Source organism: Brucella sp. TWI432 (assembly GCF_039674445.1).
Lineage (GTDB): Bacteria > Pseudomonadota > Alphaproteobacteria > Rhizobiales > Rhizobiaceae > Brucella > Brucella chromiisoli.
Genome location: NZ_JBDJNL010000003.1, coordinates 1 through 57344 on the forward strand (window position 1 = coordinate 1; position 57344 = coordinate 57344).

Genomic DNA, 57344 nt, shown 5'->3' on the forward strand with positions numbered 1-57344 from the left:
CGAAGTCATCGACTGGAGGGAAGCAATGATGTGGAGGTGGAAACAACGCTTTTTGCGGGCAAAGAGGGGGACCGCATGGTCGAGGGGGTGGTGACGCAGTTGAGCTTGCGGTTAAATATTGTATCAACGAGCTGGGCAAAGCTTGAAGAAGAAAACCATCTGCCTGCACAATGATCTGCACATTGCCTGACTTTTATAATTGGAAAGAATTGTATTCTTTCTTGTCTTCAAAGGATTACGCCTTAAAGGATTATGAAGAGACGTTTTTGGATTCTGGGTTATACCAATGGATGATCAGCAGCTGTTGAAAATGAACCGCAAAATCGCTGAACAGCGAAAATGGGTGGGTTTTATGGCGTTGGGTATCCTTCTGATATCGGGGGGCGCTCTGTGTTTATGGCTGCCGGTGTTCTCTGAGTTTGCCGCCAGCACAATTTTTGGCGTTGTGCTCATGGGGATTGGGGGCGTCAAGATCATTCAGTCGCTTTGGATAAAAAGCTGGTCTGGCTTTGTCTGGCAGGAGCTTTCAGGGGCGGTCGAGCTGGTTGGCGGCGTCATGATTTATCTCAATCCACTCAAAGGTGCGCTCGCCATTACGCTTCTGATAGCCATCGTCTTGCTCGTCCATGGTTTCCTGCAAGTTGCAATGTCCCTGAAGATCAGATCGGAGAGTGGTTGGTGGTGGTTCACGCTTTCTGGATTTATTGCACTCACCGCGAGTGTTATTCTTGTTCTTAAATTGCCGCTGACAAAGAGTCTTCCGTCTGGTTCAATTGCCGGGATCGCTCTTTTGATTGCAGGGATTGCTTATCTTGGAAGCGCATTCAGTACGCGAAAAGCATGAATTGACGACCAGACGGCATTGGCTCCTAGGTTCGGCCCCGTTTGCGATCCGTTGACTACGTGGCACCGTGGATACTTTTCGCGTCAATCTTGGTGGGTCGACATGAGCTATAGCAGAGTTAGAGGCACGATGAAGCGGATTAAGGAAGTGGTTGTGGGGATTTCAAATAACTCTGTTCGCCGACATTCAGTATTTGAAGGCAGAGCGGCATTATCGGCTCGTATCGCGCTGGTTTCAGCTGCTGTCTTGCTTGCTGGCTGCTCGCAAGAGCCTGAACAGACGCCCTCCCAAGTAAGACCTGTTCGAGTGACGACGGTTGAGCGCGGCGCAGCTGGGCAAACATCAACATTCACCGGTCAAATACAGGCGCAGGATGAGGCGTCTATGGCGTTTCGCGTATCGGGACGAATGATAGAACGCGCTGTTAATATTGGCGACAGGGTCACGGCGGGGCAAGTCATCGCACGTTTGGACTCACAAAATGCGATGAATACACTTCGCTCTGCTCGGGCGGCGCTGGCTGCGGCGGAAAGCCAGCTCGTAATGTCAAGAAATGCTTTTAACCGTCAAGATCAGTTGCTTCGCAATGGTTTCACGACGCGTTCCAGTCACGATGCCGCGCGCTCTGCAATGGATACTGCCTTGTCGAGCGTTGACAGCGCACAGGCGCAGGTGAAAATCGCCGAGGATAATCTTGGTTATACAAACCTGATTGCTGACGCTCCTGGCACTGTGACGGCGCGCGGTGCTGAACCCGGTGAAATTGTTCAGGCAGGACAAATGATCGTGCAACTCGCGCGCCAGGACGGGCGAGATGGCGTATTTGATGTACCTGCATCGGTACTTAGGGAAGCTGCGCCGGATTCCGTTATTACTGTCTCGCTTGCCGATGATCCATCGATCAAAGCTACAGGGCGCGTGCGTGAAGTTGCGCCGCAAGCAGATCCGATTACCCGTACATTCCGTGTTCGGGTTGGTCTTGATAATGCGCCGGATGCGATGCGCCTTGGCTCGACTATCAATGGGCAAGTGACCATTGAGAATTATGCCATGATTGAAATTCCAGCCACTGCACTGACTGCGGTGAACAATGCACCAGCAGTATGGGTGTTGAATCCCGAAACGAATACGGTTGCCTTACAGAATATTGAGATTGGCCGCTTTGGTAATGTTTCCGTTGGGGTAGCCTCTGGTTTGAGTGCTGGCGATATTGTCGTTACCGCAGGCGTGCAGGCTTTGTATCCTGGACAGAAGGTCCGTTTGCTCAATTCGGCGGGTGAATAATGCGTTTCAATCTTTCCGCATGGGCTGTTCGCGAGCGGCAACTTGTCATCTTTCTGATGATGGTCGTTCTGGGTGCAGGCTTGTTTGCTTATAGCCGTCTCGGACGCGCAGAAGACCCGTCCTTTGTTATCAAAACAATGGTTGTGCAGGCGGCTTGGCCGGGCGCCAACATGACTGATACATTGCAGCAAGTAACCGAGCGACTTGAGCGAACGCTGCAAGAGACGCCGCACCTTGATAATGTTCGCAGTTTTACGCGTCCGGGTGTCGCCACCATATTCGTCAATCTTGATGGCAGCGCGAGTGCCAAGGAGGTCGAAAATACGTGGTATGTGGTGCGTAAGCGTGTCGCTGATATGCGTCACACGTTACCTCAAGGCGTCGTGGGGCCGGGTTTTAATGATGAGTTCGGCGATACTTTCGGCTTGATATACGGGTTTACAGCCGATGGATTTACGCACCGTCAGCTGCGCGACTATGTCGAAAGCGCCCGTTCTCAATTGCTTAAAGTGCCAGATGTCGCAAAAATAGAGCTGCTTGGAGAGCAGGACGAACAAATATTCGTTGAGTTTTCGATGCGGGAGCTGGCAAATCTTGGCATAGATCGCTCGGCATTGATTGCAGCCTTGCGAGCGCAGAACGTCGTGCAGCCTTCTGGCACCATTATCACTGGCGATGAGAATCTAGCGATCGATGTTTCCGGTGGATTTGGAACGGAACAGGACATTGCAAATATCAACTTTGCCGTGAATGGCCGCATGATAAGGCTGGCAGATATCGCAACTGTTACACGCGGCTATTCTGATCCTCCGAAACCAATGTTTCGCGTAAATGGCGAGCCGGGAATTGGCATGGCAATTGCCATGCGTGAAGGTGGTGACATTCTCCGGCTTGGGCAGAATATCAATGCCGAAATGCAAAAAATCACCGCGAGTTTGCCGCATGGAATTGAGCCGCATCTGGTGGCGGATCAGTCGGTTACGGTACGTAGTGCCATAGGCGAGTTTATGACGTCCCTTGGACAGGCGGTCGTCATTATACTCATTGTCAGCTTTATCGCTCTCGGGATCCGTGCGGGGCTGATGGTCGCCATCACAATCCCGCTGACGCTCGCTGCTGTTTTTGCCATCATGTGGCTGTTCAACATTGACATGCAACGCATATCGCTCGGAGCCTTGATCATTGCATTGGCCCTGATGGTCGATGATGCCATGACGACAACCGATGCAACATTGGGCAGACTGGCCATAGGAGAGACAAAGGAAATCGCGGCGGTTTATGCCTTCAAGACTTATGCTTTTGCGATGCTTGCCGGCACACTTGTAACAATAGCAGGCTTTGTACCGATCGGCTTTGCAGCGAGTTCAGCGGGTGAATACACGTTCAGCCTGTTCGCTGTGGTGAGTATCGCGCTTGTGGTGTCCTGGTTTGTTGCCGTCGTCTTTGCGCCACTCATAGGGCTCTATGTGCTCAAGGCGCCAATAAAGACCGGGCGTGAACCCAGCCGTGTCATGCGATCTTATCGGCATTTTCTTTCAATTGCCCTCAAGGGGAAGTGGATCACAATCGCGCTCACGCTGGGCTTGTTTATTATTTCGCTTCTGCTTTTGCCGCTCATCCCGCGTCAGTTTTTCCCTTCATCAGACAGGCCCGAGCTTCTTGTTGATCTCGAGTTGCCACAAAACGCATCGATATACGCGACCGAGCGTGCAATGCAGCGCTTGGACGCCATATTAAAAAATGATCCAGACGTCGAACGATGGAGTGGCTATGTTGGAAGCGGAGCGGTGCGTTTTTACCTGCCATTGGATGCGAAACTTCCCAACGACTTTTTTGGGCAGGCAGTTGTTGTTGCCAAAGATGTGGAGGCCCGTATTCGGTTAGAGGAAAAGCTGACAAAACTGCTTGAAGAGGACTTTCCAAATATTGTCAGCCGAGTTTCACCACTGGAACTTGGACCGCCGGTTGGGTGGCCAATTCAGTACCGCGTGCTTGGGCCAGATTTAAGCCAAATACGAGATATTTCTTATCAATTGGCCGAGGTTATTGCTAAAAATCCTTTGACCAAAACCGTCAATTACCAGTGGGCGGTGCCCTCACGCGAAATTCGTATTCAGATTGATCAGGACAAGGCCCGATTGCTGGGATTGTCTACCGAAACGATTGGTCGTGTGCTGAATACGGTGGTGACGGGCGCACCGGTTACGCAGGTGCGAGATGGCATCTATCTGGTCAATGTCGTTTTGCGCGCAACAGATGAACAGCGTGTCTCGCTTGATACGTTGCGAACTATTCAGGTGCCGGTGCGGGACGGTCGAACTGTGCCACTTAGTCAATTTGCGAGTTTCGAGTACGAACAGACCTATCCGCTTGTGTGGCGGCGTAACAGAACCCCAAGTTTGACCGTTCAGGCCGATATCGCCGCAGGTGCGCTACCCGAAACGGTTGTTCAGCAGTTAGCGCCAGCGATTGCGGATTTGGAACAAAATCTGCCGCCGGATTATCACATCGAAATTGGCGGAACTGTCGAGGAAAGTGCTGCGTCACTTGCTTCAGTGAAGGCCGTTGTCCCTGCCATGATCTTGATAATGTTTGTCGTTCTCATGTTCCAGCTGCGGCGCTTTTCACTGACACTGCTGGTCGTCAGTGTGGCCCCGCTCGGTCTGATCGGGGTGGTTCTTGCGTTGCTCGTATCCGGTCGCCCGTTGGGTTTTGTTGCCATTCTGGGCGTGCTCGCGCTTATCGGAATGATCATCAAGAATGCAGTGATCTTGATTGGGCAGATTGAGGCGGAAAGGAAAGCCGGCAAGCCCATTGAGGAGGCTGTCCTCGACGCATCTTCAGCTCGTTTCACACCGATCATGTTAACGGCAGTCTCCACTGTGCTGGGCATGATTCCTATTGCGCCCACGGTTTTCTGGGGACCCATGGCATTCGCGATTATGGGAGGGCTACTTGTTGCAACGCTTTTGACACTGGTTTTCCTGCCTGCACTGTATGTTTCTTTAATTAAACACAAACAGATAGAAAATGAGCCATAGTGCTCTTTCGTCGAGTACGAGAGGGTATGACCAACTATTTGAAGCATGGCGAACGGTGATAGCGAGCCAGCTGTTGCGGGTTCTATCGCATAATTTCATCAGGCTAAAAAAGCCTCAAAGCCATTGTCGTCGATCGCAACAAGGGCGTTCATGACTGTTTTGCGATTCGGATGTAAATCCCTCTGGATCGTCATTCAAATCCCAGGACCTATACGCCTTTTCTATTCTGCTGATAGGTTTTTGCGCGCCAAACTCAAAGATTCCACTTTGCTCATACGTCGACTTTACTTTCTACAAAATTACCCTTTCATAGCGCGCATGTTCCAGTAGACGCTCAGGAGGAAGCTTTGAAAGCACTTGTTCTCGAAGAAAAGGGAAAGCTCTCGCTTAGAGAATTCGATATGCCGATGACGCTTGGACGCAAGGATGTGCGCATCAAGATTCACACAGTCGGCATATGCGGATCAGATGTGCACTATTACACTCATGGGCGTATCGGTCATTTCATAGTCAACGAACCGATGGTTCTTGGTCATGAAGCATCGGGAACCGTAATTGAAGTGGGTGAAGATGTAACAAATCTCGCTGTGGGTGACCGTGTCTGCATGGAGCCGGGCATTCCTGATCCGACCTCGCGCGCATCGAAACTCGGTATCTATAATGTGGACCCGGCCGTTCGTTTCTGGGCGACGCCACCCGTTCATGGCTGCCTTGTGCCGGAAGTGATCCATCCCGCTGCCTTCACCTATAAGCTGCCGGATCATGTTTCATTTGGTGAGGGTGCAATGGTCGAGCCTTTTGCCATTGGGATGCAGGCGGCCTTGCGTGCACGCATTCAGCCCGGCGATGTGGCTGTTGTTACCGGGGCAGGTCCCATTGGCATGATGGTAGCGCTGGCGGCACTTGCCGGAGGTTGCGCAAAAGTGATCGTCGCCGATCTGGCCCAGCCCAAACTGGATATCATCGCTGCCTATGACGGTATTGTAGCAGTAAATATTCGAGAACGCAGTCTTGCGGAAGCCATCGCAGACCATACCGATAGCTGGGGTTGCGATCTGGTTTTCGAATGTTCTGGTGCCGCATCTGCCATTCTCAATATGGCAAGCTTGGCGCGACCAGGAGGCGCGATTGTGCTTGTCGGCATGCCGGTTGATCCTGTGCCGGTGGATATTGTCGGGCTTCAGGCCCGCGAGTTGCGCCTTGAGACAGTTTTCCGTTATGCAAATGTCTATGACCGCGCCATCGCGTTAATTGCTTCGGGAAAAGTTGATCTCAAGCCGCTGATAACGGCTACATTGCCTTTTGAAGACAGCATTCGTGGCTTTGATCGAGCAGTCGAAGCACGGGAAAATGATGTGAAGCTTCAGGTCACCTTTCCACAATAAAGGAAAACCATATACGTTGGAACATCGGCGTTTGCTCTGAGCGAGCAGCGTCGATTAGTTCTCGGTGCATCCATTGATGGCTGTGCCATAGAACATCGATCAGAAGACATTTTCTCGCCGCCAAAACTGTGTGCGGAAATAGTATCTGATCCCAAACTGGTATCAGCGCATGCTAAAAAATATGAAGACAACCATGTCGCTTATCGGCGCCTGAAAGCTTTGTTGATATTGCAGTCTCACGTTCAAAAAGCTCGATAATATGGGGTTTTTATGCCGCGAAGACCGGAAAAATAAGGTGCCGATGCACAGAAACAGGGTTGTTTGGTGCTCCGACTTTCTCAAATCACTGAAATTGTATGTAAAAAAAGTATCATAATATTCTATGTTGTGATGTAGCCCTTGGCGTTCACACCACCCAGAATGCATTGATCATGAGACATGGCCTGGAGCAGAGGAGCCCAGGCCTTGCAACTGTATCATGATCTGCGTCAGGGAGGATGTCATGCAACCAGATTTGGAGCTTGTGCATATCCGCAAAGGAGAGTCCTTTGCGGCGTGGATGCATGGTTATCCATTTCGCACTGTGCGCTGGCATTACCATCCCGAATATGAAATCCATCTCGTGGTGGCAACTTCTGGCACCTTCTATATGGGCGATCATGTCGGGCGTTTTGCTCCGGGGCAATTGATCATGACTGGCCCTAATCTACCACATAACTGGATTAGTGAGATCGAGCGAGGTGAAAGAGTACCCACACGTTCCATGGTGATTCAATTCCCGGAAGCTTTTATTGAAAATGCGCTCGCAATCATGCCGGAAATGGGTGATCTGGGGCCCTTACTGGAGCGCAGCCGTCGCGGATTGTTGTTCGATGACGAAACAAGCATCAAAATCCGCCCTCTCATGGAGCGTCTCATCGTGGCGCAGGGACTGACGCGAATTGCGCTTTTCTGGGAAATTCTGGATCTGCTCTCAAATGCGTCTGAGCCGGAAGTGCTCGCGAGCCTGAGTTATGAGCTTGATGTAACACGTTTCAGCCCTTGCGGGATCAATCGCGCCCTTGCTTATCTGCGAGAACATCTGACCGAGCAGATTGAGGAAACGGAACTCGCTGACATGCTTGGGCAGAGTCAGAGTGCGTTTTCCCGCGCTTTCAAGCGCCATACAGGGACGACGCTGGTGCGCTATCGCAACCAGTTGCGTGTCGATCTCGCCTGCCAGATGCTGCTGACCATGCCGGAAGTGCGGATCACCGATATTTGCTACGAGATCGGCTTCTCCAACCTGTCCAATTTCAACCGGCATTTTCTCAAGTTCAAGGGCATGTCTCCTTCGCAGTTTCGTACCACTTTTGCCGCAAACAAAATTCTGGTCATGCAAGATCAAACAGAGCCGGAGGATGCGGTTATTCGCAATTTGGGCGGGCGGGTTTCTGCCCAAACTATGCAGGCGTTGCCTGTCAATCTGTAACGGGAGGTAAATCTCAATGAAAAAAGCCATTTTAACTGTGAGCACTGTTCTTGCTCTTCTGGCTTCCCCTGCTATTGCGCAGGAAAAGCTCAAGATCGGGATGACATTTCAGGAACTGAACAATCCCTATTTCGTTTCGATGCAGGAAGCGCTCCGCGGTGCAGCCGAAAGCATTGGCGCTGACGTTGTTGTCAGCGACGCTGGCCATAATGTCGCCAAGCAGATTTCCGACGTGGAAGATATGCTCCAGCAGAACATCGACATCCTGCTGCTCAATCCTACCGACAGCGCTGGTGTTGAAGCAGCCGTCGTTGCCGCCAAGGAAAAAGGCGTGATCGTCGTTGCGGTCGATGCCAACGCCAATGGTCCGGTTGATACTTTCGTTGGCTCCAAAAACCGCGATGCGGGTTACCAGTCGTGCAAGTATCTTGGCGAAAGCCTTGACGGCAAGGGCGAGGTTGCCATTCTGGATGGCATTCCGGTTGTTCCTATCCTTCAGCGCGTTGAAGGCTGCAAGGCAGCGCTTGAAGAGTTCGAGGGCATCAAACTGGTCGACACACAGAATGGTCGTCAGGATCGATCAGTGGCGCTTGGTGTTGTTGAAAACATGATCCAGTCCCACCCTAATCTCACGGGCATTTTTTCGGTCAATGATGGTGGCGCTATGGGCGCTCTGGCTGCAATTCAGGGCTCAGGCCGTGATATTAAGCTGACTTCTGTCGATGGCGCGCCAGAAGCTGTTCAAGCCATCAAGGACGGCACGCCTTTCATCGAAACAACGGCACAGTTCCCGCGTGATCAGGTGCGCGTTGGTCTTGCGATGGCGCTGGCGCAGAAATGGGGTGCTCGCGTTGTTCCTAAGGAAGTTCCGATCGACGTCATGGTGATCGATGCCAAGAACGCTGAAGGTTTCAGCTGGTAATCATCCTCCCTGCTCCCGTTCCGGTTCAATGCATTGGCAGCACAAGTGTGAAACGCTTTTGCTGAGAAGAATGCGAAAAGCCGCTGCGCCCGAAAGGGCGCACGTGGGACGGGAGCCACTTATTGGTTAGGAACAAATCGTGCTTGAGCTGAAAGGCATCAAAAAAAGCTTTGGCCGGATCGAGGTTCTCCACGGTGTGGATCTAAATGTGCGTGCTGGTGAAGTTCACGCCCTTCTCGGGGAGAACGGTGCGGGCAAATCTACACTGATGAAGATACTCTCCGGTATCCTGCGCCCTTCCGAGGGTGAAATCCGGGTTGACGGTAAAGAGCGCCATTTCGCCGACAACGACGATGCCATTCGAGCTGGCATCGGTATTGTGTTTCAGGAATTCAGCCTGATTCCGTATCTCGATGCAGTCGAAAACATGTTTCTGGCGCGTGAAATGCGCAATCGCCTCGGGCTTCTCGACCGGGCGGCCATGCGCAGCCGTGCGCGCGAAATTATGGCAAAGCTTGGCGTGGATGTGCAGCTCGACGTGCCGATCAACCGGCTTTCTGTGGCAGAACAGCAATTTGTCGAAATCGCCAAAACACTGGCACTTGATGCGCGCATTCTTATTCTCGATGAACCGACGGCCACATTGACGCCATCCGAAGTTGAGCACCTTTTCAAAGTGATGCGCGAGTTGCGCCGTCAGGGCGTGGCAATTATTTTTATCTCCCATCATCTTGAAGAGATTTTTGAGATCTGCGACCGGATTACGGTTCTGCGCGACGGAAATTATATCAATTCCTGTGATGTCTGTGATGTCGATAATGACCGCCTGGTCGAGATGATGGTCGGGCGTCGTCTGGAAGCCGGTTTTCCACCCAAAGCCGACATTGATGTGAGAGCGCCGGTAATCATTGATGTGGAAGAATTACAATTGCGTAAAGGCGGACCCGTTTCGCGCTTTAGCCTGCGCAAGGGCGAGGTTTTGGGTTTTGCCGGGCTGGTCGGCTCAGGCCGGACGGAAAGCGTTCTGGCCATGCTCGGCGCACATGCGTCTGTTCAATGCAAGATGAAATTGGATGGCGTGGCGACGCGGCTTTCCGGCCCTGATCAGGCGCTTGAAAACGGTATCGGGCTTTTGCCGGAAAGCCGTAAAGAGCAAGGGCTGATCACCAGCTTCTCGATCCTGCAAAATATTTCCCTCAACAATTACGGCAAATATCGCCGCCTGCACTGGTTTGTCGACCTTAAAAAAGAGCTCAAAGCCACACAAGTTGCCATGCAGCAGGTGCGGGTGAAGGCGCAGGGACCTTATGCGCGCATTGATACGCTGTCGGGGGGCAATCAGCAGAAAGTGGTCATCGCGCGCTGGCTCAATCATGACATGCGCGTGCTGATTTTTGACGAACCCACACGCGGTATTGATGTCGGTGCGAAGGCAGAAATCTATGCCCTCATGCGCGCTTTCACCAATGCCGGATATTCGATCATCATGATTTCTTCCGAACTGCCGGAGATCATCGGCATGTCAGACAGGGTCTGCGTGTTCCGTTCCGGCGGTATCGTCGCAACGCTCGAAGGTGAAAAAATCACGTCTGAGGAAATCATGACCCAAGCCACAACGGGGAAGCCGCACTATGTCCAATGATGCAAATATTGCCACAGCTGAAAAGAAGAGCGGCTTTTCACTGCGCCATTGGCTGCATTCGCCGCTCATATTGCCCTTGGCGGGCCTGATCGTCGTCTCCGTCCTGATGGGACTTGCCAGCGACAATTTCTTCAGCGTGCCGAACATCCTCAATGTGTTACGGCAGGTCTCTATCGTCGCTGTATTGGCGGTCGGTATGACTTTTGTCATCCTCACTGGCGGTATCGATTTGTCCGTTGGCGCGGTCATGGCGCTGGTTGGAACGCTTGCATCGGGCCTCATGGTGCATGCCGGGATTCCGGCAAGTGCTGCCCTTGGTCTTGGCCTGCTCATCGGGCTTGCGATTGGCACCATCAATGGTGTCCTTGTTGCATGGGGGCGAATGCCGGCAATTATCGTGACGCTTGCCACTATGGGCATGGCGCGTGGTCTTGGTCTTATTTATTCCGGCGGTTATCCGATCAGCGGCCTGCCGAGCTGGGTGTCATGGTTTGGTGTGGGGCGCATCGGCATGATTCCTGTGCCGGTTATCATTATGTTTATCATCTACGCGATTGCATGGGTGCTGCTCGAACGCACTGCTTTTGGTCGCCATGTCTATGCGCTGGGCGGCAATGAGACCGCAGCGCGGCTTTCGGGCGTGAAAACATTGCGCGTGAAACTTGCCGTCTACGCGATCTCTGGTCTCACATCGGCTCTCGCCGCAGTTATTCTGACCGGGCGTCTGATGAGTGGTCAACCGAATGCGGGCATGGGTTTCGAGCTCGATGCCATTGCGGCAGTTGTTTTAGGTGGCACTGCGATTGCCGGCGGTCGTGGTCTGGTGCTTGGCACACTGATTGGCGCGATCCTGTTGGGTATCTTGAACAATGGCCTCAACCTGATGGGCATCAATCCGTATCTTCAGGATGTGATCAAAGGCGGCATCATCCTGCTTGCGATCTATATCGGGCGCGAGTGGCGCTAATCATTATGAAATTTGCCGGAAACAGTCCGGTGCATACACAGGAGAATAAAATGGCGGAATCGCTTCAAGGCAAGATTGCAGTCATTACGGGGGCTGCTTCGGGTATTGGTTTGGCTACGACCAAAACGTTGCTTGCCGCAGGAGCCACGGTCGTTCTGGTGGACCGCAATGAAGCAGCGCTGAATGCGTTGGTGGGTGAGTTGGGCGAGAAGGCTATCGTACAAGTGACGGATCTGTTGAATGCCGAAAGCTGCGCTGCGATGGTGCCTGAAATCCTGAAAAAGGTCGACCATATCGATATTCTGTATTGCAATGCAGGCACCTATATTGGTGGTGATCTGACAGAGACAACCGCAGAAGCCATTGATCAGATGCTCAATCTCAATGTCAATGCGGTCATGAAAAATGTTCATGCTGTCGCGCCGCATATGATTGAACGCAAGACAGGTGACATCATTGTGACCTGCTCGATTGCAGGCCATTACCCGACCTATTGGGAGCCGGTTTATGCATCGTCCAAGTGGGCGGTGACCTGCTTTGTGCAGACAATGCGCCGACAGATGATCCCGCATGGCGTCCGTGTGGCTCAGGTGTCGCCGGGTCCAGTGGTTTCGGCCCTGCTGGCCGACTGGCCTGAGGAAAACCTGCGCAAGGCCAAGGAATCGGGCAGCCTGATCGATCCGAGTGAGGTGGCGGATGCGGTTGAATATATGCTGACACGCAAGCGCACAGTCACGATTCGCGATATGCTGGTGCTGCCGACCAACTTTGATCGGGTATAATCGCGTTTCACGGAGGGTGTTTCCAATGGTCCCAAAATATCTGATTGGCGTGGATGTCGGCACGGGGTCCGCCCGTGCGGGTGTTTTTGATCGCTCAGGCAAGCTTCTGGCGACAGCCAAACGACCGCTCGATCTTTATCGGGATGATCGCGGCTTCGTCGAGCAATCAAGTCAGCAGATATGGCGTGCCGTTTGTGAAAGCGTGCGTGAAAGTGTTGCAAGCGCCGCTATCGATCCGGGTGAGGTGGCAGGCATTGGTTTTGATGCCACCTGTTCGCTTGTCGTTCTTGGCGAAGGTGAGAAAACGCTGCCAGTGAGCAGCGAGAGCGAACGCGATGTTATCGTATGGATGGATCATCGCGCGCTCGGACAGGCTGAGCGGATTAATGCAGGCGGCCATGATGTGCTCAAATATGTCGGCGGACGTATCTCGCCTGAAATGCAGACACCTAAATTGCTGTGGCTGCGGGAAAACAATCCCGACACCTATGCGAAGGCACGGCATTTTTTCGATCTCACGGATTTTCTGACATTCAAGGCAAGCGGTGCACTTGAGCGTTCATCCTGCACCGTCACATGTAAATGGACTTATCTCGCGCATGAAGGGCGCTGGGATGCGGAATATTTCCGTGCTATCGGACTGGGTGATCTGGCAGACGATGGTTTTAGCCGTATAGGACAGACGATCGTTGCGCCCGGCACGCCGCTTGGTCACGGATTGAGCCCAGAGGCCGCCTCCGCGATGGGACTTGTCGCTGGCATTGCTGTTGGGGCAGGGTTGATCGATGCCCATGCCGGTGGCGTGGGAACAGTGGGAGCACGGGATGGCGTTGCTTATCCTGTGAAATGTCTCGCTTATGTGTTCGGCACGTCTTCGTGCACCATGACAACGACAGTTGAACCGGCATTCGTTCCCGGCGTATGGGGGCCTTATTATTCGGCGATGCTGCCAGGCAAATGGCTGAATGAAGGTGGACAATCGGCTGCGGGGGCAGCGATTGATCATCTTGTGCAATGTCATCCGGCAGCACTTGAAGCAGGCATGCTCGCAAAAGCCGAAGGCAAATCCTTGCCGCAATGGCTTGGCGACAGAGCATTGATGCTGGCAAATTCGCCCAGCGAGGCCGTCAGGCTCGCTGATACATTGCATGTGGTGCCGGAATTTCTGGGCAATCGTGCGCCCTTTGCCGACCCGCATGCGCGCGCTGTTATTGTCGGGCAGGGCATGGAGACAGGGGTGGATTCCCTTGTTGCACTTTATATTGCGGGTCTTTGCGGCCTTGGCTATGGCCTGCGTCAGATCATTGATACGCAAAGCAAAAATGGTGCAATGGTCGAAGCCATCAGTGTCAGCGGTGGCGCAGGTACCCATCCGCTCATTCGTCAGCTTCTGGCTGATGCGTCAGGTCTGCCTGTCGAGGTGATCGATTGTGAAGAGCCGGTCCTGCTTGGTTCGGCAATTTTGGGCGCAATGGCCGCAGGGCTGTTTGCAGATATGGAAACGGCTATGTCGACCATGTCGCGCGTTGGCACGCAGTGCCTCCCGCAAGTGCGCATCAGTGCCGTGCACGATGCACGTTATAGGGCTTTTCTGGCATTGCAGAGCAGCGCGCGCGACATACGCCAGAGCATGGCACAAGCGCTGTCTGCATAATCCATTATTCAACATCAGGCGGTAAAATCACGCCGAAGAGGTTATTTCTATGCAGTTTTCTGGAAAATCCGTCATTGTGACAGGAGCAGGCAAAGGTATTGGTCGTGCATGTGCGCAGTTGATGGCCAGCCGTGGCGCGGAAGTGGTCGCACTGAGCCGTACCCAGTCTGATCTGGATAGTTTGGTTGGTGAAATCGGAGGGCGTTCGATACGGGTTGATCTGTCTGATGTGCGGGCTGCGCGTGACGCGATCCGCGAGGCGGGAGCATGTGATTATCTCATTAACAGCGCAGGCATCAATGTGCTTGAAAGCGTGTTTGATATGACGGATGCCGGTTATGAGGCTGTTATGGGCATCAATTTGCGCGCAGCGCTGATTGCGTGTCAGGAGTTTGCCCGTATGCGCGTGGCAGCAGGCGGCGGTGGCGCCATCGTCAATATTACATCTATTGCCGGCCATCGCGGTTTTCAGGATCACTTGTGCTATGCCGCATCCAAGGCAGGCCTTGAAGGTGCAACGCGAGTTCTCGCTAAGGAGTTGGGACCGCATGGTATCCGTGTCAATGCGGTGGCCCCCACAATCACATTGACCGAACTAGCGGTTGAAGCCTGGAGCGACCCTGTAAAAAGCGCACCCATGATGGTGCGCCATCCGGTCAATCGTTTTGCGCAATCCGAAGATGTTGCGCAGGCCATTGCGCTTCTTTTAAGCAACGACAGCGCAATGGTCACAGGGGCTACTTTACCAGTCGATGGTGGTTTTCTGGCCGTGTGATAAGTCGCTGGTGATGGCATCAATGTCTTGAATATTTGCGAAAATTTTCTTTCAAGATGCGGTTGCTGTGAAAAGAGCGGCTCATTTGAAACCTCCAGTGAAGGTCGGTATCGGATGTTGCGTGTCCTGCAACCCACGATACCAACACCCCTATCGCATAAGCGGCGGGTTCTCACGTTATCGAAGTAAATACAATGGACTTGCTCCGATTAAAGCATTTCCTGTTTTGATTGGATCATTGGGAACGCGCCTAACTCTCAAATTTTACGATAGATGCGGCCACCCGCTTCTTTCCTGCCGGTGTCCTCGACGCCTTCGAATTGCCCGTTGCGCACGCGATCAAGAAACTCCCGGCCGAGTTTCACCTTTGTACCGACATATAGATCATTCCACCCTTCACCGTAGATCTCAAAGAAATGGAACTCGCCGCGATCAAGCACTGTAATCGCTTTTCTGAGTGCATCCAATCGTTGTTCAAGCATGACAGGCTCTTTCGACCGCGTTTTCAGGGAATGAGCACAGCGGCGCCTTCGAAACGGCCGGCGCGCAGATCATTGAGCGCCTTATTCGCTTCGCGCAACGGATAGGTGGTGACGTTGGTGACGATGCCTGCTTTCGGGACAATCCCGAGGAAATCGATGCCGTCCTGCCGCGTGAGGTTGGCGACCGAGACAACCTGCCGTTCTTCCCACAACAGAGAATAGGGAAAGCTTGGTATATCGCTCATGTGAATGCCAGCGCAGACGACACGGCCTCCCTTTCGCACATTCTTCAGCGCCGCCGGAACGAGGCTGCCAACGGGAGCGAATATGATCGCGGCATCCAGAGGCTCCGGTGGGCTGTCTTCGGATGAGCCAGCCCATACGGCCCCGAGCTTTCTGGCGAAATCCTGCGTGGCGGTGTCGCCCGCTTTGGTGAAGGCATAAACACGGCGTCCCTGCCAGCGTGCGACCTGTGCGATGATATGAGCGGCGGCGCCGAAGCCGTATAAGCCCAGCGTTTTCGCATTGCCGGCCAAGACGAGCGAGCGCCAGCCAATCAGACCTGCGCAAAGCAGTGGCGCGAGGGAAGCATCCTCACCCTCCTCGCCCAGCGAAAAGGCGAAGCGCGCATCGGCCACGACTGCGGTCGCATAACCGCCGTCACGTGTGTAGCCGGTGAACTGCGGTGCATCGCAGAGGTTTTCCCGTTCAGTACGGCAATATGGGCACACGCCACAGGTGTGCCCAAGCCAAGGTATGCCGACTCGCTCGCCGATCGTGAGCCCTGTTACACCTTCACCGAGCGCATCAACCCGCCCGACGATCTCATGGCCCGGAATGATGGGGATATGTGGATCGGGCAGTTCTCCATCCACGACATGCAGGTCCGTGCGGCAGACGCCGCAGGCTGAAACCTTCACGCGGATCTCACCCGGGCCGGGCTTCCTATCTGGAAGCTCGGTCCAGACGAGTGGCGTGCCGATAGCATTCAGGACCATTGCATGCATGGCAACCTCCGCGCGTTATATCAACGATAAACGATACCACCATCGGTCAGGATCGCCTGGCCGGTGATGTAGTCGGAATCGTTGCTGGCCAGGAAGCTGACGAGAGCCGCGACGTCTTCGGGCGTCTGCGCCCGACCGAGCGCAATGCCTTCTACATATTTCTTGTAGGTCTCGCCCTTTGGCGCGCCGGTGAGTTCGGAAAAACGCTCATCAATCTCAACCCACATGTCGGTGCCGACAATGCCGGGGCAATAGGCGTTTACGGTGATGCCAGCGCTGGCATATTCCTTGGCTGCCGCCTGTGTCAGGGCGCGCACCGCGAATTTGGTCGCCGAATAAACGCCGAGCATGGCAAAGCCGTCATGGCCAGCGATGGAAGAGGCGTTGATGATCTTGCCCTTCTGCTTGCGCGCCTTGAACTTGGCCGCTGCCGCCTGAATCCCCCAGAGCACGCCCTCAATGTTGATCTTGAAGATGCGCTCTACCTCTTCCGGCAGAACATCTGCGATAGGGTTGACCTGGGCGATGCCGGCATTGTTGACCATGACGTCGAAGCCGCCGAGTTGCTTTTCGGCATCGTCGATCGCAGCGTAGACGTCATCTCGCTTGCTGACATCGGCAGAAAAGGTGCTTGCCCTGCGACCGAGCGCTTCCACTTCCTTCTTTACTGCTTCCAGCTTGTCGGCCTTCAGATCGACAAGCGCGATGTCAGCGCCGTCCTTGGCCAGTCTAAGCGCGATGCCGCGGCCTATACCCTGTGCTGCGCCGGTGACGAGAATTTTTTTGCTGTCCAGTGACATGGTGCTTCTCCTTGAATTGACGTTTGACACGGCAGTCTGAATGGATGGACTGCCGTGTCGGCAGATCGGGCTTAGAAGTGTGCGTCGATATCGACGACATCAATCAGCTTGTGGTTCACGAACTCCTTCAGGCCGAGACCCAGCAATTCGCGGCCATAGCCCGAACGGCGGATGCCGCCGAATGGCAGATCAGCTTCCACTTTGGTCGGGTGATTGACGAACACCATGCCGGTTGAAATCCGTTTTGCCACTTCCGCGCCCCGCTTGGGGTCGGAGGTGAAGACAGAACCGCCCAGTCCGAAGGGTGAATCATTGGCGATGCGGACGGCATCTTCCTCGTCCTTCGCGCGAAACAGCATGGAAACCGGGCCGAAGAACTCCCAGTAGCGCGCCGGATTGCCTTCATGGACATCGGTGAGAATGGTTGGCTGTACAAAGGCACCATGATTGGGCACTGCCGGGCCGACTTCTTCGGCCTTCGCACCCAGCTCGACCGCCTTGCGAATTTGTTCTTTTAAATCGTCTGCCGCCTTTTGCGAGGACAGCGGTGCGAGTGTGGTTTTTGGGTCGAACGGGTCGCCGGTGACAAGCTTCGCAACACCCTTGCGATAGCCATCCAGAAAAGTGTCATAGACCTCGTCAACGATGATCATGCGCTTGGAAGAAACGCAGACCTGCCCTCCGTTCCAGTGGCGGCCGAACACCGCCCAGTCGATGGTTTTGGGCATGTCGGCATCGGCCAAAACGACAAAGGCGTCGGCACCGCCCAATTCCATTGTCGATTTCTTGAGCGCCTTGCCGGCCTCGGCGGCGACCACGGAGCCAGCGCCTTCTGACCCCGTCAACGCCACGCCGTGAACGCGCGGATCGTTGATGATCTTGTTGATCTGATCGCGTGTTGCATAGAGGTTCTTGAAAGCGCCTTCCGGCAGGCCTGCGTCCATCATCAGCTTTTCGAAGGCTGCCGCACTTTGCGGGACGTTTGACGCATGTTTGAGGATGAGCGTGTTGCCAGCCGAGAGCTGCGGCGCAAGAATGCGCGCAATCTGGTAATAGGGGAAGTTCCACGGCTCAATGGCCAGCAGGACGCCCAGCGGCTCATGCACCAGTATTGCATCGCCTTCTGCGGGATCAAGCACCGGCAGCTTTTCGGGCTTCAACAATTCTTCGGCGTGACGAACGTAATATTCGAAGATTTTGGCCGACAGTTCAACTTCCGCCTTCGCTTCGGAGATGAGCTTGCCCATTTCCAGCGTCAGTAATTTCGCAAAGGCATCGCTGTCGCGCCGCAAAATGTCGGCAGCTTTCTGGAGAATGCGCCCACGCTCCGCAAATGGCGTGTCACGCCACTTCAGGAAGGCTGCATCCGCCTTGTCGAGGGCCGTATTGACCTCCGCATCGGTCGCGTCGGGAAACGTTGCAACGGTTTCTCCAGTGTAGGGATTTATGGTTGCATATGCCATTGCCATTCTCCATTGTGAGTGAGGGTGTTGCGTTCTTTTAAGAGATCAGGCGCCAAGATCCTTCACCGCCTGAACCATTTGCGTCAGCACGGCCTGCGCATCGCCGTAGACCATGCTGCAATTCTCGTTGAAAAAGAGGACATTCTCCACGCCCGAGTAGCCCTTTCCCTGGCCACGCTTGACGACGTAGACCTGATGAGCCTTGTCGGCATCAAGGATGGGCATACCGTAAATCGGCGAGGACTTATCAGTACGGGCTGCGGGGTTGACCACATCGTTGGCACCAATAACCAGCGCGACATCGGTGTTGGCAAACTCGGCGTTGATGTCCTCCATGTCGAAGATGATATCGTAGGGCACACCGGCTTCAGCGAGCAGCACATTCATATGCCCGGGCATACGGCCTGCGACTGGATGGATCGCAAACTTCACGTCGACACCTGCCGCCTGAAGCAGCTTGACGAACTCGTAGAGTTTTTGCTGCGCCTGAGCGACGGCAAGTCCGTAGCCGGGGATGATGATGACGCTGGAGGCATAGCGCATGGCGATGGCGGCATCGCTGGCATCAGTGCTTTTCATTTCGCCGTGGGTTTCGGCATTGCCCTGAACTGCGGCATCGCCGAAATTCGAGAACAGCACATTGGTCAGCGAGCGGTTCATCGCCTTGGCCATCAACACGGTCAACAATGTGCCGGCTGAGCCGACCACCATGCCCGCGATCATCAGCGATGGATTTTGCAGCGCGTAGCCCTCAAGCCCCACGGCAAGACCCGTGAAAGCATTGTAAAGCGAGATTACCACCGGCATGTCGGCCCCGCCGATCGGCAGCGTCATCATGATGCCGAATGCCAGTGCGCCCAGGAAGAACAGCACCGCCAGCAGGGGTAAATACGACGTGTTGAAGAACACCACGAGGGCAATACCGAGCAGAAGAGTGGCCAGAAACAGCGCGCCGTTGACAAGGCGCTGCCCACCAAAACGCCAGGGCTTGTTGATCTTGCCGTCGAGTTTTGCCCAGGCGATCACTGATCCCGTCAGCGATATCGAGCCGATCAGCGCGCCAGCAGCGGTCACAGACAGGATCACCGGTGCCGGCGCTCCGTGCCGCGACAGTTCGACCGCAGCGACTGCGGCCGCTGCGCCGCCGCCCATGCCATTGTAGAGCGCGACCATCTGCGGCATGGCTGTCATCTCGACCTTACGTCCACGCAGGTAAGCCCAGCCGCCACCCAGACACAGAGCTATAACGGCGAGGATCAGATTGACCCCGCGGTGCGGTGCGACCTCGGGCGAGATTTCAAAGATTGTCAGGAAACTGGCTGCGACTGCCACCACCATGCCGATGCCAGCTACAACGATGCCAGAGAGCGCTGTCACCGGTGAGGACATCCGCTTGAGGCCGAAAATGAACAAGCCAGCGGCGGCCAATCCGCTCAGCCCTAGGATGTGCTGAATAAGCATGTCAGTTTTTCCCGCTTCCACTGGACTTGAACATGGCGAGCATACGGTCGGTCACAATATAGCCGCCAGCAGCATTGGCCGCACCGAGCGCGACGCCGAGAAAGCCGACGACTTGTGCGAAAGGCGTGGTCGCATTGAGCAGCGCATGGAGTGCACCGACGACAACGATGCCGTGGATGAAGTTCGAACCTGACATCAGCGGGGTATGCAGGATTGAGGGGACACGGCTGATGACTTCGTAGCCGGTGAACGCCGCCAGCATAAAAATATAGAGTGCAATCAGCCAGGTCATTGATGTGTCGATGGTCATTTCGCAGTCTCCGCGCTGGGTGAAGCCACACCGTTTGTCCCCTGTTGCAGCGTGGCATCGCGGATATTTCCGTCATGGATCACAACGGCACCGGCGATGACCTCGTCTTCAAAATCAAGCGAGATAGCCCCGTCTTTCACAAGCAACGTAACGAGATTGAGGATATTCTTGGCGTAAAGTTCGCTGGCATGCTGGGCGAGCGCCGAAGGCACATTAAGCGGCCCCAGAATTGTCACCGGCCCCACGCTGATCGTCTGGCCGGGCTGCGTGCCTTCACAGTTACCGCCGCTTTCAGCGCCGAGATCGACGATCACAGCACCCGGCTTCATCGCCGCAATCTGGTCTGCCGCGATCAGGATTGGCGCGCGCCGACCGGGTACCGCTGCCGTCGTGATGATCATGTCAGCCTCGGCGATGTGACGTGACACGACCTGGCGCACCTGCATTTTTTCGTCCGCCGTCAATTCGCGCGCATAGCCGCCTTCACCACGTGCATCAATGCCGGTATCAACGAATTTCGCACCCAGCGACTGCGCCTGTTCGGCGGTCTCGGGACGGACATCATAACCTTCGGTGATGGCACCGAGCCGGTGTGCGGTCGCCAGCGCCGAAAGCCCAGCCACGCCCAGCCCCATGACCAGAACTTTTGCTGCGCGCAGCGAGCCTACGGCGGTCGTCATCATCGGCAGGATGCGCGGCATGTGCACCGCGCCCAGTAGCGGTGCATAATAACCCGCGAGCGCAGCCTGACTAGACAGTGCGTCCATTGATTGCGCCCGGCTGATGCGCGGGATGCGTTCCATCGCGAAGGCTGTGATCTTGCCTTCGCGCAAGGCTGTGACAAGGTCCGGATTTTCGGCTGCGTAGAGGAAAGAGACGAGCAGCGCGCCCGGCTTCATGGCTTTTGCCACTTCGACCGTGGGCGGCTGGACAGCCAGCACAATATCGGCATTTGCCACGAGAGCTTGAGCGCTATCCGCGAAGGTCACATCCTGATAGGCTGTGTCCGCGAAGGTCGCGTTATGGCCTGCGCCGCATTCCAATGTTACCGCTGCGCCCAGTCGTGCGAGCCGCGTGGCGACTATCGGCACCGTGGCAACGCGTTTTTCTCCGGGCTTTGTTTCTCTGAGCACTGCTATCTGGATCGCCATTGCCTGCCCCGCTATCGTTTCGCTCAGCCTTCCAGTATGAACTGCAAGCGAAAGATAGACCGTTTTAATGGCCAAGTACATTGATTAAAATCAATGGCAATTCAGATAGCGTTTGATATTAGTATTTACTGAATATTCTTTTTGTTACAGCGAGGTCGCACACCATAACACCGACACCCAGAAAAAAGAGACTGAGCCGACAGGAGGCCCAGATGCAGACGCGGGAGCGGCTCATCGAATCCGCAACACAGCTTTTTATCAAATCTGGTTTTGCGGGGACTTCACTGCGGGATATTGCTGAGGAGGCGGGCTATTCACAAGGTGCCTTCTATTCGAATTTTCCCTGCAAAGAGGCGGTGCTCCTTGAGATTCTGAAAAGGCATACCGCATTTGAAGACGAGGAGCTTGAAGCCATCGTCGGAAACGAAGATCACAGTATCGAGCAAGTTCTTGATGCGCTGGAACTCTGGTGCGAGAAATTTGACAAAGACCGCAACTGGTCGATCCTGGCAATCGAACTTCAACTTCATGCATTGAGAAGTCCGACATTTGCGGCAAGCTATGCTCACTTCTGGCTGGAGCATGAGAAGCGTATCGCCGAACTGATCAGGCGCACGTTCAACCGCGCCGGTAAAGTTGCGCCAGCGCATTGCGCGCAATTGGCTGCCGGTTTTATGGCTTTGGCGAACGGGCTGGCCGTGCAGGAAAGCATGGAACGTCCGCCGCTCATTGCAGCGACAATCACATTATTTTTGCGTAGCTTTATTGATGCCGCCGAACGGGAGACACATGTGGTGTCTCCCCGATAACCGTGCTTTGCCTTTCACCGCAAGGATACAGGCCTGACGTCACCCAACAGACACAAGTGAGAAGGAATACTCTACCATGCATTACAGCAGCGGAAACTATGAAGCCTTCGTTCGTCCCCGCAAGCCCGAAGGCGCGGATAAGAAGACGGCCTGGTTTGTCGGTTCCGGTCTTGCCGGGCTTGCGGGGGCGGCCTTCCTGATCCGGGATGGTGGCATCGCCGGTGAGCGTATTACGATTCTTGAGGAACTTGATTTGCCCGGTGGCGCACTTGATGGGCTTGATGTACCCGAAAAGGGGTTCGTCATCCGCGGCGGTCGCGAGATGGAGGAACATTTCGAATGCCTTTGGGATCTCTTTCGTTCCATCCCGTCGCTGGAAATTGAAGATGCCAGCGTGCTTGATGAATTCTATAGGCTCAACAAGGACGATCCGAATTTTTCGCTGCAACGCGTTACCCAGAAACAGGGGCAGGATGTCCCCGACAAAGCACTGCTGACGCTCAACGACAGGGCACAGAGAGAGCTGATCTCGATCATTCTGGCGACGCGCGAAGAAGTAGAGAACAAGCGTATCAATGAAGTCTTGGGTGAAGATTTTCTCAAGAGTAATTTCTGGCTCTACTGGCGCACCATGTTCGCCTTTGAGGAATGGCATTCAGCGCTGGAAATGAAGCTTTATCTGCACCGTTTCATCCATCACATTGGAAGTCTGTCAGACTTTTCCTCCCTTAAATTCAATCGCTACAACCAATATGAATCCATGGTTCTGCCACTGGTGAAGTGGCTGACGGATCAGGGCGTCAGATTTCGCTATGGCGTTGAGGTCACGGATGTCGATTTCGATATTCAGCCGGCCCGCAAACAGGCAACGCGGATCCACTGGATCGAAAAGGGTGTTGAAGGCGGTGTTGATCTTGGGGCTGACGATCTCGTTTTCATCACCATCGGCTCGCTGACGGAGAATTCCGATGATGGGGATCACAAGACCCCGGCGAAGTTGAACGAGGGGCCAGCTCCGGCCTGGGATCTCTGGCGGCGCATAGCGGCCAAGGATTCCGCCTTCGGACGCCCGGATGTGTTTGGGGGCCATATCCCCGAAACCAAATGGGCCTCGGCGACAGTCACCACGCTGGATAAACGCATTCCTGAATATATTGCGAAGATCGCCAAGCGCGATCCGTTCAGCGGCAAGGTCGTGACGGCTGGCATCGTGACCGTCAAGGATTCCAGTTGGTTGATGAGTTGGACCGTGAGCCGCCAGCCGCATTTCAAAAAACAACCCAGGGATCAGATTGTTGCTTGGGTCTATGCGTTGTTTGTTGATCGGCCCGGCGATTATGTGAAAAAGCCGATGCAGGAATGTACGGGTGAAGAAATTACCCAGGAATGGCTCTATCACCTCGGTGTGCCGGTCGAGGATATCCCGGAACTGGCTGCAACAGGCGCACGGACTGTGCCGGTGATGATGCCTTATATCACCGCGTTCTTTATGCCACGTCAGGCCGGAGACCGGCCGGATGTGGTGCCGGAGGGGGCGGTCAACTTCGCATTCATCGGTCAGTTTTCTGAATCAAAGCAGCGGGACTGCGTTTTCACGACGGAATATTCTGTGCGCACCCCCATGGAGGCAGTCTATACATTGCTCAATGTCGAACGTGGTGTGCCTGAGGTCTTTAACTCGACTTATGATATTCGCACGCTGCTGGCCGCGATTGGTCCGCTCAGAGACGGCAAACCGGTCGGTATTCCCGGTCCCGAATTTCTCCGAAAGCTATTGATAAAAAAGCTCGACTCTACCGAGATTGGGGCATTGCTGAGAGAGTTTCACCTGATTTCAACCGAATAATCTCAACCCACCGCGCCGATCATGCGGTGGGTGAGAATGCCATTCTTCGAGCAGGGGTGCACTTCCATAAAACCTGGCATGTGAACGTGTTCACATGCCCCTTTTACTTGAAGCATTGCTTCATCGATTCTCGTTTCACGCCGACAGGACTTATGTCCTATCTGCCTGCTTTTACGCATTATCCTCCGTAAAAGCGCGAAACGGTTTTGCTGGAAGTGTCCTAATCTTCGTCAACAACGCGAAGATGCAGCTGACTGCCAGAGTTCTCTGCTGAGCGTGCCGGGTTGCGCGGTGTTTCTTCAGCCGGTGCCGGACCAAATTCAAGCGCTTCAATCTTTGCACCGCGCTTGGTGACTTTATTGGAAGACACCAGAATGTCATCAATATCCTTGTTGGCCTGCAAGAAATGGGTTTGCAACTTGCGCACACGCTCATCAAGGCGACCCACATCTTCCATCAGGCGGATCACTTCACCCTGAATGACATGCGCCTGTTCGCGCATACGGGCATCCTTTAAGATCGCCTGAATAACCTGAATGGAAAGCATCAGGAGTGATGGTGAGACAATGACGATCCGCGCCCGGTGCGCGCGCTGGATCAGCGCTTCAAAATGCTCGTGAATATCGGCAAAAATGGATTCCGATGGGACAAACAGGAAAGCCGTGTCCTGTGTTTCGCCGGTAATCAGATATTTATCGGAAACATCCTTGATATGCACTTCCATATCGCGGCGGAACTGTGCAACGGCTGTCTTGCGTGCTTCCGGCGCTTCCGTTTCGCGCATGGAATTCCATGCCTCAAGCGGGAATTTCGCGTCGATGACCAGTGATGGCGCGTTGTTTGGCATCCTGACAAGGCAATCGGGGCGCGTGCCATTGGACAGTGTCGCCTGAAACTCATAAGCGCCCTGCGGCAGACCATCGGCAATGATCGCTTCCATGCGCGACTGGCCAAAGGCACCGCGCGTCTGCTTGTTGGCAAGGATTGCCTGCAACTGCACGACCTGACCGGCAAGCGACTGGATATTGTTCTGCGCCGTGTCGATAACCGCCAGACGCTCCTGCAACTTTGCGAGGTTTTCATGGGTCGAACGGGTTTGCTCGGTCATGGTCTGGCCGATGCGATGCGTCATGCCGTCGAGCCGTTCGCGGATCGACTGGTTGAGCTCTGCCTGCCGTGAGCCAAAAACTTCGGCCATGGTTTGCATCCGGCCCTGCATTTCGGATTGTGCCTTCAAAATCTCCGCCATGCGATATTCCGCATCGCGCGCACGGTCTTCAGCCTGCGCTTCCGCAACAGCTCTGAGACGCGCAGAACGCGCTGCCGCAATGAGAAAAATAGCGAGGCAAATGACCAGCACAACAATGCCCGCAAGGAGAATATTTCCCAGCGTGAAAGAGGTTGCACCAAGCTGCAAAAGCGGTTCGTTCAAGAGATTCTGGTTTTCCATTGCACAAGCTTAACTGATTCGTGTCGTCTTGATGAGATCAAAACAAGAACATTTTGCAAGTTACAATTGACGATTCTTGCGCAAGCGATTACGTGAAACGCATGTCTATTAAACCGCTCATCATCCTTCCCGATCCCGTCCTGCGCCAGCTTTCCAAGCCTGTCGAGCGCTTTGACGATCAGTTGCGCAAATTTGCCGGCGACATGCTCGACACGATGTATGATGCGCCGGGCATTGGCCTTGCCGCCATTCAGGTGGGCGAACCTCTGCAGATGCTTGTCATTGATCTTGCCAAGGAAGACGAGCCCAAGGCGCCGCATGTCTTCATCAATCCGGAGATTGTCGCCTCATCAGACGAACGCAGCGTCTATGAAGAAGGCTGTCTTTCGATCCCGGATTATTATGCGGAGGTCGAGCGGCCTGCGAGTATCACGGTCAATTATTTCGATGCGGACGGCAAGGAAAAGTCGATAGAAGCCGATGGGCTGATGGCGACCTGTTTGCAGCATGAAATCGACCATCTCAACGGCATACTGTTTATCGATCATATCTCCAAGCTCAAGCGCGATATGGTCATCAAGAAGTTCAAGAAGCTCGCCAGCCAGCGCGCGTCAAACAGGGCTTTGTGATGCGGATTATCTTTATGGGGACGCCGGATTTCTCCGTGCCAATCCTCACAGCCATCATCGGACAGGGCTATGATGTCGTTGCGGTTTATTCGCAGCCACCGCGTCCGGCTGGCCGTCGCGGACTGGAACTGACAAAGTCGCCGGTGCATGAAAAGGCCGAGGAATTCGGCATTCCGGTCTTCACGCCGAAAAGCCTGAAAGGCGCGGAAGAGCAAGACGTCTTTGCGAGCCTTGAAGCGGATGTGGCAATCGTCGTGGCCTATGGCCTGCTGCTGCCGCAGGCCATTCTCGATGCGCCGCGCCTTGGATGTTACAACGGTCATGCCTCGCTTCTGCCGCGCTGGCGGGGAGCGGCTCCCATTCAGCGCGCCATCATGTCGGGCGACACTGAAACCGGCATGATGATCATGAAAATGGATGCGGGGCTTGATACCGGTCCTGTCGCCATGGCCGAAAAAGTTGCGATCACGCCGGACATGACAGCTGGTGAGCTGCATGATCGTCTCAGCATGATCGGTGCCGATCTGATGGTGCGTGCGCTTGGTGCGCTTGAGCGCGAAAGTCTCACTCTTCAGCCGCAGGCTGAGGAAGGTGTGACCTATGCCGCCAAGATCGATAAGGCCGAGGCGCGTATCGACTGGTCGAAGCCTGCGAAGGACGTTCACAACACGATCCGCGGCATCTCACCATTTCCGGGCGCCTGGTGCGAGATGGAAATCAACGGCGCGGTTGAACGTGTCAAACTCCAGCGCTCTACATTGGGCGAGGGAAGCGGCGCTCCGGGCACTGTACTTGACGATCGCCTGACGATCGCGTGCGGCGAGGGTGCTGTGCGGCTCGTCACGCTACAACGTTCAGGCGGTAAGCCTTTGCCTGCGCAGGAGTTTTTGCGTGGTGCAACAGTGACGAAGGTTCTCTGAGCGGTGCCTCGTTACAAGATCACTGTCGAATATGACGGCACGCCTTATGTCGGCTGGCAGCGGCAGGAAAATGGCCATGCTGTTCAGAACGCAATTGAGCAGGCGTTTAAAAAGTTCTGCGGCGAAGATCTCACGTTGAGCGCGGCAGGCCGCACTGATGCAGGCGTTCATGCGAGCGCGCAGGTCATTCATGTCGATCTGACAAAAGATTGGGGTGCTGCGAAAGTGCGCGATGCGCTCAATGCGCATCTGGTGATGGCTGATGAACGCATCAGCATTCTCAATGTCGAGAAGACGACGGATGCCTTTGACGCGCGTTTTTCGGCGCGTGCCCGGCACTATCTTTATCGCATTCACAATCGTCGTGCGCCGCTGGCGATTGATTATCAGCGCGTTTGGTGGGTGCAGAAACGCCTTGACCACGAAGCGATGCATGAGGCTGCCAAGCGGCTTCTGGGCGAACATGATTTTACGACATTTCGCGCAACGCAATGTCAGGCAAAAAGCCCGATCAAAACGCTTGACCGGCTCGATGTCACGCGCAATGGCGATTATGTCGAAATGCGCGTTTCAGCGCGTTCGTTCCTGCATAATCAGGTGCGCTCCTTTGCGGGAAGCCTGATGGAAGTGGGGGTTGGCCGCTGGACGGCTGATGATTTGCAGGCCGCACTCGAGGCCAAAGATCGCAAAGCCTGTGGTCAGGTCGCGCCGCCCTATGGCCTCTATCTGATCGGCGTTGATTACCCGTTTCCGTTTTAAAAACTGTTCGCACCAATCCCGATGCCAAAAAGCTGTTGCAGGAACACTGTGATAAACAGTGAGCCGAAGAACATGCAGGCAAAGAACGGGGCCACATAAGCGTGTGGGCGTTGCAGCACGATAAAGGTCAGCCGGTAGCTCAGGATGATCGAGATGGTGAAGAGCACCAGCGCAAACAGTGTCGCGATATCAAGAAAACCCGGAAAGAACAGCTGCAGCAGTGTGATTGGCGCGAAAAGCCATGCGAGAAAGGCGCTGCCCCAATTGATGGCGATTACATAGGCTGCATAGCGCTTTGCAATGCCAATCCGTTTGGCAAGCATCCCGACGATTGCGAGTGGGATGACCCATGCGGCAACATCCACAAATGCGGCGCGCATGACGATGGCAAGGCGTATGCCTGCCTCATCGCTCCCTGCGGTCAGATCCGCCGCATAGGCAACCCATGTTGCTAAAAGCGGCGGAAGAGCGACGACAATCGCATAGAAAGATGTCCAGAAATCTTCTGCGGAGATGTCGAGATATGCGAGGCCGTCCTTGCGGCCAAGCATCATCTTCCAGACGCCCGTGAAATATCTGAAAACATCATCCAGACTGGGCATGGCGTTCCTCTAGCCAAAAAAATCAGCGATGAATCGTTCGTAAATCTGTGTGAGACCTTCAAGATCAGACAAGGCGACACGTTCGTCAACCATGTGCATGGTCTGTCCGACAAGCCCGAATTCAACCACCGGACAATAATCCTTGATGAAACGCGCGTCCGATGTGCCGCCTGACGTGGAAAGCGCCGGGCGCTTGCCGGTGACCGCTTCCACAGAAGCGGTCAGTGTGCCGATCAGCTTTTCGTCGCGGGTGAGAAACACGTGGCTCGGGTTCTCGCGCCATGTCAGCTCATACTTGATTGGGGCTTCCCGGCCCGGACGCAGACGGTCGTTGCGCGAAGCCTTTTCAAGGCGCGAGATGATCTCGGCCTTCAGGCTGTCTGCGGTCCATGAATCGTTGAAGCGGATATTGAAGGAAGCGGTTGCCTTGTTGGCGATGACGTTGGTTGCCGTGTTGCCCACATCAACCGTTGTCACTTCCATGTTGCTGGCCTGAAAATCAGCCGTGCCTTCATCGAAAGCCGGATAAAGCAGGCCGTCGATCAGCGTGGTGACGCCACGAACCGGATTTTCTGCCAGATGCGGATAAGCAGCGTGACCCTGCACGCCATGCACTGTGATTGTGCCGGAGATCGAGCCGCGACGCCCGATCTTGATCATGTCGCCGAGGGCGTTCGGGTTGGTTGGTTCGCCAACAAGGGAAGCGTCCCAGGTTTCACCCCTGTCCTTAGCCCATTGCAGCAGCTTTTCGGTGCCGTTAACGGCCGGTCCTTCTTCATCACCTGTGATGAGGAAGGAGATGCTGCCCTTGAGGCTGTCATGCTTTTCAATATGGCGCGCAACAGCAGCCACAAAGCAGGCGATGCCGCCCTTCATATCGACTGCGCCACGGCCATACATGATGCCGTCTTCGATCGCGGCAGAGAAAGGCGGGTGTTTCCAGTCGCTCTCATTGCCCGGAGGCACGACATCGGTGTGGCCTGCAAACATTAGATGAGCGCCATTTCCGGATTTGCGCGCATAAAGGTTTTCAATGTCCGGCGTGTCTTCGTCCGTGAAGACCGGGCGCTGAATAGAAAAGCCCATTGGCTCAAGCATCGCTTCTAAGGCCGTCAGCGCGCCACCTTCAGCGGGCGTTACGGACGGGCAGCGGATGAGAGCGGCGAGGTTATCGGCGGGATTGGTAGGAAGGCTCATGATGTCGATGCTTTGTTCCGGGAATCGTATGGGCCTGAGATTAGATCGGGAAGCTTTCAGATGAAATAGCAATCGCCTCTTTCGATAAACAAGTTCGAGGGTGTGTAAAAATCGCAGCTTTTCTCAGGCCGTTGCAATTTGCGAATGAAATTTCCTTGACCAGAGGGGCTTTGTCATCGTTAGTTAAAAAAAGGTTGATAGCGAGATCCAGAAAATGGGCCGGTCAACCGGGGAATTGTCACTTGAAATTGTTTCTGGTGACATTTTAAAAATGGGAATCTGCCATGCGTTTACTGGTTTGTGCATCTGCAGCTATAATTTTCGGAGCGTCACTTTTACCGGCCAAAGCTGCGCAATGGAGTGAAGCCGGTGGACTGACCAGCATTCCCTATGGGCATCTTGATTATTGCAAGCGTAACCCGCGTGATTGCGGTTCACATCGTGTGCAGGCTCCTATGAAGCTGACACCTGATCGCATGAAGATGCTGCAAGCCGTCAACGCATCCGTTAATGCTGCCATCAAGCCGGTTTCCGATCAGGATAATTACGGTAAGCGCGATTACTGGACTATTCCGAAGAATGGCAAGGGTGATTGTGAAGACTATGTGCTTTTAAAGCGTGCCAAGCTTTTGGCAAAGGGTATCAGCGCGTCGCAGCTTCTGATTACCATGGTTCAGGGCAGCGAGGCGCATATTGTGCTGAGCGTGCGCACGGATCATGGCGACTTTATTCTCGACAATATGCGCTCGGAAGTGCTGCCGCTGGAGAAGACATCATATCGCTATATCAAGATGCAGTCGCCGGGCAATTCCGGTCAATGGGTGTCGATTGCAGGCCGAGGTATGACGGTTGCTAATAATTGATATGGGGTAGCTGACTTTGCAAAAGGCAGTTATCTTTTGAAGAAAATGGACAGGGTCGCATTGTGCGGCCCTATTATTTTTCCGGTTGGGTGCGCGCGGATAAAGCATTCAAACGCTGTCAAAACTGATTTGCGGATCATGTCGAGGATGAAATGTTCAGCCACCAAATTGTCGCCAATGAGCTTTATTGTTCGATATTAATATACAGTGATTGCAAACAGACTGTTCAGGAAAAATGAACAAAAATACCCTTATAACAGTTGCGTGAATGCTGATATATGATTTAAATAATTGTTTATAAAGAGTATTTTTCAACAAACCGGTTGATGGTGAAAAAATTGTTTGCACGAATGTGTGATTAAGAAAACATTTTTGTGACTGGAACTTTCTCCCACTGTCACCCATTTGAGGTGCATCAGGACGACGCGCAGAACGTCGTCATGTGACTAAGGAGATAGAAAATGAATAAGTTTGTTCTTGCTGCTGCTGCGCTTGCTCTGAGCGCCGGTGCTGCTTTTGCTGAAAACCCACATGTTGGTGAACCAGCTGATCTTTATGCAAATGACCGTACGCCAGTTGCAACACAGGGTGTTGATTACTCGGCACCAGCGTCGATCAATTCGACCTATAAGGATGGTTCTGCAAACCGCTTCGGTGATGCATCGCCATCAAGCTACCAGAACTAAGCATTTGATCAAAAATCTGGTTATGGGGCTTCGATTTTATCGTGTCATAGCCAGTCGATCACATCGTGAGTACGCCCTCCCAAGGTGCTCATAGATTGATCAAGAAGACAGAGAATTTAACACATCTCCCCGGAGGATGGCTGCTTGCCATCCTGACGTCCCCGAAAGGAAAGGCGAATTGCCATCCGATGGGGGGATAGAAGGACTATGAAAATGAAGAAGTTCGTTCTTGCTGCAGCCGCTCTTGCTCTGAGCGCCGGTGCCGCTTTCGCTGAAAACCCAAATGTTGGTATACCAGCTGATCTTTATGCAAATGATCGTACGCCAGTGGCAACACAGGGCGTCGATTACACCGCTCCTGCTTCCATTCACACGCAGACCTATAGCGATGGTTCCGCACATCGTTTTGGTGATGCATCGCCATCAAGCTACCAGAACTAAATTTGAGAGCTTGTTTGCGGGCCGCCTTGTCAATTTTATCAAGGCGGCCCGCATCAAATACTGTCCGTAAATATTGCTGTTACTGAATATATGTTTTTTTAAAAGTATAGTAATTTAATTGATTAAATATATCTGAATTTTTTACTTAAAAGGTTTGAAAAATGAAAAAAATTTCGATTGCCATCCTCACCCTAACGTTGAGCGCGGGAGCTGCTTACGCTGAAAATCCTTTCGTTGGTGAACCGCCCGCTATGGCCGCCCAGGATAAATTAAACATTCTCCCTGGCAATCCATCCATTTCTGCCATGAAGAGGGATGTGGATTATACTGCACCTGCATCCATTAATAGTGGAAACCATAACACCAGCCGCGCGAACCGCCTCCATCGTCACGATGGATCAGCGCATCGGTTTGGCGATGCTTCACCTGCAAGCTATCCGCAAGGGGACTGGCATTGAGGCATTCCTGATTGAGCGTTTGACTTTGCCTGCATTGGCAGTCGTCGAAGTGCTTTCGGCTTCTTTTTAAAAAAAAGGCGAAGCTTTCGGGCTTCGCCTTTTTGGTTTGGTCATGCGGACAAATTAGTCGCGCAGCAATTCATTGATCGAGGTCTTGGAGCGGGTCTTTTCATCGACGCGTTTGACGATCACGGCGCAATAAAGGCTTGGCCCCCAGTTTTCGCCCGGGACGTTTTTGCCGGGCATGGTGCCAGCAACAACGACCGAATATGGTGGGACTTCGCCGTAGAAGACTTCGCCTGTCGCACGGTCGACGATCTTGGTCGACTTACCAATAAACACACCCATGCCGAGCACGGCACCTTCGCGAACGATACAGCCTTCGACGACTTCCGAACGCGCACCAATGAAGCAGTTGTCTTCGATGATGGTCGGGCCTGCCTGCATTGGTTCCAGAACGCCGCCAATGCCGACGCCGCCGGAAAGATGCACGTTCTTGCCGATCTGTGCACAGGAGCCCACAGTCGCCCAGGTGTCGACCATCGTTCCTTCATCGACATAAGCGCCGAGGTTGACGAAAGACGGCATCAGAATCGCGTTGGGCGCGATGTAAGCAGAATGACGGACAACGCAGTTTGGAACAGCGCGGAAACCGGCCTTTTCGAATTCATTGGCTGTCCAGCCGTCGAACTTGGAAGGAACCTTGTCCCACCAGGAAGACTGGCCGGGGCCACCCTTGATGACTTCCATCGGGTTGAGACGGAAAGAAAGCAGGACGGCTTTCTTGAGCCACTGATTAACCTGCCAGTTGCCGTCCGCCTGTTTTTCTGCCACACGCGCTTCACCGCGATCAAGCATAAGCAGCGACTGCTCAACAGCATCGCGCACTTCGCCGCGTGTTGTCGTGTTAATGCCATCGCGCTCGTCAAAAGCCTTTTCGATGACCTTTTCAAGGGAGGCGAAATCTGGCTTGGTCATATGGCGGTCTCCATAAAATGGCAGGATAAGCGGCTGCCGTCTTTTGGTCGGCAGTTGTCACAGAAGTGATTAAGCGAAGGGAACATATGGGTCAATCGCGATATTGTGGGAAATAACTGAACGCGGTTGGGCCAGATTAAGAATTTAGCGCCCAAATTGATGCTAAGGCATCAATACGCATTGAAATTGAAGGAGCAGGCAAGCATGAACCCAATGGAGAAGTCCGGCTGGACGCCTTTCCCCAATTCTGAGGAAGCCGTTAAACAGGCGCGCACTGTGCCTCAGACACCTCAGACCGAAGCTCCGGCATATCGTCTCGCCTTTATGGACGATGACTTCATGACCCGACGCGACATGCGTCCGGTCCGGCTTCAGCTTGAGCTTCTTAAACCAGAACTGATCCTTGCGGATCGCGGCATCAAGTCTACGGTTGTCATGTTCGGCGGCGCACGTATTCCGGAGCCGGGCGGTGAAGCCTGGGCTGCGAAGAACGAAGTGCAGAAAAAAAACCTTGAGGCCAATGCGCGCTACTATGAAGAAGCGCGCAAATTTGCCCGCATCTGCTCGGAATATTCGGCAACCACCTATTATCGTGAATTCATCATTGTCACAGGCGGCGGTCCGGGCGTGATGGAGGCTGGCAACCGCGGTGCCGCCGATGTTGGTGCGCCGACCATTGGCCTTAATATCGTGTTGCCGCATGAGCAGGCACCAAACGCGTATGTAACACCAGAACTCTGCTTCAACTTCCATTATTTTGCGCTGCGTAAAATGCATTTTCTGATGCGTGCAAAGGCCGTCTGCGTCTTCCCCGGCGGCTTCGGTACGATGGATGAACTCTTTGAAGCGATGACGCTGATTCAGACAGACCGTATGGAGCGTATGCCGCTCATCCTGTTTGGTAAAGATTTCTGGAGCAAGGCGATCAATATCGAGTTTCTGGCAGAGCAAGGCACAATTTCGCCTGCGGATATTGAGCTGCTGACTTTTGTTGAGACTGCGGACGAAGCATGGGATGAGATCAAAAAATTCTACAATCTCTGAATAAGAATGTAGAAGCCCGGCTGTTATCAGCCGGGCATTTTTTATCGCTCTGTAATAATGGTTTGTAGAAACTGGGTCAGATTGTCGGTGACATAATCGACCTGATCGGTGAATTCGGGATCGCTTTCCCATATTTCGGAGAATGTGGGTTCAAAATTGTTTGGAACCACCAGCACGGTTTTCATGCCCAATGTTTTTGGCACAACAAGATTGCGCGCCAGATCTTCGAACATCACAGCCTTTTGTGCATCAACGCCGAATGCCCCAAGAAAACGATCATAAGTGACGCGCTCTGGCTTGGGCGTCAGGCCTGCTGCAACGATGTCGAAAATATCGTCGAAATCATCGAGAATACCGAGCTGTTGTGCTGCACGTTCTGCATGGCCGCGATCACCATTGGTGAAGATGAAACGGCGGCCGGGCAGGGCGCGAATGGCTTCCCCCAGTGCCGGGTCCGGTTTCAACCATGTGTAATCAATGTCGTGGACCTTTTTGAGAAAGTCGTCGGGATCAATCTGATGGCATTCCATCAGGCCTTTCAGCGTGGTGCCATATTCCAGATAAAACTGCTTCTGAATCTTGCGCGCTTCCTCACGCGGCAATTTCAGGAGGGTCTCGACATAGCTCGTCATCCGCACGTCGATCTGCGAAAACAGATCGGTTGCATGCGGATAGAGCGTATTGTCGAGATCGAATATCCAGTCAGTGACATGGGCAAAGGCTGGAGCGTCGGGTTGGTTGGTCATGGTTTTATTACGGCACGATCAGCGTGCCGGCGCCATGCTCGGTGAAAAGTTCGAGCAGGACCGCATGCGGTGTCTTGCCATTGAGAATGACCACGCCCTCAACGCCGCGACGGATCGCATCGATACAGGTTTCAACCTTCGGAATCATGCCACCGGAAATCGTGCCGTCTTTGATCAGCGCCTGTGCATCGGCGACGGATAATTCCTTGATCAGGTTCTTATCCTTGTCGAGAACGCCCGGAACATCCGTCAGGAACAGAAGGCGCGTGGCAGCCAGCGCGCCAGCAATAGCGCCTGCAAATGTATCGGCATTGATGTTGTAGGTGTGACCATCGCGACCCGGAGCCACAGGCGCAATAACCGGGATCATTTCGGAGCGCGCCAAAAGATCGAGAAGTGTGCGGTCAACTTCGGCGGGTTCGCCGACGAAGCCCAGATCAAGCACTTTTTCAATGTTGGAATCCGGGTCAAGCACTGTCTTGTGCGCTTTTTGCGCAAAAACCAAATTACCGTCTTTGCCACAAAGACCAATAGCCCATTCACCTTCAGCGTTAATGAGGGCGACAATTTCCTTGTTGATGGAACCGGCCAGAACCATTTCCACCACTTCAACCGTCTTTTCATCGGTGACGCGAAGGCCGCCTTCAAAGCGCGATTCGATGCCGAGCTTGGTCAGCATGGCCTGAATCTGCGGACCCCCGCCATGAACAACGATCGGATTGATGCCTGATTGTTTTAAAAGCGCTATGTCGCGGGCGAAGGCTTTGCCCAGCTCCGGGTTGCCCATAGCGTGGCCGCCATATTTGACGACGACATTCTTGTTTTCATAGCGCTGCATATAGGGCAGGGCTGCGGACAGGAGTTGCGCTTGCATTTCAGGATTTTCAAGAGTCGTCATCGCGGTTTCCATGGCTGGCGACAGAGGCAAGAGAGGCAGGCTTTTCTAAGCAATATGCGGTGCGGTGTAAAACGGTTTTCCGTTTTTTGTTCGCGATAATTTGAATGCGTTGCGAAAGATCGCCGCATTAAAATCTTTTGTGAGCGTTAGAAGATTGCTCATTTGCATATTCTTGAATGGAATGATTTTATGCGACGCGTATTTTTTACGTCTTTGATTTTGCTGGCGGGTATCAGTGCTTCGCAGGCGGCATCGACCACAGAAACGATCATCATGCTGCGCCATGGCGAAAAGCCGGAGCAGGGCCTTGGACAACTCAATTGTCAGGGGCTTAACCGGTCGCTGAAACTGCCTGCGGTGATCGCGCAAAAATTTGGCAAGCCGGATGTGATTTTTGCGCCCGACCCTGCACAGATGAAGGAGGATAAGGGCGTAAGCTACGCTTATAATCGTCCGCTCGCCACGATTGAGCCGACAGCGATCGCCTTTGGAATGCCTGTAGACACGCGTTTTGGCTATCAGGATATCAGAGCGTTGCAGAAAGTGCTTGAGCAGCCAGAATATGCTGGCAAGACAGTGCTGATCAGCTGGGAGCACAAGCAGATCGCCAAGCTTGCCGAAGGGCTTTTAACGGATAACGGGGGCGACAAAACCATCGTTCCGAAGTGGCGTGGCGATGATTTTGACAGCATTTATGTTATTCACATCATGCGCGATGGTGCGAACACCACCATGCGATTTGAGCGGCTTAATCAGGGGCTAAACCATCAGCCCACTGTGTGCCCCAGTTAGAGCGCATACGCAAAAGTAGAAACCGGTTATTGGAGCAAGATGCGTGCCGTTGCGAAGCTCTTACGTGCTTCGCGGGCATTTGCCGTCACTTATTGCTTTGCGACGAGCGCAATGGCTGCGCGCAACTCATCAAGGCCCAAGCCTTTTTCAGATGAGGTTGTGATGATGCCGGGGAAGCATGCCGCACGCTTTTTCGTGAGTGCGTTGGTTTCTTCGATCAGGCGTGGAATGCCTGCGGCCTTGATCTTGTCGATCTTGGTCAGGACGATCTGATAAGAAACGGCAGCCTTGTCGAGCAGATCGAGCACTTCGGCGTCGTTTTTCTTGATGCCGTGGCGCGAGTCAATGAGCACATAAACGCGCTTCAAGGTGGTGCGTCCACGCAGATAGTCGAATACGAGACGTGTCCAAGCATCGACATGGGATTTTGGCGCTTCCGCAAAACCATAGCCCGGCATGTCGACCAGAGCGAGCGGTGGCAGATCACCATTCTCGCCGGAATAACCATCGGGAACGAAATAGTTGAGTTCCTGTGTGCGGCCCGGCGTGTTGGATGTACGGGCAAGGCCCTTTTTGCCAACAAGCGCATTGATCAGCGATGATTTGCCAACATTGGAACGACCTGCAAAGGCAATTTCAACCGGACCTTCCGGTGGCAGGAATTTCATCGAAGGCACACCACGAATGAAGATCCACGATTTTTTGAAGAGCAGGCGCCCTTCTTCGACCAAAGCTGCGTGTGCTGCGCGGGTTGCATCTGCTGCTAACTGGGCGGCTGCCTGCTTTTTATCCTGATCGCTCAATGTGGTCTTCCTGATACGTGTCTTTTATTAAGTACACGCATCAATGCTATGCGCTGCATTGTCAACCGCTGAGCATGATGGAGCACAAAAAAAGCCCGATCTTACGACCGGGCTTTTGTCTTTTTACTTTTTCGCCTCTTTTGGCTTTCGCTTGAAGAGGGCTTTGATATTGTCGAAGAGTTCGATCTTTACCCCCTGACGCTTCATGATGAAGCCCTGCTGGAGGATCGACAATGTGTTGTTCCATGCCCAGTAGATCACAAGTCCGGCCGGGAACGATGCCAGCATGAACGTGAAGATGATTGGCATCCAGGTGAAGATCATCGCCTGTGTTGGATCTGGAGGCGTCGGGTTCATGCGCATCTGAAGGAACATGGTGATGCCCATAATGATTGGCCAGACGCCGATCATCAGGAAGGCTGGCACTGCATAAGGCAACAGACCAAACAGATTGAAGATTGATGTTGGATCCGGTGCCGCAAGGTCGTGAATCCAGCCAAAGAACGGCGCATGGCGCATTTCAATGGTGACGTAGAGAACCTTATAGAGCGCAAAAAACACCGGAATCTGAACCAGCACCGGCCAGCAACCTGCAAGCGGATTGATCTTCTCCTGCTTGTAAAGCTGCATCATTTCCTGCTGCTGCTTCATCTTGTCATCCGCATATTTTTCGCGGATTTCCGTCATTTTAGGCTGCACCAGCTTCATGCGTGCCATCGACTTGTACGACTTGTTGGCAAGCGGGAAGAACAGACCCTTGAGCAGAACAGTGACAACCAGAATGGCGACGCCGAAATTGCCGGAGAACTTGTAAATCCAGTCGATGAGGTAGAACATCGGCTTGGTGATGAAGTAGAACCAGCCCCAGTCGATCAGCAGCTCGAACTGCTTGATACCAAGCTTTGTTTCGTAGTTCTGGATTTCCTGAACCACTTTCGCACCAGCGAAAACATGGTTCTTGATCGTCTGCGACTGACCGGCATCAATCGTGATTGGTGCGCCAAGAAGATCGGACTGATAACGCGGACGTCCATCGGTAAAGTGCGAGAAACGCGCGGTGAATTTTTCATTCTGAGGTGGAACGAGCGTCGCCGCCCAGTATTTGTCGGTGATACCGACCCAGCCGCCAGTGACATCCTTGAACGAAATGTCCTTGTCGTCTTCAACCTTGGAATATTTGATTTCCTGCAAGCCGTCCTGGCCCATGACGCCGATCAGGCCTTCATGGAGAACATAGGTTGCGCTTGCGTGCTCAGGCTGGTTGAAGCGGGTGACGCGGCCATAGGAGGCCAGCGAAACCGGCGCGCCTGCGTTGTTTGTGATCGTGTCATCAACCTCGAACATATAGGCATCATCGACTGAGATGACGCGCTTGAAGGTGATGTTCTTGTCGTTGGTGTAAGTCAGTGTAACCGGCGACGATGGCGTCAGCTTGTTGTTGCCTTCAACCGTCCAGACAGTATTGGGGCCGGGAACAGTTCCGGTTGTCTCATTGCCTGTGAAGCCGAGCTCGACGAAATAGCCCTGCTTCAGTGCAGATGGCGCAAGCAGTTCGATTTCAGGTGAATCTGGATTGACCGTTTCACGATATTTCTTGAGATAGAGATCATCAAGACGTGCACCGGTCAGGTTGATCGAGCCGCGCAGGGAGGGCGTATCGATGTCAACGCGTTGCGACTGCGCAACAGCAGCTTCACGGGTGAGTGTTCCAGCTGCGGCTGCACCATCGCTATGACCCGGAACTGTGCCGGAAGCTGCATTGGGCAACTGCGGGGTATCGCCAGCTGCACCACTTTGGGTTGCCTGCTGGGTCTGGCGCTGTTGCTCTTCAATACGTGTTTGCTCCCGCTGGGCTTCCGATTTCGGGCCCAGATAAAACACTTGCCACAGAGTCAATACAAGGATGGACAGGGCAATGGTGATGAAGAAATTACGATTATTTTCCATTGACGGGTCCTGATTCCGGTCTTTCCGTTCGGCGTTTCTTTTCACTCCGCCGTCCATCCGTCGCTTTTATGCGTTTGGAGAGTTCTGCGGTGAGCTGCGAAAAGGGCGCAGTGAGTGCTTGCTCGCGTGCTACGATCACATAGTCTGTAGAAGGCGCCATGTCACTCCCTACGTGACAACGAACCGCTTCTCTTAACCTGCGACGGATACGATTTCGTACCACTGCATTGCCGTTTTTCTTGGTGACGGTGAAGCCTGCGCGGGGTTTTTCGCCGATTTTCGCGGCTTTAGATTCTTCTTCAGACCGTTCCCGGACCTCCAAAAGAAACAGTGGACCACGCCGTTTTTCACCATTCCTGACAGACAAAAACTCCGCTCTCTTGCGAAGGCGGAGTATTTGTTTCTGCTTTTTCATATCTTTATTCACCGCGCTGGTCGCGCGGGGAAAGATTAAGCGGAAAGCCGCTTGCGGCCGCGCGAACGGCGAGCGGCAAGAACCTTACGTCCTGCAGCAGTTGCCATGCGTGCACGGAAACCGTGACGACGCTTGCGGACGATGTTTGATGGCTGGAAAGTGCGCTTCATTTATTTAATACCGCGGTGTGCGGCCCTTCTTGGTTCTGTCTATTGAACAGGAGCTGGTTCTTAACCCAAAAGGAAGACAGCGAAAGCCATCCATTAACCCCCATGGGCGAACGTGCTGCGGCTTATAGGGAAAGGTGCCTGAAGAGTCAATCGTCCGGCAAGAAATCTCAAGCGTATCAGCAGTTCAGCATTGCCAAAGCGGGCGGAGGCTTTCATAAGGATGCGCAACATTTTTACATGCGGGTCAATTCCGCAGCAGTCATGAGAGGAGTTCACCATGAGCATCCGTCGTATCGAAGTCGGACCACGCATGAGCCAGGCCGTAGTTCACGGCAATACCGTTTATCTCGCTGGGCAGGTTGGAAATCCGGGCGAAAGCGTGACCGATCAGACCAAGGCTGTTCTGGCTGAAGTTGACCGTCTTCTCGCGGCCGCAGGTTCGGACAAGTCGAAGATTCTTCAGGCCATCATCTGGCTTGCAGACATGAAGGATTTTGGCGAAATGAACGCGGTCTGGGATAGCTGGGTCGACAAGGCCAACACGCCAGCCCGCGCGACCGGTGAAGCAGCACTTGCAACGCCTGATTACAAGGTCGAAATCATCATTACGGCTGCAATCTGATAGATTGCAATTTGCTGATTGATTTAAAACCCTGCGCGAGCGGGGTTTTTTATTTGCGTATGCGCTCTGAATAGTTTTCGCGGCCGCCTGCCTGTGCCTTTGCATCAATCGATGCACGCTCCCTTATCTGTTCTATCGTACCCTGGTCCTTGAGCCAGCCATGCTCGTGAAGATAATCCGGTAGATATCCAGACAGAAGAATGCGGTAATCGAATGGAATGCCCGGATCGAGCACGCGCACCATCTGGAAAATGATGGTCGTGCAGTTCGTAACCACAGTGTTGTAGAATCTGGGTTGTTGGGCCAGATCGTTGGCGCGTTCTACATAGGAGAGAAACAGTTCTTTTGCCGCTGCCGGTGACAGATCGATCTGATAGCGATAGACGTCTTCGTCGCGCACATTGGTGCGCAGGAAAATAATGTCGCTTTCTTCGGCAGCGATCATTGCAAGTTCAAACTCTCGGAAGAAACCACCGATCGCCGAATAGACTTCGTGGTGCTCTTTGCGGATTTCGCCGGAGAAGACAACGTGGCGTCCATCTTCAAAGCCGAACGACAAAAGCGTGTGCGCAATTGCCGGGCCTGTCCAGTAGGACAGATATGCATCCACGGAGCTTATTTTGTCGAGGTCGTAGGTTTCGTCTTTCCAGTTTGGTGTGAAATCGTCCGTTGTCCGCCAGTCGAAATCACGCACATTGAAAAGCGTGACCTGATTGCCAGCAATTTTACCGGTGACAGTGCGGGCGACATCAGGCGCCCAGATGCGGTCAAGCGAGGGGCGGATGGTGGCCCACCAACCCAGAAACACAAGTGCGAGCAGACAGAAAAGCAGCCGTTTGCGGCGGCAAAAGAATTGCCGCTCGCCTGCAATCACCCAAAGCGCAATGGCAATCCAGGCTGTAATGATTGAGCCGCGCACAGCGTTGCCAAAGGGCAGCTGAAACCACATCCCGAAGCTTGACCAGATTGTAAAGATTATAACGAATAGGATGAAGACGAATTTGCCTGCGAAGCGTAAGGACTTGGATTTTACTTTAGAAGACATGGACATCTCATATTCGCCGGCAGCTTCGTTTATCAAAACTGTGGCGATACTGGCATGATTTGCATTGTTATGTCATTGCCAATCCTTTGTTGCGGGCAATTTATCCGTCAGATTAAAACTTACAGAAAAAAACAGCAGCGCGCTTATTTCTTGAGTATTGCCGCTGTCTGTTGTGAGCGCTTTATTTGTTTGGTCGGTTTGGTAAAGGGACGTGCCACACGCCATAGCAGAAGTACTGCGACAATTGCTGCATAGATGATTGGCTCTGCGGGCCAGCTTTTGACGGACATGAGGAAATGGAGCGCGCCACCGGCAATGGCTATATAGACCAGTTTGTGCAATGTGACCCAGCGCCGACCGAGCTTGCGGATTGACCACATGTTGGAGGTGAGCGCCAGCGGTATCAAAAGCACAAAGCTGATCATGCCAATGGTGATGAAGGGGCGGCGGATAATATCGGCAATAACCACCTGAATATTGAGAGCCTGATCCAGAACCATATAGACGGCCATATGCATCAGCACATAATAAAAGGCGAGCAATCCGAGTGCCCGGCGATAGCGTAAAAAGCTGATGCCTGTCAGGTCACGGATGGGTGTGACAAGCAGCGTCAGAATCAGAAAGCGGAGCGCCCAAAGCCCAAGCATATGCTCGAAGCTTTTGACAGGATCAGCGCCAAGTTGATTGCTTGCACCTAAATAAAACGCCCAGACAGCCGGAACGAACCCGAGACCATAAAGGCCCCATATTTTCAATTCTGTGATGCGCGCCGATCTGGCTTTTGTGGGTGCCATGTCAGTAGTTTTTCCGCAGATCCATGCCATCGTAAAGCGAAGCAACCTCTTCGGCATAGCCATTGAAGGGCAGGGTGGGGCGTCGGCTGGAGCCAAAGAAACTGCCTTCGCCGATACGCCGCTCTGTTGCCTGTGACCAGCGGGGATGATCCACATCAGGGTTCACATTGGCATAGAAGCCATATTCATTGGCGGCCTGCTGCTGCCATGATGTCGGCGGTTGTTTTTCAACAAAGCTGATTTTGGTGATCGATTTGATGCCCTTGAAACCGTATTTCCATGGCACGACGAGACGAACGGGCGCGCCATTGGCGTTGGGGAGCGTTTCGCCATAAAGGCCGACAGAGAGGATTGTGAGCGGGTGCATGGCTTCATCAAGGCGCAGGCCTTCGACGTAAGGCCAGTTCAAAACCTGAAACAGTCCTGTCTGGCCGGGCATTTCTTCCGGGCGGACCACGCCCGTAAAGGCGATGTATTTTGCAGAACCCAATGGCTCGACCTGCGCGAGCAGGCTTGCCAGCGGAAAGCCAATCCAAGGAATGACCATGGACCAAGCTTCAACGCAACGCATCCGGTAGATGCGCTCTTCAAGCGGCATTTTGGCGATCAGTTCCTGCATGTCGAATTCTTTGGGCTGTTTAACCAAACCATCGACTTTCAATCGCCACGGCAGTGGTTTGAAATTGCCGGAATTGGCGGAAGGGTCGCTCTTGTCTGTGCCAAATTCGTAGAAATTATTGTAGGTTGTAACGGCCTCTTTGGGTGTCAATTTTTCATCGACCTTATAGACGGAAGCCGCTGCCTTTAATGGGTCCGCGAAAGCCGCTGAAGCCAAGCCTGTTGCAGCAAGAGCGCCTGCGCCGATTAACAATTCTCGCCGGCGCAGATAGATATTCTTTGGCGTCACTTCGCTTGAACCAAGATGGGCAGACGAATAACGGCCGGGTTTAAAACTGCTCATAATGAAATCCTTGTTGTCAGGATAATTCGCAGACGTCGTGAGCCTTTCATGCTTTGATGAAAGCAGAGGAAAGGCTCCAACGGTTTCATTGTCGCATTTTCCACGCAAAAGGCGCACGCATTTTTGTTTGTGATGCTTATTGTTACGCTAAACACGTCAAAAACATGGATTTTTTATACCCCTTTTTTATGCTCGCAGTTTTTTGATGATGATGCATGTGTAACACGAATGTGACAATCGGTAATTTTCCGTGTTTTTGTCACAATCTTGCTTAATCAATGTTGTTAAGGAGCTGCTATGCAGAACTGGCAGAGGGTGTAACGCACCCGGGTGGAGCTGTCTTAAAACCTTCGTTAACATATCAGTGGCAAGTTGAGCTTATGGTAAAGAAGACGTTTATAGCTGCCATGATGATGGCGCTTACAGCAACAACAGGGACCGCCCTTGCGGAAGGGTTGCCCAAGCCGATTAAGGTTGTGAGCAAGTCCCAGAGCTTGGCTGTCAGGGGCATTTCCGCCTCGATGAAAAATGAAATTGGCACTCCCCAGCTTGGTGAGGGCGTAACGATGCGCGATAAAAAGATGGACGCTGAAACAACTCCCGAACATAATTTTTCGCGTAGCAAGCGCTTCATTTATCGCTTCTACAAGCCTGAGAATGTCTCCAATGAGCTGGTTATTCTGCTGCATGGTTCGGGCGGCAATGAAGCAAGTCTTGTGCCGATGGCTTCCAAGATCTGGCCACGTGCAACGCTTCTGGGTATTCGCGGACGTGTCATGCAGGATGGCGGCACGCGCTGGTACAAGCGCCTTACACCGGTCAAGTTTGACCAAAAAGATGTGAAACTTGAAGCCAATGCATTCGTGACCTTCCTTTCGCGTCTTGCCGACGAAAAAGAGCTGGATCTGCCGCATGCGACTTTTGTTGGTTACTCCAACGGGGCCAATCTTCTGGCTGCAACGATGATGCTGCACCCGGATCTGGTGAAGCGCGCTGTGCTGATGCGGTCAATGCCGGTTCTCGACAATGTGCCGGTTGCCAATCTTAGCAAAGCGCGTGTGCTGACGATTACAGGTCAGGAAGACAAGCTTTATTCGCCATTTGCGCCGGCGCTGTCAGCGTTGTTGCGCTCTGGCGGTGCGAAGGTTGATGCCCGTACAATCGAGGCTGATCATATGCTTGGTGAAAAAGATGCGGCTGCAATCAGTCAATGGGTTGCGTCGCTGGGTCCGGACGGTGGGTCAACCGTTACGATGAAAGCGAAGTAATAACAAAAGGCCCCAATCGGGGCCTCTTGTTTAACGACCTTGTTCAGGTGGTTGTTATATCTATCACGCCACAATCGCCCGTTTCAGAGCCGAATGCCAGACGGCTGCCCTGATTGTCCCAGCCCATGCTGGTGATGGCACCTTTGCCACCACGACGCAGCAATACTTCCTTCTGATCTTCAAACCGCACCAGAAGAATCATGCCGTCATTATAACCGATGGCTGCAATGTCTTCGATCGGGTGACAGGCAACAGCCGTGACCATGCTGTCGCCGCGCAGGCCAAGTTCCAGCGGAGCCTTGCCCATCGGGCCGTCTTTGCCGGCAAAAGGCCAGACGATTGCAGCCGGTGCACCGGAGGTGGCAAGCCATTTGCCCTTCACGCTCCATGACCAGTCCTTGACCTTGGCCGGATAGCCGGTCATGCGCATGTGCCGGCTGTCTTCCAGACGCCAGCCATGCAGTGCATTTTCCTGCATCGATGTAATCAGGAAGCGGCCGTCTGGCGAGAAAATCACGTCGATATGGGCGCCTTTCCACTCAAGTTCGACAGGTTTTGCTTCTGTGCCGGTCCAGATCAAGGTTGCACCATTGTAGCGTGCGATTGCCAGACGCTGACCTTTTGGCGCAAAAGCAATGCCTTCGACACTGCGTTCCTGCACAAACTCCTGCACTTTGCCATTGGATGGGCGCACCCATGCCGAGCGGCCAGAGGCAAAAGCCACGGTTCCGCTGGGGCCGCTTGCAACTGCGGTCATCCACTTGCGTGGCACTTTTGCAAGTTCCGTGACCGTACCATCCGATGCGGTCTGGCAAACGCGGCCATCTTCACCGCCTGTTAGCAGCGCTTTGCCGTCAAAGGTCAGCGTTGCACTGAGAAGGCCGTCATGAGCGGTGCTGGTTTGGTGGCCATTGTCCAGCCGGTGGACAGTGCCATCGGCCAGAGCAAAGAAGGGATTGCCGCTGATAAAGCGTGCATAAAGGCAATGACCATCAAGGTCGAGCGGGGCAACTGTAGGCATCAGAGTCCAATTTTACTGAGATTGGCAGTTTTCAAAACCGGCTTTGAGCGCAGCTGCATCGAGCTGACGTCCGATGAAGACGAGACGGCTTTCATGCTTTTCTTCCGGTTTCCATGCGCGCTGGTGATCACCTTCGATGATCATATGGACGCCCTGAACCACGTAGCGGTCCGGATCGTCCTTGAACGCGATAATACCCTTGAGACGCAGAATGTTTGGACCCTGTGTCTGTGTGATATTCTGAATCCAGGGGAAGAACTTCGCCGGGTCAATCTCACCCGCACGCAGCGATACGGATGTCACTGTTACATCATGGATCGGCGATGCATGGTGATGATCGTGATCATGGTGGTGGTGATGTTCATGCCCGTGATCATGATCGCAGTCTGGGCCGCAGGTATGGTCATGGTCGTGACCATGATGGTGGTGATGTGCATGGCCGTGATCGTGATCGCAATCAGGGCCGCAAACGTGATCCGGGTGGTCGTGATCAAGGAAGTGCGGATCGTTTTCAAGCGCACGTTTGAGATCGAAAGCGCCGCGATCAAGCACGCGGTCCAGCGCGATTGCAGAGCGTTCGGTCCGATGAATGATCGCGTGCGGATTGATCGCGCGGACAGTGGCTTCAACAGCGGCCAGTTCTTCCGGCGTGACCAGATCGGTCTTGTTGATCAGAACAACATCGGCAAATGCAATCTGGTCTTCTGCTTCGCGGCTGTCTTTGAGGCGCAGGGGCAGGTGCTTTGCATCAACCAGAGCGACAACGGCATCAAGAACCGTTTTGGCGCGGACATCGTCGTCCATGAAGAAAGTCTGCGCGACAGGAACCGGATCGGCAAGGCCGGTTGTTTCAACGATAATCGCATCAAAACGGCCCGGACGGCGCATCAGGCCTTGCACAACGCGAATCAAATCGCCGCGCACGGTGCAGCAGATGCAGCCATTGTTCATTTCATAGATTTCTTCGTCCGACTCAACGATCAGATCATTGTCGATGCCGATTTCGCCGAATTCGTTGACGATAACCGCATAGCGCTTGCCGTGATTTTCGGTGAGGATGCGGTTGAGAAGCGTCGTTTTACCCGAACCCAGATATCCGGTCAGAACGGTAACGGGAATACGCCCAGCTTCTTTGCCAGCGTCTGTGATCGACTTGTCCTGAGTTTGGGCTTCAGCCTGGCTCATTGTTCATGCCTCTTGAAGTTGCTGCCTTCGGGTGCGCGCACATGAACGCTGCCGAGGCTTCAGATCGGTTATTTCATATAAGGGAAGGTACGGCTGAATGCTATATGCAACGCTATAATATTACATGGCTTGCGATCACGTTCTCGCCAATTGATCTGATGAAAAGCGCGAAAGGTCGAACTGATCGACATCACGCAGAAGCTCGATAAAGCCTGTGACGGCATGCGCGAGGATTTTCTCACCAGCCTCTGCGGTTGCAACTGCTGCATTGCCAGCAACGCCTTGCGTATTCAGATCATGCATCTTCCAGCCGAAAGCATGCGGTCCATAGGCACGCAAATGCTTGAATTCTTTTGTAAAGTCGGATTGCGCATTGGCGAAGTGCTGGGCCTTTGACATATCAACCAGATCGGGACGCAGTGCCAGCATGACCGAGGTTTCGATAAAACCGCCATGAATATCAAGCGATTTGTCTTCCGGCGCAATCAACCCTTCCGGCAGCCCGAAGCGCGTCCAGCTTGTTGCTACGGCCAGCATATCAAGGCGGGTGCGAAGCTCGGTTGCAACAATTGTCATCAGCGGTGCGTTGCCGCCGTGCGCATTGAGCATGACCAGCTTGCGAATGCCGCCTGCATGAAGGTTTTCCCCGATGCCGATCCATTGATTGACGGCTTCCGAGAAGGCAAGGCTTTGCGTGCCTTCGACGTCCATATGTTCAATGGAATAGCCAACCGGCTGCGCAGGCAGGAAATTGACGTTGAGATCGGCGGGCAATGCGTCGTTGACGCGCGCGACAATGCCTTCAGCGATGATCGTATCTGTTTCGAATGGCAGATGAGGGCCGTGCTGCTCGTGAGCGCCAAGGGGCAGGACGACGATCATGTCGCTGTTCTGGTCGCGCGGGTTACGCATATTTCTCTCCGTGCTGAATATTTTTAAACGAACAGCATGAGTCTAAAGGTGATCGATTAAAACAGCAAACGGTTGTCTGATTCCGACATTTTGGTTTCGCCGTTCAAAAACTCGTGCAATGTTATCCATCGAATTGCATAAGATTTTTTGAGTTTTCTTCATAACTTCGAAGGCTGCTTCGATTTAATATCTGTGTTTAGAGGTTCATAAGTCGGACAATATTTTACGGTAGATTGCACTTTATTAGTCGGGTGACCAAGGGCGAGGTGGCGATGAGTAAGGACAACAAGGCAGTGATGCTTTACCGGTTGCAGTCAGTGGCGCGTCTTACACGAACCGTATTGGCTACGCGTCTTCTGGAGCTTGGGCTTTATGCCGGTCAGGATGCGTTGATGCTGCAACTGGCATCGGAAGATGGTTTGCCGCCGGGTGTTCTGGCCCAGCGTCTTGGTGTGCGTCCACCGACAATCACCAAAACAATTACCCGGTTGCAGAGTCAGGGCTTTGTGGTCAAACGGGCTTCTGAGACAGATCAGCGCCAATCGCATGTCTATCTCACACCACAGGGTGTCGAAGCGATCCGCATTATTGAAAAGTCTATCAAGAAGACTGAAAAAGACATGCTGAAGGGCTTCGATAAGAAGGAGCGCAAAGCGTTTCTTAAGATGCTTGGGCGCATGGAAAACAATCTTGCTGCACGCGGCGTTGCAGGGCTTATCGATGAAGTCGATAAAGATACTCTCGATGATGACGATATAGAATGAGTGCGCTGCCTTGGAAAGTCGCTGAAAAAACTTTCAATTCAATGATTGCAATGGCATAACCATTTTAAAATGGGATGGCCGCTTCTCTCTTTGAACTGATTGAAGCCATTCCTGTTGTGATTGCAGGAAGATCATTCGGGGAGGCGATTTGGCTCAAAAAATCAAGCTTTCGACCATCGCAGATGCGCTTGGTGTTTCGACAGCCACCGTTTCGCTGGCATTGCGCGACAGCCCGCTTGTCGCAGACCAGACACGTGAAAAAATCAAAGAACACGCCCGCGCGATCGGTTATATCTATAACCGCAGGGCTGCGAGCCTGCGCACATCGCGCTCAGGGATTGTCGGTGTTGTTGTGCATGACATCATGAACCCGTTCTTTGCCGAAATTTTGCGGTCTATTGAAACGGAACTGGATCGCTCGCGGCAGACATTCATTCTTTCCAATCATTATGATCAGTTGGAAAAGCAGCGCACCTTTATGGATACATTGCTTCAGCTTGGCGCGGATGGTGTCATCATGTCGCCTGCTATCGGCACGCCGCCGGAAGATATTCAGCTTGCGGAAGATAACGGCCTGCCGGTTGTGCTGATCGCGCGCAGTGTCGAAGGCGTTCACGCGCCGGTTTTCCGCGGGGATGATGCCTACGGTATTGGTCTTGCAACCAACCATCTGATTTCGCTCGGTCACACGCGGATTGCAATGATTGGTGGTACGGACCAGACGTCGACGGGTCGCGATCGTTATCAGGGTTATTTGCAAGCAATGCAGAAAGCCGGGCTGGAAGTGAAGCCGGAATGGCGCATTTCAGGGCCGCGCACCAAGCAGGCTGGCTTTGAGGTCGCGCCGCAGTTTCTTGCGCTCAAAGACAAGCCGACTGCTGCCGTCTGCTGGAATGATCTCACCGCCATCGGTTTGATGAACGGAATTGCACGGGCAGGTCTCGTTCCGGGTGAAGATATTTCCGTTACCGGCTATGACGATCTGGAAGAGGCGGCCATTGCGACACCCGCACTGACAACGGTGTGGAATGGTCAGCGCGAAGTCGGTCGCCGTGCGGCGCGCGCTTTGCTTGATCAGTTGAACGGCGTTGACGTTTCGCATGATCAGGAACTGATCAAGCCAGAACTGCACATCAGGCAATCGACGTCCAAGCCTAAACAGGTCTGATCTGTCTTGTTAACCGGGCCAGTTCCTCTGGTCCGTTGAATTTTTCTTGAACATAAGGAAAGCGCCCATGGCCCAACGTGAAGCGACCATTCTGGTGCTCGGTAATTTCAACGATTATGCCGTGCAGCGGCTTTCAGGCGAGTTCCATGTCAAGCGCGTTCCTCAGGGGGATGCAGCATTGGTGGAGGCAAGTTGGGCGGGTAATGTCAAAGGCATTGCCAGTATGTCAACGGTGAGTGCAGAATTGATTGATGCACTGCCAAATCTTGAAATTATTGGAAATTTTGGTGTCGGGTACGATGCGGTTGACGCAAAACATGCGGCCAAAAAGCATGTAATGGTCACCAATACACCCGATGTTCTGACAGATGAAGTTGCGGACACGACCATTGGTCTGCTGATCGATACGGTTCGCGAATTGTCAAAATCGCAAGCGTTTTTGCGTGCTGGCGAGTGGGTGAAAAAGGGTCGTTATCCGCTTTCGAAACTATCACTGCGTGGTCGCAAGGTTGGCATTTTCGGTCTTGGCCGCATTGGAAAAGCTGTTGCGCACCGTGTTGAGGCTTTTGGACTGCCGATTTCCTATCACAACCGTCGCAAAGCCGATGATGTAAGCTATGCTTATTATCCAAGTCTGCTTGAGCTTGCGCAGGCTGTCGATACGCTTATTCTGGTGGCGCCGGGTGGTGCAGAAACTGAAAAGGCTGTGAACGCAGATGTTTTAAGCGCGCTTGGAGCAGAAGGTGTGCTGATCAATATCGGTCGTGGTTCAGTTGTTGACGAAGATGCGCTTGCGCAAGCGCTCAATGACGGAACAATTGCCGCAGCCGGTCTCGATGTATTTGCAGATGAGCCAAATGTGCCGCAGGCGCTGCTTGATGCGCCGAACACAGTTTTGCTGCCGCATATCGGCTCAGCATCGGAAAAGACGCGTCAGGGCATGGCAGATCTTGTGATCGACAACCTGATTTCATGGTTCGACAAGGGCGAAGCTTTGACGCCCGTGCCGGAAACTGCACACGTCAAAAAAGGTTGATTTATTGCGGTGTGCGTTGCGCATTGTGCGCACGCACGGCATCGCCAAAGGCTTCAAAAATTTTGCGTGATGGTGCATCGGACTGAACCCAATATTCCGGGTGCCACTGAACACCGACGACGAAGCCCTTGGCATTTTTCACCGAGACTGCTTCAATTGTTCCGTCTTCGGCTATGGCTTCGATTTCAAGCTCCGGTGCCAGTTTGTCGATCGCCTGACGGTGGACCGAATTGACCGTCACATTGTCGGATTTGAGAATTTCGGCCAGACAGGAGTTTGGCGCAATTTTGACCGGATGCTGGAGTGCAAAGCGTTCGGCCTGGCTGTCTGATTGTGGTGCGCGGTGATCCATTCGGCCTTCCAGCTCCTGAATCTCGGTGGCGAGCGTGCCGCCCAAAGCCACATTCAGTTCCTGAATACCGCGGCAGATGGCCAGAACCGGGACGCCTTTTTCAATTGTTGCGCGAATTAATGGAAGCGAAGTTGCATCCCGCGCCTTGTCGTAAGGCTCGAAAGCTTCACTGGGTTCGACGCCATAAAGTTCTGGATTGACGTTGGATTTTGAGCCGGTGACAAGCAGGCCATCCACACCAGCAAGAATCGTATCTGTATCCATCTTTGCACCAAAGCTTGGCACCAGGAGAGGCGTGACTTCCGCGACATCAATTGCAGCCGCCAGATATTGTTCGGGCGCGGAATGCCAGATGTAGTTTTCAAATGGCTTTACATCGGTGGGCACTGCGATGAGGGGGCGAACTGCGTTTTTCATGTTGATTGAAATCCAGGGAAAGGCTTCTTGCTGTGCATATAGTAACGTATATCAGTAATGTCTATAATTGATGAAGAAGATTGTAGGGCTAATGGAGCCTCATATTCTATTGATAACAAGTATTTTTTATCATGCCCCTATGGTCACACAAAGTTGATCCTGCTTTAAATAGTTTGAATAGATTGGCGTCTTTGGGGGGCAAATGACTGACAATCAACTTTTCTCCGTGGCCGGCAAGGTGATTGCGGTTACCGGGGGATCTTCCGGTCTGGGGCGGCGGATGGTTCGGGTGCTTGCGAACCACGGGGCGCACATCGTTTCAATTTCACGCAGTGAAGACAGCGATGTCTTTCTTTGCGATGGTATGGTGCTCAGTGTTGTTGCTGATGTGACGCAGCCAGATGAAATCAGTGCAGCATTCGACGAAGCGGAGCGGGTTCTGGGCCCGATAGATGTTCTCTTCAATAATGCCGGCGTTGCTCATGTTGCGCGCGCGCTCGACACCACCCCGGGCATGCTGGCGCATATGTTCAATGTAAATGTAACGGGAGCGTTTTTCACTGCGCAGGAGGTTGCAAGGCGCATGGTCAAGCGCGGCGCGGGCGGTGCAATCGTCAATACGACCAGCATACTTGCTGAGCGACCGCAAAAAAGTACTGCAGGCTATGCGATGTCCAAGGCCTGTGTGACGCAAATGACGCGTGCATTGGCGCTCGAACTTGCACCCTATGATATACGGGTCAATGCCATCGCTCCGGGCTGGTTTCCAACGCGAATCAATGAGCAACATCTTTTGGGGCCAATCGCATCTTATTTAAAGGCCTCTAATCCTATGAAGCGTTTAGGCGAGATGCAGGACCTTGACGGCGTGGTGCTTATGCTGGCTTCAGAAGCCAGCCGTTATATGACAGGTTCAGTGATTACAATCGACGGTGGTCATACTCTTTAAGGAGCTTATTAAGTTCTTCTAATGTGATCGGTTATTTAATCTGTAAAATACGTGAAATTTGGTCCATGAGTTTCGCTCGGTGGTCTTCTGGTAGTGATTTCTACAGCGCTTTTGTACAGCTTGCATCTTTCTGGTAAAAGGAAATGGCATTTCCAAATATTCAGAATGCTCTGGAATAATATCTCAGGGTTGTATTCTTGATTTGAGGGGCGCGCTTTTAATTTTTCTTGCTTAAAAATAAAATACAGCTGCTGATTGTTGTAATAACAGCTTGTGGTTTAATTTTACGAAAGATATTTTTAAATGATTGGTGGCATATTATCCCTTCTGAAAGGGGTACGATCAACGAAATGTGGCGAAGCCTTCAACCTGAGATACCCGTCGATGTGCGGTTATCATTTTTGCGGTCGCTATATGGCAACCGTACAACATTATGGTTTGGTCTGCTCGCCCATGTTGTGGCGTGTGTCGTCATTTACGTAAAAACTGCTGACTGGCGTTTTCTGGGCTTTGCTGGCTTTTTTACAATTATTGCCCTTGGCCGCCTCTTTGACATGCATAAATTTGACCAGGCAAAACTTGGCAATCTCACGCATGCTGATCTCGACAAGTGGGAAGCGCGTTATCTTGTCGGTGCGTCGTTGGTTTGTCTCACGCTTGGTATGCTGTGCTTCTTCTCAAGCTATGTGCTGCGCGATTCCTTTGCAGAACTTGCAAGCCTGACCATTCTGCTTGCCTCTGTTGTTTCGATTGTGGGGCGCAATTATGCGTCGGCAAAGGCCGTTGCGCTGATGTCGGCCTGTACGCTGTTGCCCGTGCTGGCGGGCCTCATTCTTGCGGGGACTCCCTTTCATATTGTGATTGGCCTGCTGCTGATTCCGTATTTTCTGTCCAATATTCAGATGGCCAACGGATTGCGCGAATTTCTCTTCGCAGCCGTGATGGGCAAGCGGCGTCTGTCGGTGGTGGCCAGTCGTTTTGATGCGGCACTCAACAATATGCCGCAAGGTCTGTTGATGTTTGATGCGCAGCAACGCATCGCGGTGATCAATCACAAAACAAAAGCCTTGTTGAAGATTGCGGAACACACAAAGCTGCGAGGGCGTAAACTTGAAGTCTTGCTGCGTTATTGCATCCGTCAGGGCTTGTTTCCGCATAATGACCTGAGCAATATCGGAGCGCGTATGCGCGATCTTCTGGCGGGTCGCAAATCGCGTGACATTTTTCAGCTTGCGGATGATCGCTACATCGAATGCGTCGCCAACCAGACATCAAATGCCGGTGTGGTGCTGATGTTTGAAGATGTGACGCAACGCGTTGAATCGGAAGTGCGCATTCAGCATATGGCGCGCTTCGACGGTCTGACAGGCCTTCCAAACCGCAATTACTTCGAAACGATGGTGCGTTCGCTGCTCTCGCAAAAAGATTCCGATACGCTTGCGGCCCTCATTGTTATCGACATCAATCATTTCAAGCATGTCAATGATACGCTTGGGCATCATGTCGGCGACACGTTCCTCAGGCTCTTTGCCGAGCGGTTGAGCCTGCTTGATCCGCAGCGTTATGTCGCCTCACGCTTTGGCGGCGATGAATTTGTTGTGTTTGTCTTCAATCTCGACAGTGAAGCTGAAGTCGCGCCTGTGATGGAACATATCATTGCAGTTGTGAGCGGCATTTATGATCTCAATGGTGATCAGATTCAGATGGAGATCAGTGCAGGTGTTGCCACTGAAACTGTCGCAAAATGCGATATTGCCAGCATGCATATGAATGCCGACCTTGCACTTTATGAAGCAAAGGGTGACGAAGGCAGGCAATGGGCGCTGTTTGTCAGTGCCATGGACACCAAATATCGCGGTCGTCAGAAGCTGAAAGCTGATCTGCGACAGGCGATTGCCAACCGTGAAATCAAGGTGGTCTATCAGCCGATTGTCAGTGCGCAGTCACTGCGTGTGGTCGCTTATGAAGCGCTTGCACGCTGGGAGCATTCGGTGCTTGGACCGATCTCTCCAATGGAGTTCATTCCGCTGGCAGAGGAAATCGGGATCATTTCGCAGATAACACGTTTCATGCTTGAGCAAGCCTGTCAGGACTGTATGTCGTGGGGTGATCGTATTGGCGTCTCCGTCAATCTTTCGGCGATTGACCTCAAGAACAGCGATATTGCCCGCGACATTGCCAATGCGTTACAGAAGTCGAAGCTTCCTGCCCGACAGCTTGAAGTCGAGGTAACGGAAAGCGCAATTATTGCCGATCGCAACCAGACTTCGCTTGTTTTGCAGCGTCTCAAAAATGGTGGCATCAATATTGCGCTGGATGATTTCGGAACGGGTTACTCCAGTCTCAGCTACCTCAACAGCCTGCCGTTGACCAAGGTGAAGGTTGATCGCTCGTTTGTGCGGGATATTGCAACCGACCGCCGCTCTCTCATGCTGTTACGCGGTGTTACGCAGCTTTCGCACGAACTGGGGCTGGCTGTGACTGTTGAAGGCGTTGAAACTGAAGAGCAATTGGCTCTGGTCCGCGTTGCTGCCGGTGCCGACCTTGTTCAGGGTTATCTTCTGGGTAAGCCTGTGCCGGCTGATGAAATTCGTTCTTCGTCCGCCAAAGCGATCGCGCATCACGATATTGGGCACACCGTCGCGTAAGATTTTTCATCCGCATAGCCTCACAAGTTATAGTGATTTTCAATAATGATGGAATGATGATGATATAAAATTGTCATAACGCGACAGTTTTATAGAGTATCATTCGAATCACTATTGATGATTTGAGAATATGCGAGGGAGACTATGAGGCGCTATTTTCGTTATTTATTATATGTTTTAGCTCTAATTATTATTGTGGTTGGAGTTGGATCTGCGATTTTCTGGAAGAAAATACATGAATATTGGGCGGTATATCAGTATGCTCAAACATTCAAGCCCGATGTGATTGATGAGAATTTTCGCAATCTTTATAAAAAATATCCCTCCGTTCGCGTGCCTCATACGGCTGATGTGAGTGTGTTGCCGGTAGCAGAGCGCCCTTTGCCGGAAACCTATACTTACAAGGGCGAGACGCGCAATGTTGCGGATTTTCTTAAGCGCACTGATACGACCGGATTTATTGTGCTCAAAGACGGCGTGATTGTGCATGAGGAATATGATCGCGGTAATACGGAAAAGACGCAATCCATTGCGATGTCTCTTTCAAAGTCATTTGTTTCATTTCTGATTGGCAATGCTGTTGCGGATGGGAAGATCAAGCTTGATGAAACGGTCGATCATTACGTGCCGGTGCTTAAAGAAGGTGGCTATAAGGGCGTTACCGTTAAAAACGTGCTGCAAATGTCATCCGGCATTGGTTTTAATGAAAACTATGGCGATCTGAATTCGGATATTGTCCGCTATGTCATACAGATTCTGACCGGCTCGGTTGTGGATTTCACGGCCCACCTCAAGAGTGAGCGGCAGCAGGGGACAGTCAATGAATATGTATCTGCTGACACACAGGTGCTTGCTCTGGTTTTGGAACATGCAACAGGTGTGCCAATACAACAATATTTTCAGGACAGGCTGTGGTCGAGGCTTGGAGCGGAAGCTGATGCCTATTGGCTGGCCGATACTCAGGGAGAGGTTGTTGCCGCGGGTGGCCTGAATGCGGTGCTTCGCGATTATGCGCGATTTGGGTTGCTCTATATGAATGAGGGACGCAATTACCGTGGTGAGCAGCTTGTGCCTGCACAATGGGTTCATGATTCAGTGACGCCGGATGAGCCTTATCTCATGCCCGGACGTCGGATGCCTTCCGGTAAAATAGGTTATGGCTATGGCTATCAGTGGTGGATTCCGGCAGAGCCTGAGGGTGATTTCTGCGGCGTGGGTATTTATGGACAATTCATCTATGTAAACCCCGTGAAAAATGTGGTGATCGTCAAGACATCTGCCTATGCAAACTACAATATTGACGGCCAAGCTATGAAAGATGAGACTATTCACATGTTTCAGTCTTTGGCCAATTCGCTTTAGGCGCTCACTAAAAGCGTGCTCGAATGGCTGTTTATCAGCCATTCGATGCCGAAGTAGACCAAGATTGCCCTGTCAAATCCTGTGATATGGCGAGAAGTTCGCTCCATCTTTGACCGGACTGTGAGAAAACGCGAACTTATACCTTTACACGCTTATAAAGCACCTTATTCTGCGCACTGATTTGACGGGGTGCGGATGCGATTTGAATGAGTAATGAAGCTGTCTCCGGTGGCCAGCCACCGCTATCCAATTTCGCGCGGCAGCTATTGCAGTTTCTGGATCGGGTGGAGTATCGCAGGATTGTGCATGCCGAAGATCTCGAAGAGATCGGGCGTCTGCGTTATCGCTCCTACCGCAGTGCGAATGTGATGCATGAAGCAGACGTGCCATCGATTGTCGATGATGTGGATTGCGACAGCCATGCGTTTGTTTTCGGTATTCATATTGATGGGCAGTTGGTGAGTACATTGCGTATTCATCACATCACGCCAGATCATCGTCGTGGCACAAGCTATGCGCTTTTTCCGGATATTCTTGATCCGCTGCTCAACGCGGGTATGAGCTTTGTCGATCCCACACGGTTTGCAGCCGACCCGGAACTTTTGAGCGAATATCCGGCCATTCCCTATGTCACACTGCGCATTGCTGCAATGGCATCGGAATATTTTGAAGCCGATCAATGTCTTGCATCGGTCAAACCAGAGCACATGGCCTTCTATAAACGCATTTTCGGAACAAGTGTTATGGCCGAAGCGCGTGAGCACGAGGGCTATGGGATCCGGGTCGGGCTGGGAGCCGCTCCCATTCGCAATATTCGCGATGCCGTTGCTGTCCGCTTTCCTTTTTTCAAGTCGCAACCGCACGAGCGGCGCGCTATGTTTGGTGAGCTGGTTAATGGCGTTGGCCCGCTGACTATTCTGCCGACAGCGAAATATACGGGGCTTGG

55 protein-coding genes (1 of these 55 running past the window's edge) are annotated in these 57344 nt (G+C 53.0%); 31 read left to right on the top strand and 24 right to left on the bottom strand.

The window, feature by feature from the left end; translation table 11 throughout:
• The first annotated feature begins 286 nt into the window (after positions 1–286).
• From ABE527_RS07240 to ABE527_RS07290, 11 genes are all read left to right on the top strand, one after another.
• The gene (locus ABE527_RS07240; protein WP_499694087.1) at positions 287–844 is read left to right on the top strand and encodes an HdeD family acid-resistance protein; all 558 of its coding nucleotides are present in this window, start codon (positions 287–289) and stop codon (positions 842–844) included.
• Between the two features lie 102 nt (positions 845–946).
• Positions 947–2128, top strand: coding sequence for an efflux RND transporter periplasmic adaptor subunit (locus ABE527_RS07245; protein ID WP_499694086.1), 1182 nt, complete (start codon positions 947–949; stop codon positions 2126–2128).
• Complete coding sequence (locus ABE527_RS07250) at positions 2128–5169, top strand: efflux RND transporter permease subunit (protein WP_499696518.1); 3042 nt, start codon at positions 2128–2130, stop codon at positions 5167–5169. Before ABE527_RS07245 ends, ABE527_RS07250 begins: the two co-directional genes overlap by 1 nt.
• Before the next feature lie 347 nt (positions 5170–5516).
• The gene (locus ABE527_RS07255; RefSeq protein ID WP_499696519.1) at positions 5517–6554 is read left to right on the top strand and encodes an NAD(P)-dependent alcohol dehydrogenase; all 1038 of its coding nucleotides are present in this window, start codon (positions 5517–5519) and stop codon (positions 6552–6554) included.
• A 502-nt stretch (positions 6555–7056) separates the two neighbouring features.
• Entirely contained in the window at positions 7057–8025 is a 969-nt protein-coding gene (locus tag ABE527_RS07260; protein ID WP_265985723.1) for an AraC family transcriptional regulator, read from the top strand.
• A 16-nt stretch (positions 8026–8041) separates the two neighbouring features.
• The gene (locus ABE527_RS07265) at positions 8042–8947 is read left to right on the top strand and encodes an ABC transporter substrate-binding protein (protein WP_499694082.1); all 906 of its coding nucleotides are present in this window, start codon (positions 8042–8044) and stop codon (positions 8945–8947) included.
• Between the two features lie 139 nt (positions 8948–9086).
• Entirely contained in the window at positions 9087–10589 is a 1503-nt protein-coding gene (locus tag ABE527_RS07270; protein WP_499696520.1) for a sugar ABC transporter ATP-binding protein, read from the top strand.
• Positions 10579–11556 carry an ABC transporter permease gene (locus tag ABE527_RS07275; protein ID WP_499694081.1) on the top strand — a complete coding sequence of 326 codons (978 nt, stop codon included), beginning with the start codon at positions 10579–10581 and terminating at the stop codon, positions 11554–11556. The genes ABE527_RS07270 and ABE527_RS07275 overlap by 11 nt, the downstream gene beginning before the upstream one ends.
• Before the next feature lie 50 nt (positions 11557–11606).
• On the top strand, positions 11607–12338 hold the full coding sequence (locus tag ABE527_RS07280) for an SDR family oxidoreductase (RefSeq protein WP_499696521.1): 732 nt from the start codon (positions 11607–11609) through the stop codon (positions 12336–12338).
• 25 nt (positions 12339–12363) lie between these two features.
• Positions 12364–13992, top strand: a complete 1629-nt coding sequence (locus ABE527_RS07285; protein ID WP_499696522.1) for an FGGY-family carbohydrate kinase — start codon at positions 12364–12366, stop codon at positions 13990–13992.
• A 49-nt stretch (positions 13993–14041) separates the two neighbouring features.
• On the top strand, positions 14042–14767 hold the full coding sequence (locus ABE527_RS07290) for an SDR family oxidoreductase (protein WP_499696523.1): 726 nt from the start codon (positions 14042–14044) through the stop codon (positions 14765–14767).
• Positions 14768–15024: 257 nt separating this feature from the next.
• Here the strand turns inward: ABE527_RS07290 and ABE527_RS07295 are convergent, their stop codons facing one another.
• The 7 genes from ABE527_RS07295 to ABE527_RS07325 all read right to left on the bottom strand — a co-directional run bounded on the left by ABE527_RS07295 (position 15025) and on the right by ABE527_RS07325 (position 21522).
• Entirely contained in the window at positions 15025–15249 is a 225-nt protein-coding gene (locus ABE527_RS07295; RefSeq protein ID WP_499694077.1) for a DUF1413 domain-containing protein, read from the bottom strand.
• A gap of 23 nt (positions 15250–15272) precedes the next feature.
• A complete protein-coding gene (locus tag ABE527_RS07300) occupies positions 15273–16256 on the bottom strand; it encodes a zinc-dependent alcohol dehydrogenase family protein (protein WP_499696524.1) in 984 nt (327 codons plus the stop codon).
• A 20-nt stretch (positions 16257–16276) separates the two neighbouring features.
• Entirely contained in the window at positions 16277–17056 is a 780-nt protein-coding gene (locus ABE527_RS07305) for an acetoin reductase (RefSeq protein WP_265986484.1), read from the bottom strand.
• A 71-nt stretch (positions 17057–17127) separates the two neighbouring features.
• Positions 17128–18519 (bottom strand): NAD-dependent succinate-semialdehyde dehydrogenase, encoded by a 1392-nt coding sequence (locus ABE527_RS07310; RefSeq protein WP_265986485.1) that lies wholly within the window; start codon positions 18517–18519, stop codon positions 17128–17130.
• 45 nt (positions 18520–18564) lie between these two features.
• Positions 18565–19980: an NAD(P)(+) transhydrogenase (Re/Si-specific) subunit beta gene (locus tag ABE527_RS07315; RefSeq protein WP_499694075.1), complete on the bottom strand. Its 1416-nt coding sequence runs from the start codon at positions 19978–19980 to the stop codon at positions 18565–18567.
• 1 nt (position 19981) lies between these two features.
• Positions 19982–20290 carry an NAD(P) transhydrogenase subunit alpha part 2 gene (locus ABE527_RS07320; protein ID WP_265986487.1) on the bottom strand — a complete coding sequence of 103 codons (309 nt, stop codon included), beginning with the start codon at positions 20288–20290 and terminating at the stop codon, positions 19982–19984.
• A complete protein-coding gene (locus ABE527_RS07325) occupies positions 20287–21522 on the bottom strand; it encodes an NAD(P) transhydrogenase subunit alpha (RefSeq protein ID WP_499696525.1) in 1236 nt (411 codons plus the stop codon). The genes ABE527_RS07320 and ABE527_RS07325 overlap by 4 nt, the downstream gene beginning before the upstream one ends.
• Positions 21523–21653: 131 nt before the next feature.
• Between ABE527_RS07325 and ABE527_RS07330 the strand changes: the two genes are divergently transcribed.
• Both ABE527_RS07330 and ABE527_RS07335 read left to right on the top strand, forming a co-directional pair.
• Positions 21654–22250, top strand: coding sequence for a TetR/AcrR family transcriptional regulator (locus tag ABE527_RS07330; protein WP_499696526.1), 597 nt, complete (start codon positions 21654–21656; stop codon positions 22248–22250).
• Positions 22251–22326: 76 nt separating this feature from the next.
• The gene (locus ABE527_RS07335; RefSeq protein ID WP_499696527.1) at positions 22327–24096 is read left to right on the top strand and encodes an oleate hydratase; all 1770 of its coding nucleotides are present in this window, start codon (positions 22327–22329) and stop codon (positions 24094–24096) included.
• A gap of 220 nt (positions 24097–24316) precedes the next feature.
• Here ABE527_RS07335 and ABE527_RS07340 read toward each other — a convergent pair whose 3' ends face one another.
• Complete coding sequence (locus ABE527_RS07340; protein ID WP_499696528.1) at positions 24317–25546, bottom strand: DNA recombination protein RmuC; 1230 nt, start codon at positions 25544–25546, stop codon at positions 24317–24319.
• A gap of 101 nt (positions 25547–25647) precedes the next feature.
• Between ABE527_RS07340 and def the strand changes: the two genes are divergently transcribed.
• From def to truA, 3 genes are read left to right on the top strand one after another with little or no spacing between them, the layout of a single operon-like run.
• The gene (gene def / locus ABE527_RS07345; protein ID WP_265986492.1) at positions 25648–26175 is read left to right on the top strand and encodes a peptide deformylase; all 528 of its coding nucleotides are present in this window, start codon (positions 25648–25650) and stop codon (positions 26173–26175) included.
• Positions 26175–27095 (top strand): methionyl-tRNA formyltransferase, encoded by a 921-nt coding sequence (fmt, locus tag ABE527_RS07350; RefSeq protein ID WP_499696529.1) that lies wholly within the window; start codon positions 26175–26177, stop codon positions 27093–27095. The genes def and fmt overlap by 1 nt, the downstream gene beginning before the upstream one ends.
• A 3-nt stretch (positions 27096–27098) precedes the next feature.
• Entirely contained in the window at positions 27099–27854 is a 756-nt protein-coding gene (gene truA / locus ABE527_RS07355; RefSeq protein ID WP_265986494.1) for a tRNA pseudouridine(38-40) synthase TruA, read from the top strand.
• On the opposite strand, the gene ABE527_RS07360 is transcribed toward truA, so the two are convergent.
• Positions 27851–28456, bottom strand: coding sequence for a hypothetical protein (locus ABE527_RS07360; RefSeq protein ID WP_265986495.1), 606 nt, complete (start codon positions 28454–28456; stop codon positions 27851–27853). The two genes, truA and ABE527_RS07360, sit on opposite strands and share 4 nt — an antisense overlap.
• A gap of 9 nt (positions 28457–28465) precedes the next feature.
• Positions 28466–29653 carry a succinyl-diaminopimelate desuccinylase gene (dapE, locus tag ABE527_RS07365; RefSeq protein ID WP_499696530.1) on the bottom strand — a complete coding sequence of 396 codons (1188 nt, stop codon included), beginning with the start codon at positions 29651–29653 and terminating at the stop codon, positions 28466–28468.
• A gap of 284 nt (positions 29654–29937) precedes the next feature.
• Between dapE and ABE527_RS07370 the strand changes: the two genes are divergently transcribed.
• The 4 genes from ABE527_RS07370 to ABE527_RS07385 all read left to right on the top strand — a co-directional run bounded on the left by ABE527_RS07370 (position 29938) and on the right by ABE527_RS07385 (position 32101).
• Positions 29938–30516, top strand: coding sequence for a transglutaminase-like cysteine peptidase (locus tag ABE527_RS07370; RefSeq protein ID WP_499694067.1), 579 nt, complete (start codon positions 29938–29940; stop codon positions 30514–30516).
• A 461-nt stretch (positions 30517–30977) separates the two neighbouring features.
• Positions 30978–31202, top strand: coding sequence for a hypothetical protein (locus tag ABE527_RS07375; protein ID WP_265986498.1), 225 nt, complete (start codon positions 30978–30980; stop codon positions 31200–31202).
• A 213-nt stretch (positions 31203–31415) separates the two neighbouring features.
• The gene (locus ABE527_RS07380; RefSeq protein WP_265986499.1) at positions 31416–31643 is read left to right on the top strand and encodes a hypothetical protein; all 228 of its coding nucleotides are present in this window, start codon (positions 31416–31418) and stop codon (positions 31641–31643) included.
• A 161-nt stretch (positions 31644–31804) separates the two neighbouring features.
• Entirely contained in the window at positions 31805–32101 is a 297-nt protein-coding gene (locus tag ABE527_RS07385; protein ID WP_499694066.1) for a hypothetical protein, read from the top strand.
• A 123-nt stretch (positions 32102–32224) separates the two neighbouring features.
• Here ABE527_RS07385 and dapD read toward each other — a convergent pair whose 3' ends face one another.
• The gene (gene dapD, locus ABE527_RS07390) at positions 32225–33079 is read right to left on the bottom strand and encodes a 2,3,4,5-tetrahydropyridine-2,6-dicarboxylate N-succinyltransferase (protein ID WP_265986501.1); all 855 of its coding nucleotides are present in this window, start codon (positions 33077–33079) and stop codon (positions 32225–32227) included.
• 204 nt (positions 33080–33283) lie between these two features.
• Between dapD and ABE527_RS07395 the strand changes: the two genes are divergently transcribed.
• A complete protein-coding gene (locus ABE527_RS07395; protein WP_499694065.1) occupies positions 33284–34123 on the top strand; it encodes an LOG family protein in 840 nt (279 codons plus the stop codon).
• A 41-nt stretch (positions 34124–34164) separates the two neighbouring features.
• Here the strand turns inward: ABE527_RS07395 and ABE527_RS07400 are convergent, their stop codons facing one another.
• Together ABE527_RS07400 and argB are read right to left on the bottom strand one after the other, a co-directional pair.
• A complete protein-coding gene (locus tag ABE527_RS07400) occupies positions 34165–34869 on the bottom strand; it encodes a pyrimidine 5'-nucleotidase (RefSeq protein WP_499696531.1) in 705 nt (234 codons plus the stop codon).
• A gap of 7 nt (positions 34870–34876) precedes the next feature.
• The gene (gene argB, locus ABE527_RS07405) at positions 34877–35767 is read right to left on the bottom strand and encodes an acetylglutamate kinase (protein WP_265986504.1); all 891 of its coding nucleotides are present in this window, start codon (positions 35765–35767) and stop codon (positions 34877–34879) included.
• A gap of 189 nt (positions 35768–35956) precedes the next feature.
• Between argB and ABE527_RS07410 the strand changes: the two genes are divergently transcribed.
• Positions 35957–36559, top strand: a complete 603-nt coding sequence (locus ABE527_RS07410) for a hypothetical protein (protein ID WP_499696532.1) — start codon at positions 35957–35959, stop codon at positions 36557–36559.
• An 89-nt stretch (positions 36560–36648) separates the two neighbouring features.
• On the opposite strand, the gene yihA is transcribed toward ABE527_RS07410, so the two are convergent.
• The 4 genes from yihA to rpmH form a co-directional block, all read right to left on the bottom strand.
• Positions 36649–37362 (bottom strand): ribosome biogenesis GTP-binding protein YihA/YsxC, encoded by a 714-nt coding sequence (gene yihA / locus ABE527_RS07415; protein ID WP_499694062.1) that lies wholly within the window; start codon positions 37360–37362, stop codon positions 36649–36651.
• Positions 37363–37485: 123 nt separating this feature from the next.
• On the bottom strand, positions 37486–39309 hold the full coding sequence (gene yidC, locus ABE527_RS07420; protein WP_499696533.1) for a membrane protein insertase YidC: 1824 nt from the start codon (positions 39307–39309) through the stop codon (positions 37486–37488).
• Positions 39299–39724, bottom strand: a complete 426-nt coding sequence (rnpA, locus tag ABE527_RS07425; protein WP_265986507.1) for a ribonuclease P protein component — start codon at positions 39722–39724, stop codon at positions 39299–39301. The genes yidC and rnpA overlap by 11 nt, the downstream gene beginning before the upstream one ends.
• A gap of 35 nt (positions 39725–39759) precedes the next feature.
• Complete coding sequence (gene rpmH / locus ABE527_RS07430) at positions 39760–39894, bottom strand: 50S ribosomal protein L34 (protein WP_265986508.1); 135 nt, start codon at positions 39892–39894, stop codon at positions 39760–39762.
• A 277-nt stretch (positions 39895–40171) separates the two neighbouring features.
• Here rpmH and ABE527_RS07435 point away from each other — a divergent pair, with 277 nt between their 5' ends.
• On the top strand, positions 40172–40516 hold the full coding sequence (locus ABE527_RS07435) for a RidA family protein (protein WP_265986509.1): 345 nt from the start codon (positions 40172–40174) through the stop codon (positions 40514–40516).
• 49 nt (positions 40517–40565) lie between these two features.
• Here ABE527_RS07435 and ABE527_RS07440 read toward each other — a convergent pair whose 3' ends face one another.
• From ABE527_RS07440 to msrP, 3 genes are all read right to left on the bottom strand, one after another.
• Complete coding sequence (locus ABE527_RS07440) at positions 40566–41561, bottom strand: Lnb N-terminal periplasmic domain-containing protein (RefSeq protein WP_499696534.1); 996 nt, start codon at positions 41559–41561, stop codon at positions 40566–40568.
• A gap of 143 nt (positions 41562–41704) precedes the next feature.
• A complete protein-coding gene (msrQ, locus tag ABE527_RS07445; RefSeq protein ID WP_499696535.1) occupies positions 41705–42355 on the bottom strand; it encodes a protein-methionine-sulfoxide reductase heme-binding subunit MsrQ in 651 nt (216 codons plus the stop codon).
• 1 nt (position 42356) lies between these two features.
• Positions 42357–43316, bottom strand: coding sequence for a protein-methionine-sulfoxide reductase catalytic subunit MsrP (msrP, locus tag ABE527_RS07450; RefSeq protein WP_265986512.1), 960 nt, complete (start codon positions 43314–43316; stop codon positions 42357–42359).
• A gap of 380 nt (positions 43317–43696) precedes the next feature.
• Here msrP and ABE527_RS07455 point away from each other — a divergent pair, with 380 nt between their 5' ends.
• Entirely contained in the window at positions 43697–44584 is an 888-nt protein-coding gene (locus ABE527_RS07455) for an alpha/beta hydrolase (protein WP_499696536.1), read from the top strand.
• A gap of 43 nt (positions 44585–44627) precedes the next feature.
• Here ABE527_RS07455 and ABE527_RS07460 read toward each other — a convergent pair whose 3' ends face one another.
• From ABE527_RS07460 to ABE527_RS07470, 3 genes are all read right to left on the bottom strand, one after another.
• Positions 44628–45605 (bottom strand): WD40 repeat domain-containing protein, encoded by a 978-nt coding sequence (locus tag ABE527_RS07460; RefSeq protein ID WP_499696537.1) that lies wholly within the window; start codon positions 45603–45605, stop codon positions 44628–44630.
• A 12-nt stretch (positions 45606–45617) separates the two neighbouring features.
• Entirely contained in the window at positions 45618–46790 is a 1173-nt protein-coding gene (locus ABE527_RS07465; RefSeq protein WP_499696538.1) for a CobW family GTP-binding protein, read from the bottom strand.
• Between the two features lie 135 nt (positions 46791–46925).
• A complete protein-coding gene (locus tag ABE527_RS07470) occupies positions 46926–47702 on the bottom strand; it encodes a creatininase family protein (protein WP_499696539.1) in 777 nt (258 codons plus the stop codon).
• Positions 47703–47974: 272 nt separating this feature from the next.
• Here ABE527_RS07470 and ABE527_RS07475 point away from each other — a divergent pair, with 272 nt between their 5' ends.
• The 3 genes from ABE527_RS07475 to ABE527_RS07485 all read left to right on the top strand — a co-directional run bounded on the left by ABE527_RS07475 (position 47975) and on the right by ABE527_RS07485 (position 50670).
• Complete coding sequence (locus ABE527_RS07475; RefSeq protein ID WP_499696540.1) at positions 47975–48466, top strand: MarR family winged helix-turn-helix transcriptional regulator; 492 nt, start codon at positions 47975–47977, stop codon at positions 48464–48466.
• Between the two features lie 148 nt (positions 48467–48614).
• Entirely contained in the window at positions 48615–49634 is a 1020-nt protein-coding gene (locus ABE527_RS07480) for a LacI family DNA-binding transcriptional regulator (protein ID WP_265986518.1), read from the top strand.
• A 67-nt stretch (positions 49635–49701) separates the two neighbouring features.
• Positions 49702–50670 (top strand): 2-hydroxyacid dehydrogenase, encoded by a 969-nt coding sequence (locus tag ABE527_RS07485; RefSeq protein WP_499696541.1) that lies wholly within the window; start codon positions 49702–49704, stop codon positions 50668–50670.
• A 1-nt stretch (position 50671) separates the two neighbouring features.
• On the opposite strand, the gene ABE527_RS07490 is transcribed toward ABE527_RS07485, so the two are convergent.
• Entirely contained in the window at positions 50672–51439 is a 768-nt protein-coding gene (locus tag ABE527_RS07490) for a gamma-glutamyl-gamma-aminobutyrate hydrolase family protein (protein ID WP_499696542.1), read from the bottom strand.
• 202 nt (positions 51440–51641) lie between these two features.
• On the opposite strand from ABE527_RS07490, the gene ABE527_RS07495 reads away from it, so the two are divergent.
• The 4 genes from ABE527_RS07495 to ABE527_RS07510 all read left to right on the top strand — a co-directional run.
• Positions 51642–52388, top strand: a complete 747-nt coding sequence (locus ABE527_RS07495; RefSeq protein WP_499696543.1) for an SDR family NAD(P)-dependent oxidoreductase — start codon at positions 51642–51644, stop codon at positions 52386–52388.
• Positions 52389–52738: 350 nt separating this feature from the next.
• Positions 52739–55036 carry a putative bifunctional diguanylate cyclase/phosphodiesterase gene (locus ABE527_RS07500; RefSeq protein WP_499694052.1) on the top strand — a complete coding sequence of 766 codons (2298 nt, stop codon included), beginning with the start codon at positions 52739–52741 and terminating at the stop codon, positions 55034–55036.
• A 144-nt stretch (positions 55037–55180) separates the two neighbouring features.
• A complete protein-coding gene (locus tag ABE527_RS07505; protein WP_499696544.1) occupies positions 55181–56398 on the top strand; it encodes a serine hydrolase domain-containing protein in 1218 nt (405 codons plus the stop codon).
• A gap of 206 nt (positions 56399–56604) precedes the next feature.
• A protein-coding gene (locus ABE527_RS07510) for an N-acyl amino acid synthase FeeM domain-containing protein (protein WP_265986523.1) crosses the window boundary here: on the top strand, positions 56605–57344 show its 5' portion. The gene runs 7 nt beyond the window's last position; the window shows 740 of its 747 coding nt (coding positions 1–740); its start codon is at positions 56605–56607; its stop codon lies off the right edge, out of view.

Coding starts and splice junctions, on each gene's coding strand:
- ABE527_RS07240 (WP_499694087.1), top strand. CDS start 287: ATGGATGATCAGCAGCTGTTGAAAATGAACCGCAAAATCGCTGAACAG.
- ABE527_RS07245 (WP_499694086.1), top strand. CDS start 947: ATGAGCTATAGCAGAGTTAGAGGCACGATGAAGCGGATTAAGGAAGTG.
- ABE527_RS07250 (WP_499696518.1), top strand. CDS start 2,128: ATGCGTTTCAATCTTTCCGCATGGGCTGTTCGCGAGCGGCAACTTGTC.
- ABE527_RS07260 (WP_265985723.1), top strand. CDS start 7,057: ATGCAACCAGATTTGGAGCTTGTGCATATCCGCAAAGGAGAGTCCTTT.
- ABE527_RS07265 (WP_499694082.1), top strand. CDS start 8,042: ATGAAAAAAGCCATTTTAACTGTGAGCACTGTTCTTGCTCTTCTGGCT.
- ABE527_RS07275 (WP_499694081.1), top strand. CDS start 10,579: ATGTCCAATGATGCAAATATTGCCACAGCTGAAAAGAAGAGCGGCTTT.
- ABE527_RS07280 (WP_499696521.1), top strand. CDS start 11,607: ATGGCGGAATCGCTTCAAGGCAAGATTGCAGTCATTACGGGGGCTGCT.
- ABE527_RS07285 (WP_499696522.1), top strand. CDS start 12,364: ATGGTCCCAAAATATCTGATTGGCGTGGATGTCGGCACGGGGTCCGCC.
- ABE527_RS07290 (WP_499696523.1), top strand. CDS start 14,042: ATGCAGTTTTCTGGAAAATCCGTCATTGTGACAGGAGCAGGCAAAGGT.
- ABE527_RS07295 (WP_499694077.1), bottom strand. CDS start 15,249: ATGCTTGAACAACGATTGGATGCACTCAGAAAAGCGATTACAGTGCTT.
- ABE527_RS07300 (WP_499696524.1), bottom strand. CDS start 16,256: ATGCATGCAATGGTCCTGAATGCTATCGGCACGCCACTCGTCTGGACC.
- ABE527_RS07305 (WP_265986484.1), bottom strand. CDS start 17,056: ATGTCACTGGACAGCAAAAAAATTCTCGTCACCGGCGCAGCACAGGGT.
- ABE527_RS07310 (WP_265986485.1), bottom strand. CDS start 18,519: ATGGCATATGCAACCATAAATCCCTACACTGGAGAAACCGTTGCAACG.
- ABE527_RS07315 (WP_499694075.1), bottom strand. CDS start 19,980: ATGCTTATTCAGCACATCCTAGGGCTGAGCGGATTGGCCGCCGCTGGC.
- ABE527_RS07320 (WP_265986487.1), bottom strand. CDS start 20,290: ATGACCATCGACACATCAATGACCTGGCTGATTGCACTCTATATTTTT.
- ABE527_RS07325 (WP_499696525.1), bottom strand. CDS start 21,522: ATGTACTTGGCCATTAAAACGGTCTATCTTTCGCTTGCAGTTCATACT.
- ABE527_RS07330 (WP_499696526.1), top strand. CDS start 21,654: ATGCAGACGCGGGAGCGGCTCATCGAATCCGCAACACAGCTTTTTATC.
- ABE527_RS07335 (WP_499696527.1), top strand. CDS start 22,327: ATGCATTACAGCAGCGGAAACTATGAAGCCTTCGTTCGTCCCCGCAAG.
- ABE527_RS07340 (WP_499696528.1), bottom strand. CDS start 25,546: ATGGAAAACCAGAATCTCTTGAACGAACCGCTTTTGCAGCTTGGTGCA.
- def (WP_265986492.1), top strand. CDS start 25,648: ATGTCTATTAAACCGCTCATCATCCTTCCCGATCCCGTCCTGCGCCAG.
- fmt (WP_499696529.1), top strand. CDS start 26,175: ATGCGGATTATCTTTATGGGGACGCCGGATTTCTCCGTGCCAATCCTC.
- ABE527_RS07360 (WP_265986495.1), bottom strand. CDS start 28,456: ATGCCCAGTCTGGATGATGTTTTCAGATATTTCACGGGCGTCTGGAAG.
- dapE (WP_499696530.1), bottom strand. CDS start 29,653: ATGAGCCTTCCTACCAATCCCGCCGATAACCTCGCCGCTCTCATCCGC.
- ABE527_RS07370 (WP_499694067.1), top strand. CDS start 29,938: ATGCGTTTACTGGTTTGTGCATCTGCAGCTATAATTTTCGGAGCGTCA.
- ABE527_RS07375 (WP_265986498.1), top strand. CDS start 30,978: ATGAATAAGTTTGTTCTTGCTGCTGCTGCGCTTGCTCTGAGCGCCGGT.
- ABE527_RS07380 (WP_265986499.1), top strand. CDS start 31,416: ATGAAGAAGTTCGTTCTTGCTGCAGCCGCTCTTGCTCTGAGCGCCGGT.
- ABE527_RS07385 (WP_499694066.1), top strand. CDS start 31,805: ATGAAAAAAATTTCGATTGCCATCCTCACCCTAACGTTGAGCGCGGGA.
- dapD (WP_265986501.1), bottom strand. CDS start 33,079: ATGACCAAGCCAGATTTCGCCTCCCTTGAAAAGGTCATCGAAAAGGCT.
- ABE527_RS07395 (WP_499694065.1), top strand. CDS start 33,284: ATGAACCCAATGGAGAAGTCCGGCTGGACGCCTTTCCCCAATTCTGAG.
- ABE527_RS07400 (WP_499696531.1), bottom strand. CDS start 34,869: ATGACCAACCAACCCGACGCTCCAGCCTTTGCCCATGTCACTGACTGG.
- argB (WP_265986504.1), bottom strand. CDS start 35,767: ATGACGACTCTTGAAAATCCTGAAATGCAAGCGCAACTCCTGTCCGCA.
- ABE527_RS07410 (WP_499696532.1), top strand. CDS start 35,957: ATGCGACGCGTATTTTTTACGTCTTTGATTTTGCTGGCGGGTATCAGT.
- yidC (WP_499696533.1), bottom strand. CDS start 39,309: ATGGAAAATAATCGTAATTTCTTCATCACCATTGCCCTGTCCATCCTT.
- rnpA (WP_265986507.1), bottom strand. CDS start 39,724: ATGAAAAAGCAGAAACAAATACTCCGCCTTCGCAAGAGAGCGGAGTTT.
- rpmH (WP_265986508.1), bottom strand. CDS start 39,894: ATGAAGCGCACTTTCCAGCCATCAAACATCGTCCGCAAGCGTCGTCAC.
- ABE527_RS07435 (WP_265986509.1), top strand. CDS start 40,172: ATGAGCATCCGTCGTATCGAAGTCGGACCACGCATGAGCCAGGCCGTA.
- ABE527_RS07440 (WP_499696534.1), bottom strand. CDS start 41,561: ATGTCTTCTAAAGTAAAATCCAAGTCCTTACGCTTCGCAGGCAAATTC.
- msrQ (WP_499696535.1), bottom strand. CDS start 42,355: ATGGCACCCACAAAAGCCAGATCGGCGCGCATCACAGAATTGAAAATA.
- msrP (WP_265986512.1), bottom strand. CDS start 43,316: ATGAGCAGTTTTAAACCCGGCCGTTATTCGTCTGCCCATCTTGGTTCA.
- ABE527_RS07455 (WP_499696536.1), top strand. CDS start 43,697: ATGGTAAAGAAGACGTTTATAGCTGCCATGATGATGGCGCTTACAGCA.
- ABE527_RS07460 (WP_499696537.1), bottom strand. CDS start 45,605: ATGCCTACAGTTGCCCCGCTCGACCTTGATGGTCATTGCCTTTATGCA.
- ABE527_RS07465 (WP_499696538.1), bottom strand. CDS start 46,790: ATGAGCCAGGCTGAAGCCCAAACTCAGGACAAGTCGATCACAGACGCT.
- ABE527_RS07470 (WP_499696539.1), bottom strand. CDS start 47,702: ATGCGTAACCCGCGCGACCAGAACAGCGACATGATCGTCGTCCTGCCC.
- ABE527_RS07475 (WP_499696540.1), top strand. CDS start 47,975: ATGAGTAAGGACAACAAGGCAGTGATGCTTTACCGGTTGCAGTCAGTG.
- ABE527_RS07485 (WP_499696541.1), top strand. CDS start 49,702: ATGGCCCAACGTGAAGCGACCATTCTGGTGCTCGGTAATTTCAACGAT.
- ABE527_RS07490 (WP_499696542.1), bottom strand. CDS start 51,439: ATGAAAAACGCAGTTCGCCCCCTCATCGCAGTGCCCACCGATGTAAAG.
- ABE527_RS07495 (WP_499696543.1), top strand. CDS start 51,642: ATGACTGACAATCAACTTTTCTCCGTGGCCGGCAAGGTGATTGCGGTT.
- ABE527_RS07500 (WP_499694052.1), top strand. CDS start 52,739: ATGTGGCGAAGCCTTCAACCTGAGATACCCGTCGATGTGCGGTTATCA.
- ABE527_RS07505 (WP_499696544.1), top strand. CDS start 55,181: ATGAGGCGCTATTTTCGTTATTTATTATATGTTTTAGCTCTAATTATT.